Origin of the sequence: Microbulbifer taiwanensis, assembly GCF_014904815.1 — a bacterium.
Classification (GTDB): Bacteria; Pseudomonadota; Gammaproteobacteria; order Pseudomonadales; family Cellvibrionaceae; genus Microbulbifer; species Microbulbifer taiwanensis.
Genome location: NZ_JACZFR010000028.1, coordinates 115,344 through 173,014 on the forward strand (window position 1 = coordinate 115,344; position 57,671 = coordinate 173,014).

General features: G+C 62.4%; 48 protein-coding genes (2 of these 48 cut by a window edge). 12 read left to right on the top strand and 36 right to left on the bottom strand.

Going from position 1 to position 57,671, the window contains the following annotated elements; all coding sequences use genetic code 11:
* On the top strand, positions 1–1,359 hold the 3' portion of the coding sequence (locus tag IG627_RS11130) for a sigma 54-interacting transcriptional regulator (protein WP_193192438.1). The gene continues 189 nt to the left of window position 1, outside the view; only the last 1,359 of its 1,548 coding nucleotides appear in the window; its start codon lies off the left edge, out of view; it ends in the stop codon at positions 1,357–1,359.
* Positions 1,360–1,485: 126 nt separating this feature from the next.
* Here the strand turns inward: IG627_RS11130 and IG627_RS11135 are convergent, their stop codons facing one another.
* From IG627_RS11135 to IG627_RS11155, 5 genes are all read right to left on the bottom strand, one after another.
* Positions 1,486–2,457, bottom strand: a complete 972-nt coding sequence (locus IG627_RS11135; RefSeq protein WP_193192439.1) for an HPP family protein — start codon at positions 2,455–2,457, stop codon at positions 1,486–1,488.
* Positions 2,458–2,552: 95 nt separating this feature from the next.
* Positions 2,553–4,187 (bottom strand): sensor domain-containing diguanylate cyclase, encoded by a 1,635-nt coding sequence (locus tag IG627_RS11140; RefSeq protein ID WP_193192440.1) that lies wholly within the window; start codon positions 4,185–4,187, stop codon positions 2,553–2,555.
* Between the two features lie 350 nt (positions 4,188–4,537).
* Positions 4,538–6,244, bottom strand: a complete 1,707-nt coding sequence (locus IG627_RS11145; RefSeq protein ID WP_193192441.1) for a sensor domain-containing diguanylate cyclase — start codon at positions 6,242–6,244, stop codon at positions 4,538–4,540.
* Positions 6,241–7,971 (bottom strand): sensor domain-containing diguanylate cyclase, encoded by a 1,731-nt coding sequence (locus IG627_RS11150; RefSeq protein WP_193192442.1) that lies wholly within the window; start codon positions 7,969–7,971, stop codon positions 6,241–6,243. The genes IG627_RS11145 and IG627_RS11150 overlap by 4 nt, the downstream gene beginning before the upstream one ends.
* Positions 7,972–8,346: 375 nt before the next feature.
* The gene (locus IG627_RS11155; RefSeq protein WP_193192443.1) at positions 8,347–9,555 is read right to left on the bottom strand and encodes an MFS transporter; all 1,209 of its coding nucleotides are present in this window, start codon (positions 9,553–9,555) and stop codon (positions 8,347–8,349) included.
* Between the two features lie 398 nt (positions 9,556–9,953).
* Between IG627_RS11155 and IG627_RS11160 the strand changes: the two genes are divergently transcribed.
* A complete protein-coding gene (locus IG627_RS11160) occupies positions 9,954–10,877 on the top strand; it encodes a LysR substrate-binding domain-containing protein (RefSeq protein ID WP_193192444.1) in 924 nt (307 codons plus the stop codon).
* On the opposite strand, the gene IG627_RS11165 is transcribed toward IG627_RS11160, so the two are convergent.
* The 20 genes from IG627_RS11165 to leuC form a co-directional block, all read right to left on the bottom strand.
* Positions 10,869–12,101, bottom strand: a complete 1,233-nt coding sequence (locus IG627_RS11165; RefSeq protein WP_193192445.1) for an MFS transporter — start codon at positions 12,099–12,101, stop codon at positions 10,869–10,871. The genes IG627_RS11160 and IG627_RS11165 overlap by 9 nt on opposite strands.
* A 92-nt stretch (positions 12,102–12,193) precedes the next feature.
* Positions 12,194–14,179 carry a transglutaminase TgpA family protein gene (locus IG627_RS11170; protein ID WP_193192446.1) on the bottom strand — a complete coding sequence of 662 codons (1,986 nt, stop codon included), beginning with the start codon at positions 14,177–14,179 and terminating at the stop codon, positions 12,194–12,196.
* 163 nt (positions 14,180–14,342) lie between these two features.
* The gene (locus tag IG627_RS11175) at positions 14,343–15,332 is read right to left on the bottom strand and encodes a DUF58 domain-containing protein (RefSeq protein ID WP_193192447.1); all 990 of its coding nucleotides are present in this window, start codon (positions 15,330–15,332) and stop codon (positions 14,343–14,345) included.
* Positions 15,333–15,336: 4 nt separating this feature from the next.
* Positions 15,337–16,248, bottom strand: a complete 912-nt coding sequence (locus IG627_RS11180) for an AAA family ATPase (RefSeq protein ID WP_193192448.1) — start codon at positions 16,246–16,248, stop codon at positions 15,337–15,339.
* 260 nt (positions 16,249–16,508) lie between these two features.
* Entirely contained in the window at positions 16,509–17,690 is a 1,182-nt protein-coding gene (locus IG627_RS11185) for an O-succinylhomoserine sulfhydrylase (RefSeq protein WP_193192449.1), read from the bottom strand.
* 196 nt (positions 17,691–17,886) lie between these two features.
* Complete coding sequence (gene purF, locus IG627_RS11190) at positions 17,887–19,374, bottom strand: amidophosphoribosyltransferase (protein ID WP_193192450.1); 1,488 nt, start codon at positions 19,372–19,374, stop codon at positions 17,887–17,889.
* Between the two features lie 68 nt (positions 19,375–19,442).
* On the bottom strand, positions 19,443–19,937 hold the full coding sequence (locus IG627_RS11195) for a CvpA family protein (protein WP_193192451.1): 495 nt from the start codon (positions 19,935–19,937) through the stop codon (positions 19,443–19,445).
* Positions 19,938–20,073: 136 nt separating this feature from the next.
* On the bottom strand, positions 20,074–20,724 hold the full coding sequence (locus tag IG627_RS11200; protein WP_193192452.1) for an SPOR domain-containing protein: 651 nt from the start codon (positions 20,722–20,724) through the stop codon (positions 20,074–20,076).
* The gene (gene folC / locus IG627_RS11205) at positions 20,705–21,964 is read right to left on the bottom strand and encodes a bifunctional tetrahydrofolate synthase/dihydrofolate synthase (RefSeq protein WP_193192453.1); all 1,260 of its coding nucleotides are present in this window, start codon (positions 21,962–21,964) and stop codon (positions 20,705–20,707) included. Before folC ends, IG627_RS11200 begins: the two co-directional genes overlap by 20 nt.
* A 119-nt stretch (positions 21,965–22,083) precedes the next feature.
* Positions 22,084–22,938, bottom strand: coding sequence for an acetyl-CoA carboxylase, carboxyltransferase subunit beta (gene accD, locus IG627_RS11210; protein ID WP_193192454.1), 855 nt, complete (start codon positions 22,936–22,938; stop codon positions 22,084–22,086).
* Positions 22,939–23,077: 139 nt separating this feature from the next.
* Positions 23,078–23,893 (bottom strand): tryptophan synthase subunit alpha, encoded by an 816-nt coding sequence (trpA, locus tag IG627_RS11215; RefSeq protein WP_193192455.1) that lies wholly within the window; start codon positions 23,891–23,893, stop codon positions 23,078–23,080.
* A gap of 11 nt (positions 23,894–23,904) precedes the next feature.
* The gene (gene trpB / locus IG627_RS11220) at positions 23,905–25,122 is read right to left on the bottom strand and encodes a tryptophan synthase subunit beta (RefSeq protein ID WP_193192456.1); all 1,218 of its coding nucleotides are present in this window, start codon (positions 25,120–25,122) and stop codon (positions 23,905–23,907) included.
* A 47-nt stretch (positions 25,123–25,169) separates the two neighbouring features.
* Positions 25,170–25,778 carry a phosphoribosylanthranilate isomerase gene (locus IG627_RS11225; RefSeq protein ID WP_193192457.1) on the bottom strand — a complete coding sequence of 203 codons (609 nt, stop codon included), beginning with the start codon at positions 25,776–25,778 and terminating at the stop codon, positions 25,170–25,172.
* A gap of 198 nt (positions 25,779–25,976) precedes the next feature.
* Positions 25,977–26,882, bottom strand: coding sequence for a tRNA pseudouridine(38-40) synthase TruA (truA, locus tag IG627_RS11230; protein ID WP_319024553.1), 906 nt, complete (start codon positions 26,880–26,882; stop codon positions 25,977–25,979).
* 115 nt (positions 26,883–26,997) lie between these two features.
* On the bottom strand, positions 26,998–30,057 hold the full coding sequence (locus tag IG627_RS11235; RefSeq protein ID WP_193192458.1) for a FimV/HubP family polar landmark protein: 3,060 nt from the start codon (positions 30,055–30,057) through the stop codon (positions 26,998–27,000).
* A 216-nt stretch (positions 30,058–30,273) separates the two neighbouring features.
* Positions 30,274–31,269, bottom strand: a complete 996-nt coding sequence (locus IG627_RS11240; RefSeq protein WP_193192459.1) for an Asd/ArgC dimerization domain-containing protein — start codon at positions 31,267–31,269, stop codon at positions 30,274–30,276.
* 314 nt (positions 31,270–31,583) lie between these two features.
* Positions 31,584–32,699 carry an aspartate-semialdehyde dehydrogenase gene (gene asd, locus IG627_RS11245; protein WP_193192460.1) on the bottom strand — a complete coding sequence of 372 codons (1,116 nt, stop codon included), beginning with the start codon at positions 32,697–32,699 and terminating at the stop codon, positions 31,584–31,586.
* A gap of 156 nt (positions 32,700–32,855) precedes the next feature.
* Positions 32,856–33,929 carry a 3-isopropylmalate dehydrogenase gene (leuB, locus tag IG627_RS11250; protein WP_193192461.1) on the bottom strand — a complete coding sequence of 358 codons (1,074 nt, stop codon included), beginning with the start codon at positions 33,927–33,929 and terminating at the stop codon, positions 32,856–32,858.
* Between the two features lie 128 nt (positions 33,930–34,057).
* Positions 34,058–34,705, bottom strand: coding sequence for a 3-isopropylmalate dehydratase small subunit (leuD, locus tag IG627_RS11255; RefSeq protein ID WP_193192462.1), 648 nt, complete (start codon positions 34,703–34,705; stop codon positions 34,058–34,060).
* Entirely contained in the window at positions 34,706–36,145 is a 1,440-nt protein-coding gene (gene leuC / locus IG627_RS11260) for a 3-isopropylmalate dehydratase large subunit (RefSeq protein WP_193192463.1), read from the bottom strand. It abuts the gene before it with no gap.
* 291 nt (positions 36,146–36,436) lie between these two features.
* Between leuC and IG627_RS11265 the strand changes: the two genes are divergently transcribed.
* A complete protein-coding gene (locus tag IG627_RS11265; RefSeq protein WP_193192464.1) occupies positions 36,437–37,330 on the top strand; it encodes a LysR family transcriptional regulator in 894 nt (297 codons plus the stop codon).
* A gap of 104 nt (positions 37,331–37,434) precedes the next feature.
* The gene (locus tag IG627_RS11270; RefSeq protein ID WP_193192465.1) at positions 37,435–38,202 is read left to right on the top strand and encodes a TIGR04219 family outer membrane beta-barrel protein; all 768 of its coding nucleotides are present in this window, start codon (positions 37,435–37,437) and stop codon (positions 38,200–38,202) included.
* Positions 38,203–38,263: 61 nt separating this feature from the next.
* Here IG627_RS11270 and IG627_RS11275 read toward each other — a convergent pair whose 3' ends face one another.
* From IG627_RS11275 to prmB, 3 genes are all read right to left on the bottom strand, one after another.
* Complete coding sequence (locus IG627_RS11275) at positions 38,264–39,328, bottom strand: zinc-dependent alcohol dehydrogenase family protein (RefSeq protein WP_193192466.1); 1,065 nt, start codon at positions 39,326–39,328, stop codon at positions 38,264–38,266.
* A 102-nt stretch (positions 39,329–39,430) separates the two neighbouring features.
* Entirely contained in the window at positions 39,431–40,522 is a 1,092-nt protein-coding gene (aroC, locus tag IG627_RS11280; RefSeq protein WP_193192467.1) for a chorismate synthase, read from the bottom strand.
* 124 nt (positions 40,523–40,646) lie between these two features.
* Entirely contained in the window at positions 40,647–41,570 is a 924-nt protein-coding gene (gene prmB, locus IG627_RS11285) for a 50S ribosomal protein L3 N(5)-glutamine methyltransferase (protein ID WP_193192468.1), read from the bottom strand.
* A gap of 112 nt (positions 41,571–41,682) precedes the next feature.
* Here prmB and folE point away from each other — a divergent pair, with 112 nt between their 5' ends.
* Both folE and IG627_RS11295 read left to right on the top strand, forming a co-directional pair.
* On the top strand, positions 41,683–42,225 hold the full coding sequence (gene folE / locus IG627_RS11290) for a GTP cyclohydrolase I FolE (protein WP_193192469.1): 543 nt from the start codon (positions 41,683–41,685) through the stop codon (positions 42,223–42,225).
* A 72-nt stretch (positions 42,226–42,297) separates the two neighbouring features.
* A complete protein-coding gene (locus tag IG627_RS11295; protein ID WP_193192470.1) occupies positions 42,298–42,642 on the top strand; it encodes a 5-carboxymethyl-2-hydroxymuconate Delta-isomerase in 345 nt (114 codons plus the stop codon).
* A 101-nt stretch (positions 42,643–42,743) separates the two neighbouring features.
* Here the strand turns inward: IG627_RS11295 and IG627_RS11300 are convergent, their stop codons facing one another.
* The 7 genes from IG627_RS11300 to IG627_RS11330 all read right to left on the bottom strand — a co-directional run bounded on the left by IG627_RS11300 (position 42,744) and on the right by IG627_RS11330 (position 50,231).
* Positions 42,744–43,610, bottom strand: a complete 867-nt coding sequence (locus IG627_RS11300; protein WP_193192471.1) for an alpha/beta fold hydrolase — start codon at positions 43,608–43,610, stop codon at positions 42,744–42,746.
* A gap of 154 nt (positions 43,611–43,764) precedes the next feature.
* Positions 43,765–44,229, bottom strand: coding sequence for a phosphohistidine phosphatase SixA (gene sixA / locus IG627_RS11305; protein WP_193192472.1), 465 nt, complete (start codon positions 44,227–44,229; stop codon positions 43,765–43,767).
* A gap of 27 nt (positions 44,230–44,256) precedes the next feature.
* Positions 44,257–44,778 carry a DUF4389 domain-containing protein gene (locus IG627_RS11310; RefSeq protein WP_193192473.1) on the bottom strand — a complete coding sequence of 174 codons (522 nt, stop codon included), beginning with the start codon at positions 44,776–44,778 and terminating at the stop codon, positions 44,257–44,259.
* 26 nt (positions 44,779–44,804) lie between these two features.
* A complete protein-coding gene (locus tag IG627_RS11315; RefSeq protein ID WP_193192474.1) occupies positions 44,805–45,842 on the bottom strand; it encodes an NAD(P)H-dependent glycerol-3-phosphate dehydrogenase in 1,038 nt (345 codons plus the stop codon).
* A gap of 264 nt (positions 45,843–46,106) precedes the next feature.
* A complete protein-coding gene (gene htpG / locus IG627_RS11320) occupies positions 46,107–48,038 on the bottom strand; it encodes a molecular chaperone HtpG (RefSeq protein ID WP_193192475.1) in 1,932 nt (643 codons plus the stop codon).
* A gap of 107 nt (positions 48,039–48,145) precedes the next feature.
* Positions 48,146–49,342: a serine hydrolase domain-containing protein gene (locus tag IG627_RS11325; RefSeq protein ID WP_193192476.1), complete on the bottom strand. Its 1,197-nt coding sequence runs from the start codon at positions 49,340–49,342 to the stop codon at positions 48,146–48,148.
* A 286-nt stretch (positions 49,343–49,628) separates the two neighbouring features.
* Complete coding sequence (locus IG627_RS11330; protein WP_193192477.1) at positions 49,629–50,231, bottom strand: peroxiredoxin; 603 nt, start codon at positions 50,229–50,231, stop codon at positions 49,629–49,631.
* Between the two features lie 338 nt (positions 50,232–50,569).
* Between IG627_RS11330 and IG627_RS11335 the strand changes: the two genes are divergently transcribed.
* From IG627_RS11335 to bfr, 3 genes are all read left to right on the top strand, one after another.
* Positions 50,570–50,782, top strand: coding sequence for a bacterioferritin-associated ferredoxin (locus tag IG627_RS11335; protein ID WP_193192478.1), 213 nt, complete (start codon positions 50,570–50,572; stop codon positions 50,780–50,782).
* Between the two features lie 149 nt (positions 50,783–50,931).
* On the top strand, positions 50,932–52,245 hold the full coding sequence (locus IG627_RS11340; protein WP_193192479.1) for a DUF2254 domain-containing protein: 1,314 nt from the start codon (positions 50,932–50,934) through the stop codon (positions 52,243–52,245).
* Between the two features lie 254 nt (positions 52,246–52,499).
* The gene (bfr, locus tag IG627_RS11345) at positions 52,500–52,979 is read left to right on the top strand and encodes a bacterioferritin (protein ID WP_193192480.1); all 480 of its coding nucleotides are present in this window, start codon (positions 52,500–52,502) and stop codon (positions 52,977–52,979) included.
* 159 nt (positions 52,980–53,138) lie between these two features.
* On the opposite strand, the gene grxD is transcribed toward bfr, so the two are convergent.
* Complete coding sequence (gene grxD / locus IG627_RS11350) at positions 53,139–53,471, bottom strand: Grx4 family monothiol glutaredoxin (RefSeq protein ID WP_193192481.1); 333 nt, start codon at positions 53,469–53,471, stop codon at positions 53,139–53,141.
* Between the two features lie 241 nt (positions 53,472–53,712).
* Between grxD and IG627_RS11355 the strand changes: the two genes are divergently transcribed.
* The 3 genes from IG627_RS11355 to IG627_RS11365 form a co-directional block, all read left to right on the top strand.
* Positions 53,713–54,897, top strand: a complete 1,185-nt coding sequence (locus tag IG627_RS11355) for an aspartate aminotransferase family protein (protein ID WP_193192482.1) — start codon at positions 53,713–53,715, stop codon at positions 54,895–54,897.
* Positions 54,898–54,915: 18 nt separating this feature from the next.
* The gene (gene argF / locus IG627_RS11360; protein ID WP_193192483.1) at positions 54,916–55,830 is read left to right on the top strand and encodes an ornithine carbamoyltransferase; all 915 of its coding nucleotides are present in this window, start codon (positions 54,916–54,918) and stop codon (positions 55,828–55,830) included.
* An 898-nt stretch (positions 55,831–56,728) separates the two neighbouring features.
* Positions 56,729–57,671 carry the start of a ribonucleoside-diphosphate reductase subunit alpha gene (locus IG627_RS11365; protein ID WP_193192484.1) on the top strand. 1,979 nt of this gene lie beyond the right edge of the window, so only the first 943 of its 2,922 coding nucleotides appear in the window; it begins with the start codon at positions 56,729–56,731; the stop codon falls past the right edge of the window.

Consider the following 57,671-nt stretch of genomic DNA (forward strand, 5'->3'; position numbering starts at 1 on the left):
ATGTTTCGGCTTGCGGATGAATCCGAATTTTCCCTCGACGACCGGCGCATCTCTCGCAGCCCGCTGCTGCTAAAGCGGGAACCGAATAGCACCCTCTCGATCCACCCTCCCCTCAGCTCCATGACGCTCGCAGTCAACGGCGCCCCACTCGAAACTGCAATGACACTATCGAACAAATCTCTGCAGGCCGGGGTGACAATCTGCCTCGGGCGCCGCGTGGGCCTGTACCTGCGCCTGTCGCCACCGCGCCGGGCGGAAGAACGCGATCATTTGGGGTTGCTCGGCGGCAGCTATCCCATGGCGCAGGTGCGGCGACAGGTCCGCCGGATAGCGGCCACCAATGCCAGTGTCCTGGTCCGCGGGGAAACCGGTACCGGCAAGGAACTGGTTGCCCGGGCACTCCACCAGTTCAGTCCGCGCAGCGGGCGCGAGATGGTTTCAGTGAATATGGCTACCCTCGGCGGAGATCTGGCCGCAGCCGAGCTGTTCGGCGCGCGCCAGGGCGCCTATACCGGGGCCCGCGGAGATCGCCCGGGGCTGATCCGCGAGGCGAATGGCTCTACCCTGTTCCTGGACGAGATTGGCGATGCCCCAGATGCAGTTCAGGTGATGTTATTGCGGGTGCTGGAGGAGGGACGCGTGCGGCCACTGGGAGACAGTCGCGACCACCCGGTGGACGTGCGCTACGTTGCCGCCACCGATCGCCCCCTGGAAGCCGGTGCGGAGCGGGCTTTCAACCAGCCGCTGCGGCGCCGGCTGGAGGCGGCGACAGTCAACATGCCACCCCTGCGCGAGCGGCGCGAAGACTTCGGGGAACTCTTTGCAGCCTTTCTCGCGGAGGCGGAAGTCGAGCGCGGCCACAGCATCCGGATCACTGCCGACCAGGTCTGCGCACTGGCCGCCAGGCCCTGGCCAGGCAATGTGCGCGAACTGAGGAATTTTGTCACCGGCCTTGCGATCAATAGCGATACAGATGGGGAAATTCACTGGAACAGTGAGCTGGCCGCCTACCTGCGCCCCCCGACCGGGGAACCGGCTGCCGCTACTGCGCCGCCGGCCAGCCGTCGCATCCGCTACCGGGACCCGACCACGGTGAAGGATGCCGAGCTCTTGCGGGCCCTGGACGAAAGCGGCTGGCGGGTGATGCCCGCCGCCAAGGCCCTGGGCGTGTCGCGCACCTCCATGTATGCGCTGATCAAGCAGAGCAGGCAGGTGCGCGCCGCAGAAAAAATTCCCACAGAGGAAATACTGGAAGTCATGGAGCAAAAGGCGGATATGGATAGCTGGGCCGCCCGGTTAAAGACCCCGCGCGAGGCGCTTAAGCGGCGTATTAACGAATTGGAACAGGAAAGCGCTTAAATTATTCTCCCAGCTCCGGCGGTGATTTACCGGAGATATCCTTGGTCCGGCTGTCTGACGCCCGCTGACCGGACGGTTCCACTACAACGGCCCTTCCAGGCATCCCGGATCACCAACCGCTGGTGATCAATCGCTCGCCTTTACCCAGTGCCCATTCTGGTACTGCACCTCGAACCTGGCCCACTGCCTGAATTCATCGCGCAGGCATAAGCCTGTCTCGTAGGCACCTGCACCTGCCACCGCCTTGAAGATGACTTCGTCTCTGCTGCTGCCGGCTCCCCGGGATTCGTCAACGACCTGGCGCACGCTCCAGAGATTGCCGATTTTTCCGTTGCTATAGTAGCTGCCCGCGACAATGGACTCCGGATGCACGACATTTCGCTCCGCGTGCAGCTTGGCCAGCTCGAGCAGCTCCGTCAAACCCTCAACGGTAATGTCGACATAGGAATCCAGCTGCTGTACTGCCGCGGCAAAGTCCTCCTGTGTCAGTTCGTGCTCTCTCTCCGCCGGCTCCGCACCGGTGGATACTTTTTTTCGATGGGACAGATGGGCCGGGTAGCGTCGCCACGGAAAGAGATTGTTGAAAGATACAGCGACCAGAAAAATGGCCAGTACATTGACCAACACCGGAATAAGCAGAAAGTCGTATCCCAGGGACTGCACCTCGGCCCCACCGATTACCGCCGTCAATGCAGTGGCGCCGCCCGGAGGGTGGATGCAGCGCAGGTAGTACATGGCGCAAACGGAGAGCCCCACCGCCAGCCCGGCAACCCACAGGGATCCGGAAAACCAAAACTGGCAGGACACACCGATAAAGGCGGAAATCAGGTGGCCGCCCGCCAGGGACCATGGCTGGGAAAGTGCACCGTGAGGCACGGCAAACAAGAGTACGGCGCTGGCCCCCATGGATGCCACGAGGAAATAGCCCGTGGACACATCGATAAAGTCCAGCGCAACACTCATATGAGACACCCAACTCACCGCCATTATCGCGATAGCCGCCCCCAGTGCAGACAGTAGTTTTTCGCGATTACTGGTGGAGTTTCGCTCAACCCCGAGAAGCATCAGGATCTCATCGCGCAGTGATTTGATTTCCATTGGGCTACAGCAGTGGTACAGCGGGGTCGGAAATATTAAGGACTATGCACCAATCAGGCAAATACGGGGCCAAATTTGCACCGATCGGGCAGCGATCAGGCGTCAACCATCTCCGGCGCGGCGATCGCGGGAGCCACCCGATTGCGCCCCTGCCGCTTGGCTTCGTAGAGTTTCTGGTCCGCCTCGCAGAGCAGTTCATCGATGGAGCGGTGCTGGCGGCGCTCCGCGGCGCCGAGGCTGACCGAGAGCCCAATGGTTTGCGAGCCGGTCGATAGTCTGCAATGCTCCACGGCACAGCGCAGGCGCTCGGCAAAGAGGCAGGCCTGCGCCAGGGTGGTCTCAGGCAACAAAAACACAAATTCCTCGCCGCCCCAGCGGGCCACCCTGTCCCCCTCGCGGCAGCACTGCGCCACCAGCCTTCCCACCTGTACCAGGGCCAGGTCACCGACCGGATGACCGAATCGGTCATTCACCGCCTTGAAGTAGTCCAGATCCAGCATGATGACGCTGAGGGGCCGACCGTGGCGCGTCGCCGTGCGCCAGATGCCGGCGGCGTCCTCGCAGAAGGCGCGACGGTTTGACAACCCCGTTAGGGCGTCGACACGGGATAACTGCTCGGCGATTCTGCGCGCATCCTCCTGTTTCCGCACCCGACTGGCGAGCGCCAGGGAAAACAGGGTCGCCTCCAGGGCCAGTCCTACCTCCACACCGTGGAATGTCAGAACATTGACCGGTATAAATCCCCACACCGAGAACAGGGTCAGGGCAACGCCGAACATGCTACAGATCGCGGCACTGAGGAAATAGCGCCCCGCTCGCTCGCCGTGGCTGACTGTCACCAGGCCGAGATACACCATGCCAACGGTAAAAATCACCATATAGTGAAATGCCACCCACACAGCGCCCTCCTGGCTGCCGAGCGCAACAGCCAGGGTGACCAGGCAGATCGCAGCAATGGAAATCCGCACCACCCAGCACCGCACAACCGGTGCATGCTCCTCGAGTTGCAGGAAGCGGCACGCAAACAGGAATCCTGTACTGCTGAACAGTACCATCATCACACTGATACCATAGCGCTGGATAGCTTCCTGCTCCAGCCACAGCCAGGCGTTGACATGCCCCGTGTAAATCAAGCTGAGTACTATGTAGCTCAAAAGGTAAGTGGCGTAACAGATATTGCTGCGGTCCCTGAGCCCCAGGTAAAGCATGGTGTTGTAGAAAATAAATGCCAACAGGAACCCGTACAACAGGCCGTGACGGTAGTGGGCCCAGCGCTCCTGCTCGGCAATGCCATCGGCCGAAAGCAGCGCAATTTCGACAACCAGGGGTTCGGCGCTCTCGGCGCGTATCAGTATTTCACTGCGACCGGCTGGCAGCTGCAGCGGAAACAGATAGCCGACTCCCGGTGCCTGTACTCTCTCCGCGCTATCACCGCTCAACCACTGTTTTTCCAATCGACCGTCGCGCAGGAAATAGACATCCAGCCGCTCGATCCAGGGCTTGCCCAGGGCCAACTGCAGCGACTGCGCCGTTGCGGAGGGATTGTCCAGCGGCAGATGCAACCACACAGGTCGCGCACCTATACCAAAGCTGGGGATGGCACGGGATTCAGCGCGAAATTCGCCCCGCCGCAATGCGGACATTGCCTCCTCGACGGTCAGTCTCTCGCCACTTTCCGACAGGTAGCTGGTGTAGGCGCCCAGTGGGCCTGAGGACCTTCCTGCGAGCATATAGGAATCCGCCAGCAGTTGACCACTGTAGAAAAGGCAGGCGCACAGCAGCAGTCCTATTCGCGCGGAGGAACGGCGCGAAAACTGGAGCAGCCCGCAAAAAGCAGCAGGGGTGAAAAGTCTGAAGCAACGCGCGGGCGCAACTGAAATACGCAAGGCTATCTACCTTTCATATCAGGCCCGACCTTGTGAATAAAGGCCATTATTGTCAGCTGCAAATCGACAGCCGTTCAGTACTGATTGATCCGCTAGAGTCTAGTCGCTACTGAAAGTCATGGAGACGAAACAGGCGCTCAGTCGCCGAAAGGATTCCTTTGCGGGTCAGCCGCCAATAAATCGCGGGTACGGAATCAAAGTGCCACTTCCAGTGCACGGGCAGGTGCGACCCGGTTGCGCCCCTGTTGTTTGGCTTCGTAGAGTTTTCGGTCGGCCTCGCCTACCAGCTCGTTCAGCAGGAGCTGGGAGTCTCGCTCGGCCGCGCCGAGGCTGATGGAAATTGAGAGGGTATTTGCCCCGGCGACCATCTTGCGGCCGGCGACCGCCCCGCGCAGGCGCTCGGCAAACAGGCAGGCCTGGGACAGGGTGGTCTCCGGCAACAGCACCACGAACTCCTCTCCTCCCCAGCGTGCCACCCTGTCGCCCTCGCGACAACTTTTGGCGAGCAACTCCCCCATCTCTACCAGCACCCCGTCACCGACCTGGTGGCCGTAGCGGTCGTTGACCGATTTGAAGTGGTCTATATCCAGTACAATCACACTGAGCGGTCGGGCGTGGCGCACAGCGGTGCTCCAGATTCCCGCCGCATCCTCGTAAAAGGCACGCCGGTTACACAACCCAGTCAGCGCATCGATGCGGGAAAGTCGCTCCGCCTTCCTGAGGGCATCCTCCTGGGATCGCACCTGTCTGGCGAGAGCCAGGGACAGCAGCGTGGCCTCGAGGGCCATACCTACCTCGACGCCGTGATAAGTCAGGGCCGTCATGGGTATCACTCCCCTGACCGAAAGGGCTGTGGAGGCGACGCCCAACATGCTGCAGATAGCGGCACCGAGGAAATACCGGCCCTCGCGCTGGCCGTACCGGATCGAGAGCACACCGAGACAGACCATCGCAGCGGAGAAAAGTGTGACAAAATTAAAGGCGAGCAGTGCCGCATCTACATGGCTCCCCAACCAGATAAAGTGCGCCATCAGCATCAGCGCTGCGGCGCACAGGGCGATCACCCAGCGCCTTACTCCCGGCGCACGCTTGTGGAGCTGCAGGAAACGGCTCGCAATCAGGAAACCACAGCAGCCGTAAACCACCATCAAAACAAGGATCACAAAACGCTGGAATGCCAACTGGTCCGGCCACCACCAGCTGAATCCGTGACCACTGTAGGCGAGGCACATGGCGATAAAGCTGCCCAGGTAGAGCGCGTAGTAGAGGTAACTGCGGGAGCGGAAGCCCAGGAACAACATCAGGTTGTAACAAATCAGAGCCAACAGGTAGCCGAACAGCAGGCTGTAACCAAATTGGACCTTGCGCTCGCTGGCCTCGCTCTGCGCGGGTGAACGCAGGTGGGTCGCCAACACAAATGGATCCGCAGTCTGGGCGCGAATAAACAGGTGACTGCTTCCCTGCGGCAATAGCAGTGGCAGCTGATAGCCCACACCCGCCACCAGTTCCGGAGTCGCCGCATGGGCATCGCCCGTTTTCCAGCTGCGGATTACTCGGCCTTCCCGCACTATGTATACGTGCAGGTGGTCCATCCAGGTCTTGCCGAGCGTCAGAACCTGCCGCGAAGCCCGGCCCCGGTCGTTTATAATTTCCAGGTGCATCCACACCGGATCAGCGCCTATACCGTGACTGGCAATGGCATAGCGCCCGGGACTGAATTGGCCACGTTGCCAGGCGCTGTAGGCCTCACGAAATTGCAGCGGCCCGCCCTTTTCGAGCAGAAATTCCGCGCGCTTGCCCAATGGCCCATTTCGGTCGCTGGAGAGGAACAGGGGTTCCGCCAGCGCTGTACCATAGGTCGCCAGAAGGAAACAGGCCGCGAGCAGTAAGCGGATATTCATGCGACCACCTGCTCGGCCACCGGCGGCACTATCCGATTGCGGCCACAGCGCTTGGCATCGTACAGTCTCTGATCCGCGGCATCGACCAGATCGTTCAGGGTGATTTCGGATTGCAGCTGGGCCGCGCCGAGACTCACCGTCAACGGTGGGCCCTGGAAACCCGCCGCAATCCGATTGCACTCAATCTCTCTCCGGATACGCTCCCCGAATACCGTCGCCTGCGCCAGGTCGGTTTCCGGCAACAGCAGCACAAACTCCTCGCCGCCCCAGCGCGACAGGATATCCCCCTCGCGACAACTCTGCGTCAACAGCTTTGCCACTCTCTCTAAAATCCGATCACCGCACTCGTGGCCGAAGCGATCGTTGAACTGTTTGAAAAAGTCGATATCCAGCAAGAGCAAACTCATGGGCCTGCCGTGGCGCACTGCGGTACTCCACAGGGCCGCGGCGTCGGTAATGAATGCACGGCGATTTAACAGGCCTGTCAGGCCGTCGATTCGCGCCAAGCGCTCCGCCCGAAACCTGGCCCGTTTCTGCTGGCGCATGCGGCTGCCCAGTGCCAGGGATAACAGGATCGCCTCCAGCATCATCCCAATTTCAACGGCACCGATGGTCCATTCATTGGCAGTCACCAGGCCCAGTGCACAGAGAAGGCCTATCGAAAGCCCCAGCATGCTGCACAGCGCTGCGGGCAGGAAAAAATGTCCCACAGTGCGGTCGCGCCTGCAGGCAAAAACACCGAGAGAGACCATGCCCAGCGCAAAAACCGCAAAAGTGCCGAAAGCGAGATAGACGGCGGCGCGCACAAATTCCGCGGCAATGAATACCGCCATCGACACCATGACCAGCAGTGACAGGCCCCCTATCCATCGCCTGAGGCTGGGGGCATAGTCCTGTAACTGCAGAAAGCGCGAGGCGAATGCAAAACCGGCGCAGGCGTAAAAAATCATTGCCGCAAAGAGACCATTGCGCTGAAAGCCGGTCTGCTGAGGCCACCACCACATGAAACCGTGCCCGGTATACACCAGGCTGAGCACGACAAAACTCAGTACATAGAGTGCATAGTAGAGGTGAGCGCGCTCGCGCAGTCCTCTAAACAGCATCAGGTTGTAAATCGCAAAGGCGAGCAGGAAACCGTAAAGCGCACCGTAGCGATAACGGTATCCCAATTCGGCAGCTTCGAGATCCCCCGTTGTCAACAGGGATACCGGCAACATCAGCGCTTCGGGGGCATAGGCCCGCACATAGAGCTCGTTGCGCCCGGGCGCCAGCCGGACAGGAAACACATAACCCACCGCCGGCACCAGATAGCCGGCGCCCGGGCGGGCGTCGCCCCCTCTCCAGCTCTGCAGCAGACGGCCGTCGTGAACCAGGTAGACATCCAGGCTATCGAGCCAGGGCATACCGATAAGGAGGCGGTACGCCAGCGGATTGCCGGAGGGGTTAGTCAGTTCCAGGTGCATCCATGCGGGCGGCGCGGCTATCCCGAAACCTGCAGTGGTGCGCCCCTGCAAACGGAAGTTACCGCGCTGCAGGGCGCGCTGCGCACCGGCCAGATCGAGTGTCGTCCCTCTTTCCACCAGATAGCTGGCCCTGGCGCCGAGAGGGCCAGTGCTGGTACCGCTGAGGAGAAATCCCCGGCTGTCACCGGCGTCTGTGCCAGCAGAGACCGCTGCGCCAACCGAGCACGGCAACAGTATCGCCGCCAGCAGCAGCCAGGCCGACAACGCGAAACAGCGATATGACCCGCAGGGGTGAAACCGGCGGGAGAGACGGAAAACACTGCGATATCCATTCGCAACCTGGGTATACAAGTCGGGAAACCTCTCAGTCGGGCCCGTTGTAATTGGAGGAATTGCCAGACCCGATATCCGCTGCAGCAAAGTCGCTGGTGACTCAATTTCTATTATTGGTATCCATGCTCTGACGGGCACATCCATATACTGCCCGGTTCGCATTAGCTATTAGTGAGTGTAATTCTCGGTTCGAAAACCGGGTAGAAAGTTGGCACCAGATTCAACCTTCTGATTGGAAAATCGGGCGGAGCACTGCTATTTCGCCCAACCCGAAATAACGCTGGCTGCACCGCTATCCCGAAAGGCCTAGGCCGATTCGGCCACTTTCCGCTCGGCGGCAATAGCGCGCCCGAAACGCACCTCATTGCCCTTGCCGGGCAGGGCCGGAATATTCTGTGCCAGTAACAGGGACACGCCGGCCATGGCGGCGCCGCACCAGAAGACCGCCGCCGGTGACACCAGCCACAGCAGGCCGAACAGCACCGGAATCACCACCGCGGCGATATGGTTGATGGTAAAGCTGACCGCGGAAGAGGCGGCGATATCCCGCTCGTCGACGATCTTCTGGAAGTAGGACTTGATGGCGATGGCCATGGAGAAGAAGAGATGGTCGAGGATATACAGCAGCGCCGCCGCGGTGGCACTCTGCACCAGTGCGTAACCGCCGAATACCAGAATCAGGCCGATATATTCGACCGTCAGAGCACTGCGTTCGCCGAAGCGCACGATAAACCGACCCACCCGCGGGGCGACAAACAGGTTCAGCAGGTGGTTGGCGATAAACAGCAGTGCTATGTCGCCGACGCCGTAGCCGAATTTCTCCACCATCAGGAAGCCGGCAAAGACCACGAAGATCTGCCGGCGCGCGCCGCTCATAAAGGTGAGCGTGTAGTAGAGCCAGTAGCGCTTGCGCAGTATCAGCTTCTTGTGCTGGCTGTGGGGCTGGGGAAAGCTCGGGAACAGCGACCAGATCAGCGCCACCATGGCGATGGTGATGCCACCGCCGAGCAGGTAGATCCACTGGTAATCCATCTGCAGCCAGTCGGATGTCAGCCAGACCAGGCCGTAGGCCGCCAGGGAGGCCAGTGAGCCGGCGGCGAGCATGCGCCCCATCCAGATGGCGGAAGTCTCTTTCGGCAGCCACTGCAACGCCAGGGAGGTTTTCAGCGCCTCGTAGTAGTGAAATCCCACGGACATGATCAGTGTCGTGATCAGGAGGCCCGCGGTGCTCGGAAACCAGCCGGTGAGCGCGACGCCCAAGCCGGTGGCGATCAGGGCCAGGAAGGCCAGGCGCTGCTCGCGAATCAGCAGCAGTACGAAAATCACCGTAAAGGCGAGGAATCCGGGAATCTCCCGCACACTCTGCAGCAGTCCTATCTCCGCCCCGGTAAATCCCGCCCGCTCAATCACAAAGTTGTTCAGCAGCGCCTGCCAGACACCGAAGGAAAGCGGCATGGCACAGGCCAGCAGCAACAGCATGATTTCGGCGCGGCGCCAGTGGAAGGGTTGACTCATGGAGCACTTCTGTCGCGATGAATGGACCCGATGGTGTCGGCGTCACTTGATTGCAGTGGCGCCATTCTAACCCGAAACGGCCCGGCGCCGAGGCGTCGGGCCAAAGCGGCAGTCCCCATAACCTGTGGTTATTTAAACTGCGATCTGCCCTCCAGGTCCAGCACCCGCGCGGTATCCCGCAACAGCTTCGCCAGGCGGCTGCCAAGTGACTCCCTTTCGCGGCACCCGTCCCGCCTTTCCGGAACCTCAACCTTCGAATTATCGTACGGCTTACTGTTAGTATTACAATCGATCGGCATCCCTCGCCCTCCCTATCGGTTAGTAGACAGGTGCTATATTGCCGCCCGGCGGACGTGGGGGCCAACGATGCTTAGTTGAATGAAACATTAGAAAAACTTATGGCGAAAATTCTAGCTCACCTGGGTGCACTGCGCTGTGTCGAGGCCGCCGCGCGCCACCAGAGTTACACCCGGGCCGCAGATGAACTGCATGTAACCCAGGCCGCAATCAGCCAGCAGATCCGCCATATAGAGGCGGTACTGGGAGTAAAGCTGTTTATCCGCCGCGGGCGCAATATGGTGCCGACGACCAAGGGTCGGCAGCTGGCCGCGCAGCTGAGCTGGGGCTTCCAGGCAATAGTCGACGGCGTGCACCAGATACAGACGGAACCGCTGGCGGGCACCCTGAATATCACCACCACCCAGTCTTTCGCCACCATGCTGCTGATGCCCAACCTGTGGCGATTCCACCAGCAGCACCCGGAGATAAACCTGCGCGTGATGGTGTCCGCGGAGCTGGAAGACCTGAAGCACGGGGATATGGATGTGGCCCTCCGCTACGGCTTTTTCGAGGAGAGTGAGCTGCACCGGGAGGTGCTGTTCGAGGAGCCCCTGGTGGCGCTCTGCTCGCCGAAGCTGTCGGAACATATGGACCTGTCCAACCCGGAGAATCTGCGCGATTGCAGGCTGGTAGTGGACGCGGATTACCGGCAGGAGTGGCAGACCTGGCTGGCGCAGGCGGGACTGGACCTGGATCCCGATGAAATCAAGTGGCTGACCGTCAGCAATCTGGATATAGCGCTGAGTGCGGTGATGTCCGGGCACGGGCTCTGCCTCGGCTCGCCGACCCTGGCCAGGCAGATGATCGAGGCCGGAGCTCTCGCCAACCCCCTCCCCTTCCGGGTCGAGAATGGAATTCGCTACAGCTTCCTGTACGACGAATCCTCCCCGCGGCTCGAACGGATACGGGTATTCCGGGATTGGCTGTTCCGTCTGGTGCACGATTCCGATGAAATGGATCAACTTACCGGCGGCTTAGCGTGATTCCCCGCCACCCAATTCAACGCGCCGCAGGGCCCCACTCCAGGCCACCAGCGCAAATGCCAACAGGCTCAGGATTCCCGCCCACAGCAGGGTGGTGAGCGGCGCGGCGAATTCACTCAGTACACCGGCGGCCAGGGCGCCCAGTGCCGCGGAGCCGAACAGGGCCAACTGGTAGATGGATATGATGCGGCTGCGGTACTCCGCCGGCGCAAACAGCTGCACTATGGCCCGCCCCAGCGCCGCCGCGGCCGCGGCGACCGCACCCCAGCAGGCGCACAGCAGTATCAGGCCCAGCGGAGTGGGTCCGAAGCTGATTGCCACCAGCAGCGCGGCGCTGTAGAGCAGACACATCAGTATGCCCCGCCCCGGTTGCTGCCCCTGGCCGCGGTGCAGCATGGTCACGGTGGCGGCAACGGTACCGGCAATGAAGGCCAATTGCAGCGTCGCGTAATAGCTGACGCCCCGCCCGCCGCCATACTGAGCCGCCAGCAGCGGCAGCACCACCAGGAAGACGCCGATATGCACAAAGCCATTGAATGCCATCAGCGCGATCAACTCGCGCAGCGCCGGGCGACGCCAGGTCTGTACCAGCCCTTCCAGTATCAGCGCGTGGGGCCGCTTTTCTTCCTCTGCCGACACTGGCGCGGCTTTTTTCCGCAGCGACAACAGGAACAACGCAGCAATAGACAGCACGGCGACCTGGATCCCCAGCAGCAGCTGTACCCCCCACTGGTCGAAGCGACTCGCGAGCAGCATGCCCCCGGCCTGGCCGCCGTACTGGGCGAGCATCATCCAGGTCACGGTTTTCTGCACACGGCTCTCGCTGGTCTGCCCCTCCCGGTCGCGCGCACTGCGCTGCACCAGGTTGTCCCGCGCCGGTTGCAGGAAGGCCGTACAGATACCCAGGCTGGCGCCGTAGAGCAGCAGTAATGCCAGGTTGGGTATGCGATAGGAAAAGTACAGCAGCAGTCCCGCGTGGCAGAGCGCCAGACCGACGCAGGCCAGCGCCGCCACCGCGGCGGCATCGCGCCTGTCCGCCAGGGCTCCGCCAAACAGCAGGAATACGAGGTTCGGCAACAGTACCGACGCCTGTACCCAGCCCAGGTGCAGCGCCGGCAGGCCCACCACCGCCACGGCGATCCACGGCAGCAGTATCACCTGCAGGCCGGTGGCCAGCGAAGTACCGCTGTAACCGAGGAGGAACTGTCGCAATCTTGGGGGCATTTCTGTGGCAACTCGAACCTGTAGGATGGGCAAAGGAGCGTAGCGACGCCGAAAACACAAGGACGCGGTTTTCGGCCTTCGCTTTGCCCATCCTACATTTTGATCATTGGAAGTCTTAAAAGCCGGCGCAGCTGTTTTTCCGCCGCCGGGTCATCAAAGTAGGCCGCCTTCTCGAAGGCGGCGGTAATCCGCTCAACCATCGGCGCCAGCTCGGGTTTTTCCGCGCGCACGCGGCGGGCAAAATCCCGCGGCGCCTCACCGGAACGGCGCGCCATGCCGGCCCGGGCCATGCGCCGGCAGAATTTCCGGTAGAGGCGGCTGGTGGCCGGCAGTGTCTCGCCACGACCACTGAACCAGAGCCACAACAGTATGCCCAGCAGGGCGGCCGCCATGGGCACTGCGATAAAGGTCGCCAGGCGCAGCGGCGAAACCTCCCCCAGTATCCGCTGCAACAGGTTCTGCTGCTTGTCACTGTCGAAACTGATCACAGTCTGGTACCAGCGGTAGTTGATCATGTCCCACTCGAGGCGCAGCCGGTTGAGGAAAGCCATGCGGTGCAGTGGCAGCAGCGAATCCTGCATGAATTCGTCCGCGGCAGCGCTCTGCAGGCCGTCGCGGATGCGCTCCGGCGCCACAGCGGCGGTGGGGTCCACCCTCTGCCAGCCGCGCCCGGCGATCCAGATCTCCGCCCAGGCGTGGGCGTCGTACTGGCGCACCAGCAGGTATTCCTCCTTGGCCACCCACTCGCCGCCCTGGTAGCCGGCCACGACCCGCGCCGGAATGCCGGCGGCGCGCATCGCGAACACATAACTGCCGGCAAAGTGCTCGCAGAAGCCCTGCTGGCTGCCGAACAGGAATTCGTCCACAGAATCCGCGCCCAGCGCCGGCGGCTTCAGGGTGTAGGTAAAGCTGCGGTTATAGAACGCCAGCAGGCGCCGGGAGATTTCCTCCGCACCGAAACCGGCCCTGCGCAGCTCCTCTGCCCAGGCGCGGGTGCGCGGATTGCCACCGCCCGGCAGTTGCAGGTTGCGGCGGCGCTCGAAATCGCCGAGCGCGTGTATCTCGCCGAGTGTTTCCCGCGGCCAGGAGCGCACCTCGTAGGCGAAGCGGCTGTACACGGGTCCTCTCCTGACGATGCGCTCGTCCTCTGTCTCGCCGACACCGCGGGTATCGGAAATCGGCCGCGCCATGGCGAAGAGCCAGGGGTTGTTGGTGGCCTCCTGGATCACCCGGTAGCGATAGCGCGGTCCCACTTCCGGCAGAAGCTGCTCGCGGCCCTTCCAGTGCACAGCACCGCCCTCGCGCGGATCGACACCATAGCCCTGGCTCCAGCGGCGACCGTCGAAATCCGAGTAGACCAGGCCGCGCCAGTAGCGCTGCTCCGGCGGCGGCACGGGGCCGTCGAAGGAGATGCGCAGGGCCGGCTGGTCGGATTGGGACAGGCGGGTGAAATCCCCCGGCGTCATGGAATCGCTGACGCCGGTGCTGGCGGAGGCGGAATTCTGCGGTACTGCCCACAGTGGACCCAGGCGCGGCATCACGATAAACAGCAGCAGCATCAGCGGCACCGCCTGGGCCAGCAGTTTCAGGGACAGTCCCAGGGCGCGGCGCGGGCGGGCGCTGAAGTTGCCCAGCTGCGCCGCCAGTGCGGCGGTGATGATCACTACGCAGACGATGCCGTAGAGGGCGTAGGGAATCGTCTGCTCGTAGACAAACAGGGTGGCGGCGACGAAATAGGCCAGCAACAGGCTCAGGAAGGCATCGCGGCGGCTGACCAGCTCCAGGTTTTTCAGGGTAAAGGACACCGCCAGCAGCGCCACCATCGGCTCCAGCGCGAACCAGCGCCGGTAGGACAACGCCAGGCCACCCACCGCCAGCGCCACTGCCAGCAGCTTGACCGCGCGCCCGGGCAGGTCGCGGCGGCCACGGAAGACTTCGAGGCGCCAGTAGACGGCGAAGGCCCAGGCGAAGACGATCCACAGCGGCAGCTGCGCGAACTGCGGCAACAGCGCGGCAAACTGGGCGGCGAAGATCCACAGCAGGCTCTCGCGCGGCAGTCGCTCTGCGGGCTGGGTCATCTGGCCTCCTGCACGGGAAACAGCCAGCGTAGGGTGCGCCGTGGCAGATAACTGCTCCATGCAATATCTGCACGGCCGCCGTCCATGGCGGCCTCGCACCAAATAACTCTGTCGCCGACTCCCAGTCCGCTGTGGTGCGTGCGGCGCACCCTACGATCCCTGTTCATCTGGCCTCCTGAACCGGGAAGAGTGCCAGCGCGGTCAGCACGCGCTGTTGATGCTCGGGGCCGAGGGCGGGCTCCATCCTTGTGCCGGGGATGCGCAGTCCGTAGGCGGTCTGCTCCCGCTCCGCCTGCAGGGCCCAGTGACACAGGTTGCCGAGGCGGGTCTCCACATCGCGCCCGGCGAGCAGGTCCCAGTCGAGCCACAGACGCGCGTCCGCGCGGCTCTCGTATTCTCTGCTGTAGAGGTCGCGGCCGGCAGCGTACTGTTTCCACGCCAGGTGGCGCAGCGAGTCGCCGGGCCGGTACAGTTTGAGGCCGGCGAAGTCGTCGCCGCCGCGAATGGCCTGGCCCGACTCACCCTCGGTCGGCGCAGCACCCAGCGGCAGGGGCCCTGCGGACACGGGCCGCGGGTAGACCAGGAACTCGATATCCAGGTCGATCCGGCTCCAGCAGCGGAAGAGACCCAGCGGAAAGCGGCTCTCGACCCGCAGCCGCGGCGGACGCACCCGGCCGCGCCGGACCACCGGTAGCGCGACGCAGGTCTCTGCGCTGTCACGCTCGTAGAGATCCAGGTAACTGGCCTCTTCCGACGGCCAGCCGACCGCTATCCACTCCCGCGCGCGCCTGCCGCTGCGGCTGACATGGATCTGCGCCTCGGCGTAGTCGCCGGCAAAGGCCGGGCGCGCCTCCAGCAGCTGCAGTCGCAGGCCCGACAGGTTGGCAAAGGTGTGTACCGGCAGCACGGCGAAGAGGCTGACCAGCAGGAAAGTCAGGGCGAAGACCAGGTTGTTCTCGTAGTTGGTGCCGAGCAGCCACAACAGCAGCACCACCAGCAGGAAGCCCATGCCGGCGCGGGTGGGCAGGATAAACAACCTGCTGTGATCGAGGGTGACGCTGCGGGATGGCGGGGAGCGGCGATTCAGCCAGCGCTGCACCAGCCCGCGCCAGCGATCGGCGAGCGTCGGGGCACTATTTTGCGGGGCGCTCATCGAATCAGGCCGCGATAATATCGACCTGGCGCATCAGCCGCTCCACCAGTTGGGCGCCGTCGCCGCCCTCACTCTGCAGGCGATGGCCGGCCACCGACGGCAGCACCGCCTGGATATCCTCGGGCAGCAGGTGACTGCGGCCATGGATCAGGGCCCAGGCACGGGCGGCGTGCAGCAGTGCCAGTGCGCCGCGGGGAGAAAGCCCCATGGCGCACTCGGGGCTCTGGCGGGTGTGCTGTACCAGCCGCTCCAGGTAATCGAGCAGGCTCTCGGAGGCCTTCACCTGGCCGACGAGACCCTGCATTTTCTTCAGGGTGTTGCCGTCGATGCGCGGCTTCAGCTGCCGCAGCTGGGCGCGCGGGTCCACACCGAGGAACAGCGCCCGCTCCGCCTCGCGGGTCGGGTAGCCGAGGCTGATACGCATCAGGAAGCGGTCCAGCTGCGATTCCGGCAGGGCGAAGGTGCCGGACTGGTGCAGTGGGTTCTGGGTGGCGATAACGAAAAACGGCTCCGGCAGCGGGCGCGTTTCGCCATCGACACTCACCTGTCGCTCTTCCATCGCTTCCAGCAATGCGCTCTGGGTCTTGGGAGAAGAGCGGTTGATCTCGTCCGCCAGCAGCAGCTGGCTGAATACCGGGCCCTCGTGGAAGCGGAACTGGCCGGAGTCGCGTTCGAAGATGGACACACCGAGGATATCCGCCGGCAGCATATCGCTGGTGAACTGCACCCGCTTGTAAGTGAGCCCCAACACCTGGGCCAGCGCGTGGGCCAGGGTGGTCTTACCCATACCGGGCAGGTCCTCAATCAGCAGGTGACCACGGGACAACAGGCAGGCCAGCGCCAGCTTGACCTGGTGCTCCTTGCCCAACAGAACCCTGCCGATATCGGCGACGATGGCGGAAATAATCTTTTGCACGGCGAATCCATTACTGCTCGGTTTTTTGTTCGGAACCTCGTGGGATATGTGGCCCGGTTATAGCTCCGTGGTGGCCCCGTTGCCGGTAGCCTTCGCATCGTATTGTTGTTGCTGTAGGAGCGGCCGGTGGCCGCGATCGATGTTCAGTAGTGGCGGAGAGTCCGATCGCGGCCACGGGCCGCTCCTACGAGGCAGTGCCAGTAGTTAATCATAGGCGTCTGGCGCAAGGGCTCTGCCCTCCCCGTCACAAACAGCGCCAGTTACAGCTGCGACAGCCCCCGTATCAGGTCCCGCTGTAGATCCTCCACGTCCTCCAGCCCCACCGATACGCGAATCAGGTTCTCGGTAATGCCGGCGCGTGCCTTGTCCTCTTCGCTGAGGCGCCCGTGGGTGGTGGTGGCCGGGTGCACTATGGTGCTCTTGGCGTCGCCCAGGTTGGCGGTACAGGACAATATCCTGCAACTGTCGATCACCTTCCAGGCCGCCTCGCGGCCGCCGCGCACGGAAAAGCTCAACACGCCGCCGAACATCGACTGCTGTTTTGCTGCGAGCAGATGTCCCGGGTGCTTGGGCAGGCCGGCGTAATTGACCTTGTCCACCGCGGCCTGCTCGTCCAGCCACCAGGCCAGCGCCAGGGCATTGCGGCAGTGGGCCTGCATGCGCAGGTTGAGGGTCTCCAGGCCCTTCAGGAACACCCAGGCGTTGAACGGGCTCATGCTGGGGCCGGCGGTGCGCAGGAAGATCACCAGCTCATCCATGATTTCCTTCTTGCCTACGGCCACACCACCGACGCAGCGGCCCTGGCCATCCAGGTACTTGGTGGCCGAGTGCACCACTATGTCGGCACCCAGCGCCAGGGGCCGCTGCAGCGCCGGGGTGCAGAAACAGTTGTCCACCACCAGCAGCGCGGAGGCAGCGTGGGCCAGCTCCGCAAGCGCGGCGATATCGGCCACTTCGCACAGGGGGTTGGAGGGGGTTTCCATAAACAGCAGCCTGGTGTCGCCGTCCAGAGCGTCCTTCCACTGCTGCATATCGGTAAGGTCGACATAACTCACGCGCACGCCGAACTTTTCCATATAGCGGCCGAAGAGTGCGGTGGTGGTGCCGAAGACGCTGCGCGAACAGATAACACGGTCGCCGCTTTTCAGCAGCGCCATGCACAGGCTCAGTATCGCGGCCATACCACTGGAAGTAGCCACCGCCGCCTCGCCGCCTTCCAGGGCGGCCATGCGCTGCTCGAACATACGCACAGTGGGATTGGTATAGCGGGAGTAGACATTGCCCCGGGATTCGCCGGAAAAGCGCGCGGCGGCCTCGGCGGCGGAGGGAAATACGTAACTGGAGGTGAGGTACATGGCCTCTGAGTGCTCGCCTTCTTCCGAGCGACTCTGCCCGGCGCGCACCGCCAGGGTTTCCAGTGAATAGCCTTCGTCTTCGAACATATACCGTCCCAGGCGTGTTTGAAATAGGAAAGCGGAATAATGAAGGATGGAGAGGGATTAATAAAGCGCAGACGAGAAGGTTGCGAAGGTTGGTCGAAGTGATTGGATTGATGTAGAGGCTCTGCTGCCGGGAACCAGACTGCGGAGCCACTATAAAACCGGCCGGAATGCCGAGCCGGAGCTCGGCGTTCCCGGGTTAGATCGAACTCTGGCTGCCCTTGCCCTGCTTGGCAGAATCGTTGCGCTGGGCGTGCAGGTTTTCCAGGTATTCGTCGTCCACGTCGCCGGTAATGTAGTTGCCGTCGAACACGGAACAGTCGAACTGCTCGATTTTTTCGTTGCCCTCAGCGGAGCTGGCCACCAGGTCGTCCAGGTCCTGGTAGATCAGCCAGTCGGCACCTATCTCCTTGCAGATTTCCTCGGTAGTGCGGCCGTGGGCCACCAGCTCTTCCGCCGAGGGCATATCGATGCCATAGACATTCGGGTACTTCACCGCGGGCGCCGCCGAGGCGAAGTAGACCTTGGCCGCACCGGCGTCGCGGGCCATCTGGATAATCTGCTTGCAGGTGGTGCCGCGCACGATGGAATCGTCCACCAGCAGCACATTCTTGCCGCGAAATTCCAGCTCGATGGCGTTCAGCTTCTGGCGCACCGACTTCTTGCGCTGCTTCTGGCCCGGCATGATGAAGGTGCGACCGATATAGCGGTTCTTCACCATGCCCTCACGGAATTTGACCCCCAGGCGGTAGGCCACTGTCTGCCCGGAAGTGCGCGCGGAGTCGGGAATCGGGATCACTACGTCGATATCGTGATCCGGGCGCTCACGCAGTATCTTGTCCGCCAGGTGCTCGCCCTGGCGCAGGCGCGCCTTGTGCACGGAAACGCCGTCCATGATGGAGTCGGGACGCGCAAAGTAGACATGCTCGAAGATACAGGGATTCAGGGACGGGTTTTCCGCGCACTGCTCCGCGTGCACTGTGCCATCCAGCTCGATATAGATGGCCTCGCCCGGCGCCACATCGCGCACCAGGGTGTAACCGAGCACATCCAGGGCCACGGATTCGGACGCGACCATATACTCGGTGCCCTTGTCGGTCTCGCGTTTGCCGTATACCAGCGGGCGGATACCGTTGGGATCGCGGAAGGCGACGATACCGTAGCCGACGATCAGCGCCACACAGGCGTAGCCGCCGCGCACGCGTTTGTGCACCGCGCGCATCGCGGTAAAGATATCCTCCGCCTTCGGCTGCAGCTTGTGCTGCACCAGCAATTCGTGGGCGAAGACATTCAGCAGCACCTCGGAATCGGAGTCGGTGCTGATATGGCGGAGGTCCTGCTGGTAGATCTCCTCCATCACCTCGTCCTTGTTGGTGAGGTTGCCATTGTGGGCCATGGCGATGCCGTAGGGGGAATTGACGTAGAAGGGCTGGGCCAGGGCCGGGCCGGAGCCGCCGGCGGTGGGGTAGCGCACATGGCCGATACCGAAACTGCCTTTCAGGCGCTCCATATGGCGCGCGCGGAACACATCGCGCACCAGGCCATTGGCCTTCTGCTGGTTGAGGCGGTCTCTGTCGCAGGTGACGATACCCGCCGCATCCTGCCCGCGGTGTTGCAACAGGGTGAGCGCGTCGTACAACTGCAGATTGACGTCACTCTTACCGACGATACCGACAATACCACACATAGTCTTGGCCCTACTGGTCGAGAGGGAGCGCTAATGTCGCCCCGTTAAAACAGCGGCAGCGCCGCCCCTTAAAACAATGTTACAAAAAAGCCCTTGATGGTCGCGGCCAGATGCCGCGCACTGTCCTCAAAGGCGAGAAAATGGGGAATCAGCGCCGACTCCCGCCACCAGCTGTCCTCCTCCACCGGCACCAGCGCCGGGGCCAGGATCAGCAGAGCCATCACGATGATCGCGCCGCGCAGCAGCCCGAACACCATACCCAACACCCGGTCAGTTCCGGACAGCCCGGTGGCTTCGACGAAGGCGGACAGGGTCATATTCAGGCCGGCACCGGCCAGCAGCGTGAAGACAAACAGGATGGCGAAGGCTGCAATGACCTGCAGCGACGGGGTATCCACCAGGTTGGAGAGCAGCGGCGCCAGCTGGTCGCGAAACATCATCGCGACCACGAAAGCGGCGACCCAGGTGAGCAGGGACAGGGTTTCGCGCACGAAACCGCGACTGAGACCGATCAGCGTGGAAATGGCCACGATTGCCAGAATGGTCCAGTCAGCCCAGTTCATCCAGTCCTACCTGCCTGCCGCGGAGAGCGCGCATTCTAACTGAAGCACTCCGGCGCGTGAAGCTGTTCGAAAAACCCTTCGAAATTAGGAGCGGGAATGTTCGGATTGACCGGTTTCAGCTGCGGGAAATCCGGTATCAGGCCTTGAATTTCAGCACCAGCGTCTGGGCCTTCAACAGCTGGTCCAGCTCCTGCTTGGCCGCCTGGGCGTCCGCCCTGCTGACCTTGGGACCGACAAAGACACGCACAAAGCGCCCCTTGGAGGTGGTGACGGCGCGGGTATAGGCCTTGTACCCCTCGTCCAGCAAGCGACTGCGCAACTTCTCGGCCCGCGATTCCTCGCGATAAGAGGCGACCTGAACCACCCAGGCAATCGGCAGTCCTTGGGCATCGAGGACCGGCGAGGAATTTTTTTCCGGTTTTTGCGACTGCCCTGTACTTTCAGTCTCAACGACTGCAGCTTCAACGGCAGTCTCGACTTTTTCAGGCTGCGGGCTGGAAACCGGCTCCACGGCCTGCGGCTGGAAGGCGTCCTCTGGCGCCGGCGCCGGCGCCACCCCGGCCACCGGCTGCGGCTCGGCAATCTCGATCGGCTGGATATCCGGCGGCGGTGGGATCTGACTGGTCACGTCGATATAGCGCGCACCCTCGCGATCGAACAGGGTCGGCAGGAAAATAACGGCGAGCGCGGCCAGTACCAGCGCACCCACAATGCGTTGCTTGAAGCCATCGTTCAGCCGCCCCCCGCGAGGTGCGCCTTGTACGCAATCAGTGTCGCGACTCGCCATCGCCGTCATCTCGTATACGCTGTAAAACTTCCGCCACAGTAAAGAAGGATCCGAAGACAAGCAACCTGTCTTGCGGACCGCTGGTCAGCAGCAGATTCTCCAGCCCCGCTTCCACGTCCGGGCAGCGATCATCCAGCCGCACCGCCGGCACCCCCGCCTCACGCAGGCCCGCCAGCAGTGCCTCACCGCCGGCGGCGCGTTCATTGCCGGGCAGCTGCGCCGGGTGCCAGCTGTCCACCAGATCCCGCAGCGGCGCGAAGAGTCCCGGCAGATCCTTGTCCGCCATCGCCGCCACCAGTGCGTAGGTCTTGCCCGAGGCCGGGTTGGCGGCCAGCCAGCGCGCCAGGTATTCGGCAGCGGCCGGATTGTGCCCCACGTCCAGCAGCAGGTTGCGCTCGCGCCACTGCAGCTGCTGGCAGCGGCCAGCCAGCCGCACCCCGGCCAGCGCCTCCTCCAGGCCGCGCTGCGGCAGCGCCTGCAGGACCGCCAGCGCAGTAATGGCAGCCGCAATACTCGGGCGCGGCAGGCTGATCGGCGGCAGCTCCACCTCCAGTTCGCCGAAGCGGTAGTTATCGCCGCCATCAATGAAGTCGCGACCGATAAAATAGCCCGGCGCGCCCAGGCCGGATGCCGCCGACACCACCGATAGCGGCGGTTGCGGGTCGGCACACACCAGGGGGCTGCCCGCGCGCAGAATACCGGCCTTCTCGCGGCCGATCACTTCCCTGTCGCTACCCAGCCAGGCCTCATGATCGATGGCCACACTGGTAATGATGGCCAGGTCTGCATCCACCAGGTTGACGGCATCCAGACGCCCGCCGAGCCCCACCTCCAACAGCGCGTATTCAATGCCGGCCTCCCGGAACAACCACAGGGCCGCGAGGGTGGTGAACTCGAAATAGGTCAGGCTGGTCTGGCCGCGGGCCGCCTCCACTGCCTCGAAGGCGCGCACCAGATCCGCATCTTCCACTTCGACGCCATCGATGCGCACCCGCTCATTGAAACGCAACAGATGCGGTGAACTGTAGGCGCCCACGGAATGGCCGCCGGCGCACAGCAGCGCCTCCATGGTGGCGACGCAGGAGCCCTTGCCGTTGGTGCCGGCGACGGTGATGACCATCGGCGCCGGCTTTTCCACGTCCAGCGCGCGCGCAACTTCCGCCACACGCTTCAGGCCCAGTTCGATTTCGGTGGGGTGCAGCTTCTCCAGGCTGGAGAGCCAGTGTTGCAGTGAGGTCATAGTTTAAAAAGTCACATACAAATGTAGGAGCGGCCGGTGGCCGCGATCAGAGTCCATAGAGTACTGGAAGCCCGATCGCGGCCACCGGCCGCTCCTACAAAGCGAGGGATATCGTCAGATCAGGCGCCGGTCAATTTACCCAGAATCCGCGACACGGTCGCGCGCATATCGTTGCGCGGGATAATCATGTCGATGGCGCCGTGATCCAGCAGGAATTCTGCGCGCTGGAAGCCCTTGGGCAGTTTTTGGCGAATGGTCTGCTCGATGATGTTCGGACCGGCAAAACCGGCGCGGGCGCCGGGCTCGGCGGCATTGATATCGCCGAGCAGGGCCAGGGAGGCGGACACGCCGCCGTAAACCGGATCCGTCATGATGGAAATATAGGGCACACCGGCCATCTTCAGCTTTTCCAGCACCGCGGAAGTCTTGGCCATCTGCATCAGGGAGATCAATGCCTCCTGCATGCGCGCACCGCCTGTGGCGGAGAAGCACACCAGTGGAATCCCCTCCTCCAGTGCGCACTGGGCCGCACGGGTAAAGCGCTCGCCGACCACATAACCCATGGAGCCGCCGTGGAAGGCGAACTCGAAAGCCACCGCCACCAGGGGCTTGCCCTCGAGGGTGCCGCGCATGGCGATCAGCGCATCCTTCTCGCCGGTCGCCTTCTGCGCCTGGGACAGGCGATCCTTGTATTTCTTCACGTCCTTGAATTTCAGGCGATCCACCGGCTCCACGTCGGTGGCCAGCTCTTCGCGGCCGACTTCGTCGAGGAAGATATCCAGGCGGCGGCGGGCGCCGATGCGGAAGTGGTGATCGCACTTGGGACACACATCCAGGTTGCGCTCCAACTCCGGGCGGTAAAGCATGGCGTCGCACTTGACGCACTTTTTCCAGACGCCCTCGGGAACCTTACTGGCGCCGGTGCGGCGCTCGGTGCGAATGACCGCGGGAACAATCTTTTCTAACCAGCTCATCTCGTTTCCAAATCCCGATGCTTTTTATTAGCCGGCATATTTTACCGACCGATTGGTTTCAGGCTGTGAATTAAAACACTAAGCAGGGCGACAGACCCGGCCAGATCAGCCGCCGTTTTAGGCTTTCTGGCCAGGTGGATCAGCTATCCAGGGCGGTGCGGATCTCGTCCACCAAGTCCGCAATACTATCCCTGGCCGCCGCACCGTCGGCCGCCGCACCGACAGCGGATACCAGCACGCTGCCCACCACGGCACCATCGCCATGCTCGCTGACCGATCTGGCCGAGGCGCCATCCTTGATACCAAAACCGACGCACAGTGGCAGGTCGGTAAAGCGACGGATGCGCGCCAGGTTGTCGCGCACCGAATCCAGATCCAGGTGGCCGGCGCCGGTCACCCCTTTCAGGGACACATAATAGACAAATCCGCTGGCCAGGCGCGTTATCTCCTCGATGCGCTCTTCACTGGTAGTGGGCGTCAGCAGGAAGATATTGCGCAGACCGCGCTCCGCCAGCAACTGGCTCAAAGGCCCGGCCTCCTCTGCCGGCAGATCCACGGTCAGGGCGCCGTCGACACCGGCATCGCAAGCCGCATCAGCGAACGGCTCTGCCCCCATCTTCTCGATCGGGTTGGCGTAGCCCATCAGGATCACCGGCGTTTCACTGTCCTGCTGGCGGAATTCCCGCACCAGTTCCAGGCACTTGCGTAGCGAGACCCTGTTGGCCAGGGCGCGCTCGTGCCCCTTCTGGATCACCGGGCCCTCGGCCATCGGATCGGAAAAAGGCACGCCCAGTTCGATCAGGTCCGAGCCACTGGCCACCAGCTGGTGCATCAGCGGCACCGTGTTGTCCAGGCCGCCGTCGCCGGCGACGATATAGGTCACCAGCGCCTTGCGGCCCTCGCCGCGCAGTTTGGCGAAACGGCGATCGATTCTGTTTTCCTGAAACTCACTCATTGCGCCACTCCTCAGACTTCAATGCCGTCGATGGCGGCGACGGTGAAAATATCCTTGTCACCGCGGCCAGACAGGTTCACGACGATGTTCTGCGACCGCTTCATGGTCGCGGCCAGTTTGAGGCCGTAGGCCACCGCGTGACTGGATTCCAGTGCGGGAATGATGCCCTCAGTGCGAGTCAGGGTACGGAAGGCGTCCAGCGCCTCCTTGTCGTCCGCGGTGACGTATTCCACGCGGCCGATATCCTTCAGCCAGGCGTGTTCCGGGCCCACCCCCGGGTAGTCGAGACCGGCGGAGACGGAGTGAGTTTCGATAATCTGGCCGTCCTCATCTTCCATCAGGTAGGTGCGGTTGCCGTGCAGTATGCCCGGTACGCCGTCGTTCAGCGGTGCGGCGTGGTGGCCGGTCGCCAGACCCTCACCCCCCGCCTCTACGCCGTACATCTTCACGCCGCCATCATTCAGGAAGGGGTGGAAGAGACCGATGGCATTGGAGCCGCCGCCGACACAGGCCACCAGCGCATCCGGCAACTGGCCGAACTCCTCCAGGCTCTGCCGCCTGGCCTCGCGACCGATTACCGAGTTGAAGTCGCGCACCAGCTGCGGGTAGGGGTGCGGGCCGGCCACGGTGCCGATAATGTAGAAGGTGTCGTCCACATTGGTGACCCAGTCGCGCATGGCCTCGTTCATGGCGTCCTTCAAGGTCTTGGAACCTGACTCCACCGGAATCACCTCGGCGCCCAGCAGCTTCATGCGGTAGACGTTGGGGGACTGGCGCTTGACGTCCTCGGCACCCATATAGACGGCACATTTCAGCCCCAGGCGCGCGGCCACGGTGGCAGTGGCCACGCCGTGCTGACCCGCACCCGTCTCGGCAATCACGCGGCTCTTGCCGCTGTGCTTGGCCAGCAGCGCCTGGCCGACGGTGTTGTTGACCTTGTGCGCGCCGGTGTGGTTCAGGTCCTCGCGCTTCAGCCAGATACGGGCACCGCCGGCCTGCTCAGTCAGCCGCTCGGCCAGGTAGAGGGGAGACGGGCGGCCCACATAGTGCGCCAGGTCGTGATCGAAGGCGGCAATAAATTCCGGATCATCCTTCAAGCGCGTGTACATCGCCTGCAACTCGTCCAGCGCACTGATCAGCGTCTCCGACACAAAGCGGCCACCGTAGGGGCCGAAGTGTCCACCGGCATCCGGGTAGGCGGAAAAATCTATCGCGTCTGAATCACTCAATTTCAATACTCCATTTTCACTGATCACTCACCACAAACCACTCGCCACTAGCCCTTGGCTGCACGGATAAACGCAGCGACTTTTTCCGGGTCCTTGCGCCCCGGCGCCGCCTCTACGCCGCCGCTGACATCCACTGCCTGGGGTCGCGCCGACTCTATCGCCGGCGCCACATTGCCCGGCGTCAGGCCGCCGGCCAGCACTATGGACCTGCCACTGTGTTGCGGTACCCGCTGCCAGTCGAAGGTCTCGCCGGTACCGCCGGGCACGCCGGGACGGTAGGCGTCGAGCAGGAAGCCGCGCGCCCGCGGGTGTTCATTCATGGCCGCGAGCACATCGAGGCCGTCTTTCATCCGCAGCGCCTTGATATAGGGGCGCTGGAACTGCGCGCAGTATCCGGCATTTTCATCGCCATGGAACTGCAGTAGGTTCAGCGGCACCCGCGCGAGTATCTCGAGCACTTCCTCTGCAGCGGCATTGACGAAGAGCCCGGTCAGGGTGACGAAGGGCGGCACTGCCGCAGCGATAGCGGCCGCCCGCTCCGCATCGATATATCGGGGACTGGCCGAATAGAACACCAGCCCCAGCGCATCGGCACCGGCGGCGACGGCCGCGGTCGCGTCTTCGATAGTGGTGATACCGCAGATTTTTACTTGCATCGCGCTTGCTGTTAACTGCTCGACCGGCGGTTCAAAAATGAGGGAGCCCGCGATACTAGCAGATTGGCGCGGGGCGCGAAATGCGCAGAGTGCTGTAGGAGCGGCCCATGGCCGCGATCGAGGTGAGGCTTAACGGGGAGATTCGATCACAGCCATGGGCGGATGGCCGCCCCACCGCTCCCACATGGAGAGTGCCGGTTATTTTCCCAAGCCGCCCAACGGCAGCGGTACCAGCAGTGGCCCCGGCTCCACTTGCGGCAGCTGGAATTCCTCCGGGTATTGCACGTCCACCAGATAAAGACCGAAGGGCGGCGCGGTGACACCGCCGGCGCTCCTGTCGCGGGCACCCAGCACCTGCCCCACCCACTCCGGTGGGCGCTCGCCGCGCCCCACCGCCATCAGCACGCCGGTGATGTTGCGCACCATATGGTGCAGGAAGGCGTTGGCACTGACCTCCAGTACGATCAGCTGCCCCACCGGCGCCAGATCCAGCCGGGAAATCTCGCGCACCGGGCTCTTTGCCTGGCACTGGGTGGCGCGGAAGCTGGTGAAGTCATGGCGGCCCAACAGGTATTTTGCCCCGGCCCGCATGGCCACCAGATCCAGCGGGTGCTGGGTCCATGTCACCTCCCCCGCCACATGGGCCGAGCGGGTGGGCGCGCTGTGAATCAGGTAGCGGTAGCTGCGCGCACGCGCGGAGAAGCGCGCGTGGAACTGCGCCGGCATCTCGCGCGCCCAGCGCACGCGCACCGCGTCCGGCAATTGGGTATTCACGCCCTGCACCCAGGCCCGCAGCGGCCGCTCGGCGGCAGTATCGAAATGGATCACCTGGCCGGTGGCGTGTACACCGGCATCGGTACGACCGGCGCAGACCAGGGTCACCGGCTCGGCGGCGATGCTGGATAACGCCTGTTCCAGATAGGCCTGCACCGTCTGAGCGGCGGACTTCTGCTTCTGGAAACCGTGCAGGCGGGCGCCGCAGTATTCGACACCCAGGGCGATACGGCGCAGGCCTGCTGGCAACTGCTCGCCGGGGGGGACTTCGCCGTTGGGTTTGTAAGTGTAATGCGGAGTGCGGAGTGCAGAGTGCGAAATGTCTGACACGATATTTTACTGTGGTTGCTTTAGCTTAATCCGGCGCGACGAATACAGATTTTAGCGCGGAGGGGAAGATCCCACTCCGCGCCAGTATTCCGCATTCCGCATTCATCATTCCGCATTAAATACGTTCAAGCATCTCCTCAGCGCGGGCCTTGTGCTCGCCGGCACCCTCCTGGACCACCTCGTTGAGGATGTCCTTGGCACCGTCCTTGTCACCCATATCCAGGTAGGCCTGGGCCAGCTCCAGCTTGGTGCTGACTTCGTCACTGCCCTCGAGGAGGTTCAGCTCGGAATCCAGGTCGCTCTCCAGATTGAAACCCAGGTCGCCGAACTCCGCCTCGCCCTGCTGCCCGGCGGCGGGCTGGTCCGCCTCAACCGCTACCTGCCGGGTTGCCTGTTCAGCCTTCTCTGCCACCGCAACATCGGTGTCCAGCGACAGCTCCTCTTCGGAGGACAGGCCGCCGGCGATATCGTCCAGGTCGATGGAATCGAGGTCCAGGCCACCGTCCAGCTCGCCGCCGAATGAATCCAGCTCGTCGTCGGAAATATCGTCCAGGGATAACTCCAGCGTATCATCGCCAGACTCGGGCTCAGCTGTCGCGGCAACCTCTTCACTATCGAGCCGCAGTTCGCCCTCGCCCTCCACCGGCGACAGGTCCAGATCGAACTCCAGGCCGCCGCTCTCTTCCAGACTCTCAGACCCGGTATTCTCGACCTCTACGCCACTCAGCTCGGCGGACTCCAGTTCGACACTCCCGGCTTCGGCATTGTCTGCCTCGGCGTCGGCCAGCTGCGGCGCTTCGTATTCGATCGGGCCCAGATCGCCCTTCGTCTCATCGCCTTCACCCAGGCCATCGTCCGAACCCAGATCCAGATCGCCGAGATCCAGATCGCCGGACATCAGGTCGTCGAGGTTGAACTCCTCCTCGGCGCTTTCATTGGCATTCTCATGACCACTATCCTGCGTGGCGCCCTGCTCAGCCGCTGCCCCGCTGTCAAAGTCGCTATCCAGGTCCAGATCCAGCGAGAAATCATCGTCCGACGCGCTCGCGGCGCTGCCGCTGTCATCGGACAGATCCATGGTCAGGTCGTCCAGCAGCGAGGTGTCGCTATCGAATTCGTCGCCGAAACCACTGTCGCTCTCAATCTCGGAGCTGGGCATCTCGCTGGAGAAGTCGTCCTCGAAGGATGCGCTGATATCGTCCAGCTGCGTGGCCTCCAGGGACTCGCTGGTGAAATCCATCGCCGGCGCCTCAAAAGGCGGCGCGCCGGAGATACTCTCGCGCAGGCGCGCGGCGCGATCCGCCGCCGGGCCATCGCTGACACTGAGCAGCTGGCGATAGTGATCGTCAAACTTGTCCGCGCTCTGCTGGTGGGCATAGACCTCCAGCAGCATCAGGCGCGCATCGACATTCTGCCCGTCCTGCTGCAGCCCCTGCAGCAGCTTGCCTTCGGCCTCGTCGTATTGGCCCAGGGACAGGTGGATTTCCGCTTCCGAAATCGGGTCATCGGTACCCACATCGTCGAGCTGGCCGAGATCGAAGCCTTCGTCGGCCTCCATGCTTTCCAGCGCGGCCAGGTCTTCATCCGGCTCGCCCACTTCCGGCGCTTCGGCCAGGGCGCGTTCGGCAGCCATCTCCCGCTCAACCTGCAGCATGGCCTCCTCTTCTTCCTTGCGGCGACGCCAGGTGAAGAATCCAAACAGGCCCACCAGCAGTGCACCGGCACCGATAGCAATCAGCTGGATATTTTCCATCAGCTGATCGACCAGGCTCGGCTCGGCCTGGGTTTGCACCGCGACCACGCGATTGCGGCGGTCTTCTTCCGCCGCCCCGGGCTCCTGCGCCGCAGCCGGTTCTTCGGCAACTTCAGCGGCCGGCTCTTCTGCCGCAGCCTCTTCCGCGACCTCTGCAGATTCACCGACTGCAACCGGATTGGCCGACGGTTCCGACTGTGCGGCGGCATCCTGAACTGCGCGCATCTCCTCGTTGGAGACCTCCACCAGGCGCTCCATGGTGTCGATCTGCTCGTCCAGCTCGGAAATGCGCTCCTGCAACTCTTCGTTCTCGAGGCGCGACTTGTCCAGCTCTTCCTCTGTCACTGCGAGTTCGCCGGACAGCGCCTCGCTGTCCTCGGCACCGCTGCCGGAACCGGACATGACGGATTCGTTGTCGCCGGGCGCTGCGAGGCTCACACGGCCCTCGACGGTTTCACCGGCGGCGCTGTCGTCGGCAACCGCGCGCGCATCCAGCGGCGCCTCAGTGGTGACGTCGTCACCAATGCGCTGGCGCCAGGAGTCGTTCTGTACGGCCACCTCGGAAATGGCGTCGCGCAGACTCAGCGTGCGGATATCCTCTGCATTCGGCAGGCGCAGTACCGTACCTTTCTTGAGCAGATTGATATTGTTGTCGATAAAGGCCTCGGGGTTGAGGCGCTGGATGGCCAGCATGGTCTGCTGCACAGAGTACTCGCGGCCTACGCGGTTTTTCAGCGCTATTTCCCACAGGGTATCGCTGGCGGATACCGGACCGTAGACCTGGCTACCACTGGCGGTATCGGATGCTGCAGCGGCGGGCCGGGATTCACGACTGAACTGCACAGACTCCTCGACAGCCTGCGGTGCCCGCTGCTGCTCCTGAGCTTCCGCTGCCGCGGGCTGTGACTCGACCGCCGATGCCGGCTCTGCCGGTCGCTGAACCGGCCTCTGCACCGGGGCGTCGCGGCGAACCTGTTGGCGCTCGCGCTCGGCGGCACGCACAGGTTGCTGTGCCGTGCTGGTGGAGAAGGCGGGCAGGTCCATCAACAGGGTGTATTCCCGCAGCAGGCGGCCGCTGGGCCAGCGGGTTTCCACGAGGAAATTCAAAAAGGGTTCGCGAATCGGCTCGCGGCTGGAGACACGTACCACCGGCTGGCCGCCGGAATAGTCCACATCGAATCGCAACTCGGTGAGCAGGTAGGAGCGGTCGACTCCGGCCCGCTCGAAATCTTCGGGGCCGGCGAGACGCACCCTGATCTCGTTATCTTCGAGGCCGCGCGTTTGCAGCAGACCGATTTCCGCATTGAGAGGCTGGTTGAGGGTGGAGTTCAGTTTGATCTCACCCAGCCCGAGCGCCAGAGCCGCGTTGCCACCCAGTGCGCTGACCAGACCTACCGCTAGTGCCAGCTTTCGCACACGCATATCCGATTCCCTTTATTGTTAGAATCACCGGGTTTCCGCAAAGCGCGTCTTTTGTTTTCGAAGCGCACTTCCGGAATCCCCCATCACTGTACAGTAAACGTTCAAGCAAGCGACTGCCGCAATGGCAGCCTTTTCAACCCTGGCGAAAAATTCGCCACCCCCAAGCCGAACGGAAGTTAAGAATACACCTTCACTGTGGCGGCTAAGTATTAATTATCAATAGTTTTTTAGCAACAAGTGCACAATCTGTACGCAGTTCATCGCCAGATCTTTACGCAGATTGTCCGACACTGCACAAAAATTAAACTGCCGCGCATTGAGCAGGCTCTGTCGCAATCTGCCAATCAGTGTCGTGTCGCCGCCGACCGCCTCTTCCGATGATGGCCGCTCGACCAATTGCAGGCGGGCACCGTTACCAAGCAGGGCGCGCACTTTTTCCAGACCCACCTCTTCATCCAGCGTCACGCGCAGGTTGGCCAGCTGGCCATGAAAGACGGAGGCGGTGTTGATACAGGCATCCACCGCCACGCCTTCGCCGATCAGGCGGCGCAGGTCGTGTACCAGCGCCAGCTCGCTCATATTGTGACCGCTGGCCAGCAGCGCCTCGCTGGAACTCAACAGGTTGAACGCGAGTCGGTGGCCGATGGCCGGATCGATTTCCGCATCCTGGCCGCTGAACATGCGCGCCGTCTGCGCAGCCATGGCATCCACCGCCGCCTTGCCCAGAGCCGATACCGGCTGGCTCAACTGCACTTCCACCGCCTGCAGGCTCTCACCCAGGGGCGCCAGCGCCTCGACCACCATGGCGGCACCTTCGCTCGGCAGTGCCAGTACGCGGCGCTCCGCATTCGCAATTTCGCCGCTGTTCAACAACGGGTGTATAACGGAGACACTCTCGTCGCCGCGGGTATTGCCGGCGACGTCCAGCACCCAGGCACCGGCCGTCTCTGCGGCGGCCAGGGCTGCCTGCGCCGCCTCGCCGCTTTTCAGCAGCACCACTACCTGCTCCGGGGCGAAGGTGAACTTCTCCAGCTCCCCCACCGGGATATTACGCTTGGCAAACACCTGCGGATCCACCTCGCTGTCCTCGACTTCCAGCAGGCGCAGCTGGTCTGCGGCGACGGTTCCGCGCTCCTCGAGGACTTCCAACAGGGGGACAAAGGCGGCGTTATCGACACCGATAATAACCAGTTCGCGGGGAGCTTCCGACATGGTGATTCACTTCTTGGGATGGGGGTACAAAAGAGGGGCGATTATACCCGCGCTGGGAGATCAAAAAAGCCGCACCGGAGTATCGGGGCGGCTTTTTAATGAGAAAAGGATCACAGGCTCAGGTTTCGGGGATCACACTAAGTAAACCTGAGGCGGCTCTGCTGCCAGGGGCTGCTCGCCAGACACAGGCTAGGCGCCCCCTCTTAATACATCCTTGCAGGCTCTGAATCGGTATCAAGGTCTGGCGAACAGCCCCCGGCATCAGGGCCATCGCATCCCTTTATAGGGATTCTTTTCCTAGTTCCGACAAGAATTTACAACTTACCCAGCAGAATCAGCAGCACCCGGCGCAGCGGTTCCGCCGCGCCCCACAGCAACTGGTCGCCGACGGTATAGGCGTTGAGGTACTCGGGGCCCATGCTCAGCTTGCGCAGGCGGCCCACCGGGATATCCAGCTTGCCGGTCACCGCGGTCGGAGTCAGCTGCTCGAGAGTGACCTCTCGCTCGTTGGGTACCACCTTGACCCAGTCGTTGGCGGTGCCAATCAGCTGTTCGATTTCCGCCAGAGGCAGGTCTTTTTTCAGCTTCACGGTAAAGGCCTGGCTGTGGCAGCGCATGGCGCCGATGCGCACGCAGGTGCCGTCCACCGGCACGGTGCTCTCGGTACCGAGAATCTTGTTGGCCTCCACCTGCGCCTTCCACTCCTCGCGGCTCTGGCCGTTTTCCAGCTGGGTGTCGATCCAGGGCAGCAGGCTTCCGGCCAGGGGCGCACCAAATTCGGCGCTGGGGAAATCCGCGGAGCGCATGCCGTCGGCCACCTTGCGGTCGATTTCCAGTATGGCACTGGCCGGATCCGCCAGTTCGGCAGCCACGCCATCGCGAATGGCGCCCATCTGGGAAATCAGTTCGCGCATGTTTTTCGCGCCGGCACCGCTGGCGGCCTGGTAGGTCATCGCGGAAACCCACTCCACCAGGCCGGCCTTGAACAGGCCGCCCAGGGCCATCAACATCAGGCTGACGGTGCAGTTGCCGCCGATAAAGTTCTTGGTGCCGGCCTCGATACCCTTGTCGATGACATTGCGGTTGACCGGGTCCAGCACGATGATGGCATCGTCGTCCATGCGCAGGCTGGAGGCGGCATCGATCCAGTAGCCATTCCAGCCGCTCTCGCGCAGCTTGGGAAATACCTCTTTCGTGTAGTCGCCACCCTGACAGCTGACAATAGCGTCCAGCTGTGCCAGTGCGTCTATATCGAAGGCGTCACCCAAGGGCGCCACCTCGCGGCCGATATCCGGAGCTTTGCCGCCGGCGTTGGAGGTGGAGAAGAAAACCGGTTCGGGGATGTGGGCGAAATCATTTTCTTCCAGCATGCGGCCCATCAGTACCGAGCCGACCATGCCGCGCCAGCCGATAAAACCTACTTTTTGCATTGCAGTATCCTTTAAATTCAGTGGTCATCTGGATTAAGTGCAGCATCCCTGCCGCACGCCCTGCGGGCCATTCGCTACGCGAATGTTCGCTTCGGCATCCGTGCCTCCGCGGTCCGGCCTGCGCCGGAATGACGAATTCGGGTACGGATTCGATGACTAGAAAGCGGCCACCACTGCTGCGCCCATCTCCGCGGTGGATACCTTCTTGCTGCCTTCGGTGTAGATATCCGCGGTGCGCAGTCCCTGATCCAGAACCTTGCTTACGGCCGCCTCGATCGCATCGGCCGCCTCGCCCATATCCAGCGAGTAACGCAGCATCATCGCGGCGGAAAGAATCGTCGCCAGCGGGTTGGCGATACCCTGGCCGGCAATATCCGGCGCCGAGCCGTGGCAGGGCTCGTAGAGACCGAAGCCGGTTTCGTTCAGCGATGCCGACGGCAGCATGCCGATGGAACCGGTCAGCATGGCGGCGGCGTCGGAGAGAATGTCGCCGAACATATTGCCGGTGACCATCACATCGAACTGCTTGGGCGCACGCACCAGCTGCATGGCCGCGTTGTCCACGTACATATGCGACAGCTCCACGTCCGGGTACTCCGGGGCCAGCCGGTCCAGCACCTCGCGCCACAGCACGGTGACTTCCAGCACATTGGCCTTGTCCACGGAGCAGAGTTTGCCGCCCCTCTTTTGCGCGGCCTCAAAGGCGGTGCGCGCGATGCGCTCGATTTCCGACTCGCTATACACGTAGGTGTTGAAGCCCTGCTTCTCGCCGCTCTCCAGAGTGCGGATACCGCGCGGCTCACCGAAGTAGATGCCTCCGGTCAGTTCGCGCACTATCAGGATATCCAGGCCGGAAACCACTTCCGGCTTGAGCGAGGAGGCCTCGGCCAGCTGCGGATAGAGGATCGCCGGGCGCAGGTTGGCGTAGAGACCCAGCTTGCTGCGGATTTTCAGCAGGCCCTTCTCCGGGCGGATTTCGCGCTCGAGCTGATCCCACTTGGGACCACCGACGGCACCCAGCAGCACCGCATCGCACTGGCCCGCCGCTTCCAGCTGCGCGTCGGTGAGCGGCTCGCCGTGGGCGTCGATGGAGGCACCACCGATCAGGCCCTGCTCGAAGGAGAGGTCCAGATTGAACTTCCTGTCCGCGGCTTCCAATACCGCCACCGCCTGCTCGACGATTTCCGGGCCAATGCCGTCGCCCGGCAGTATCATGATTTTTTTGCTCACGCCTTTTCCTTTGAATTTGATCACTTGGTAATTACTCTGATTTCCTCACTTCGTCATACCGGCGCAGGCCGGTACCCAGTTTGGTGGCACCTGGATTCCGGCCTGCGCCGGAATGACGAGTTACAAGCTTATTTGACAGCGTCGAACAGCCACGGCGCCTGCTCGCGACGCTGCGCTTCGTAAGCGCGAATGTCGTCCGCGTCCTCCAGGGTCAGGCCGATATCATCGAGGCCGTTCAGCAGGCAGTGCTTGCGGAAGGCGTCCACCTCGAAATCGATGCTCTCACCGCCCGGCTTCACAATCTGCTGCTTTTCCAGATCGATGGTCAGCGCATAACCTTCCTGAGCGTACATCTCGTCGAACAACTGGTTCACTACCGCCTCGTCCAGCACGATCGGCAGCAGGCCGTTCTTGAAGCAGTTGTTGAAGAAGATATCGGCAAAGCTCGGCGCTATGACCGCGCGGAAGCCGAAATCGTCCAGTGCCCAAGGCGCATGCTCACGGCTGGATCCACAGCCGAAGTTCTCTCGCGCCAGCAGCACCGAGGCGCCCTGGTAGCGCGGGTAATTCAGTGCGAATTCCGGGTTCAGCGGGCGATTGGAGCAGTCCTGCCCGGGCTGCCCCTCGTCCAGATAGCGCAATTCGTCGAACAGGTTGGGGCCAAAACCGGTGCGCTTGATGGATTTCAGAAACTGCTTCGGAATAATCAGGTCGGTATCCACATTGGCGCGATCCATCGGCGCCGCGAGACCCTTGTGTTGGGTAAATGCTTTCATTTACGCAGTCTCCCGTTGAGAGTCAAATTCACGCACATCGACAAAAGTACCGGCAATCGCCGCCGCCGCCGCCATGCTCGGGCTCACCAGGTGCGTGCGGCCTCCGTAACCCTGGCGTCCCTCGAAATTGCGGTTGGAAGTGGAAGCGCAGTGCTCGCCCGCTCCCAGCTTGTCCGCGTTCATCGCCAGACACATGGAGCAGGACGGCTCGCGCCACTCGAAACCCGCCTCGATAAAGATCTCGTGCAACCCCTCTTTCTCCGCCTGGGCTTTCACAGACTGGGAACCGGGCACTACCAGTACCTGCTTGACGCTGTCGGCTTTACTGCGCCCCCTGGCCACCGCCGCCGCCGCGCGCAGGTCCTCGATGCGGGAATTGGTGCAGGAACCGATGAATACGCGATCGAGTTTGATATCGGTAATCTTCTGGTCCGCCTTCAGGCCCATATACTCCAGCGCGCGCTCGATACCCGCGCGCCTGGTCGCGTCGCTTTCATCGGCCGGGTTCGGCACCAGTGCACTGACCGGCGCCACCATCTCCGGGGAAGTGCCCCAGCTCACCTGCGGCTCGATTTCCTCGCCGCGCAGCTCCACCACTGCGTCGAACACGGCATCGTCGTCGGAGTGCAGGCGGCTCCAGTTCTCGACCGCCGCCTCCCACTGTGCGCCTTTCGGCGCATAGGGCTTATTTTTCACATAGTCGAGGGTAATCTGGTCTACCGCCACCATACCGGCGCGGGCACCCGCCTCGATGGCCATGTTGCACACGGTCATGCGGCCTTCCATCGACAGTTTGCGCATCACCTCACCGCCGAACTCGATCGCATAGCCGGTACCGCCGGCGGTGCCTATCTTGCCGATAATCGCCAGCACCACGTCCTTCGCGGTCACACCCGCGCCCAGCTCGCCGTCCACGCGCACCAGCATGTTCTTCATCTTCTTCTGGATCAGGCACTGGGTGGCCATCACATGCTCCACCTCGGAGGTGCCGATACCATGCGCCAGCGCGCCCAGGGCGCCGTGGGTGGAGGTGTGGGAATCGCCGCAGACCACGGTCATGCCCGGCAGGGTGGCGCCTGTTTCCGGACCGATGACATGCACAATGCCCTGCCCCGGCTCATTGATTCCGAACTGCACCACATCGAAATCGCGGCAGTTCTCATCCAGGGTCTGCACCTGGATACGGGCAATCTCGTCGCGGATACCGGCCACGCCGGCGGCGCGCTCGGCCGCCTCCGAGGGCACATTGTGGTCCGGCGTCGCCACCAGGGAATCCCCGCGCCACAGCTTGCGACCGGCCAGTCGCAGACCTTCAAACGCCTGCGGGGAGGTCACCTCGTGGATCAGGTGGCGGTCGATATAGATGAGTGCGGTGCCGTCTTCGCGGCTCTTTACCAGGTGGTCCTGCCAGAGTTTGTCGTAGAGCGTCTGCCCGGCCATGGCCGTTTCTCCTCGTTTTTGGATTGACGCAGTCTAGACTCGGGCATTGAATAACATCAATTTATATTTATTATAAGAAGTAGTCTAATTGGGAATACATGACGCATCGGGCCAAATGCCGATGGAGTTCGATGCGAAGGTCCTGATGCCGGGTAGCGCTTTGCGGGACCTTATGAGGCAGGGATGCCGATTAGAGCCTCCAGGGATGGATTTAGGGGGGGCGCCTAGCCCGTGTCCCGCAAAGCGCTACCCGGCAGCAGGGCCGCCACGACAACGTCTATGGAGCACCCAGTGGATATTCAATGGTTAAAGGCCTTCCTCGCCACTGCCGAACAGGGCTCAGTCTCTGGGGCAGCAGAGCATCTGCACCTGACCCAGCCGGCAGTCAGCAAGCGCCTGGCGGCGCTGGAGCAGCAGTTGGACACGCCGCTGTTCGACCGTATAGGCCGCCGCCTGCAGCTCACCGACGCCGGCCGCGCCCTGCTACCGCGGGCGCGGCATATCCTCAATGAAATCAGCGACGCCGAGCGCGAGCTGCGCGCCCTGGGTGGGGCCGTGAGCGGCAGCCTGCGCATCGCCACCAGCCACCACGTGGGCCTGCACCACCTGCCCCCGGTGCTGAAGGACTTCAGCTCGCGCTACCCCGACGTGGCCCTGGATATCGACTTCGTCGACTCGGAACAGGCCTACGAGGCCCTGATGGCCGGCGAGTACGAGCTGGCCGTGGTAACCCTGGCGCTGAAGGAATACCCGAGCCTCGACGCCCGTGTGATCTGGCCCGACCCCTGTGTGGTGGTGGCCGCACCGGATCACCCGCTGGCGCAGATGCCGGCCCTGGACCTGAACGACCTGGCCCGCTACCCGGCCATACTGCCCGACCTGAACACCTATACGGGAAGACTGATCAAACGCGAGTTCGATAGCCGCGGACTGAAACTCACCGCCAAACTCGCCACCAACTTCCTCGAGACCATCAAGATGATGGCCGGTGTCGGCCTGGGCTGGAGTGTACTGCCGCGCACCCTGGTAGACGACAGCCTCGCCGTGCTGCCGGTGGAAAAGCTGCATATTGTGCGCAATCTCGGCGTCATCAATCACCGCGCCCGCACCCTCAGCAACGCCGCCAGCGCACTGCAACAGCTACTGATTGCCGCGGCGAACAAAAATTCACCGGAAAAAACCTGATATCAATCACAATTTATGGAAATGGTGCAGCGGACATCAGTATGTCAGGAAAAAAAAGGTAAACTCCGCGGCTGCTGTTAATAGAGAGTCACCGGAGAGAACCCATGAAAAAAATAACCCTGGCCCTGTGTGCGGCCCTGGCCAGCGGCGCCGCCAGTGCCGACACCATCCTCGGTTTCGACGCCAGCGCCGGCGTCTGGATGCCCAGCTACACCGGCAATATCGGCGTGGACGACTTCAACACCGACGAGTTTTCCCTGGCCGAGGACAATGTCACCTTCCTGCAGGCGGCGCTGGAGCACCCGATTCCGCTGGTGCCCAATATCATGGTGGCCCACAGCGGCGTGGAAACCGATGGCTCTGCCATGCTGGAGAGAGACGTCACTTTCGGCGACGAGACCTTCAGTGCCAATACCGAGGTCAGCGCCAATATGGACCTGACCCATACCGACGCCACCCTCTACTACGAAATCCTGGACAACTGGGTCAACCTGGACCTGGGCCTGACGGCGCGCCAGTATGACGGCGCTCTGGATGTTCGCCAGGTCTGCCCGGAGGACGCCGCTTGCGTAGCTGTACTCCAAGAAGAAAACATCGAACTGTCCGGCGTGCTGCCGATGGTCTACGGCATGGCCCGCTTCGACCTGCCCTTCACCGGCTGGTCCATCATCGCCCAGGGTAACGGCACCGGCTACAACGGTGATACCCTTACCGATGTGACCGCAAAAGTGCGCTGGGATTTTATGCCCGTGGCGGATTTCGCCATCGAGGCCGGCTACCGGATGATGAGCCTGGATGTGAAAGAGCTGGACGACTTCCAGAGCGATATCGAAATCAAGGGCCCCTACCTGGGCCTGAACCTGCACCTGTAACCACAGATTGCAGGCAGAGAAAGGGCGGCAAATTGCCGCCCTTTCTGTAAGCAAAGCCCACTCAATCGTCGCTTACGCGAAACAGCGCCTTGCCGGCGCCGCTGCGCGCAAAAGCAAATGCCGCCTCGTAATCCCCCAGTGCAAACTGCCTCCCGGCGCGCGTCGACAACTCGCCGGTGGCAATCAGCTTCCTGACCCGGCGCAGGATTTCCAGCCGCTTCCATTTCGACCGGGTTGCCAGCCAGTTGCCCAGGTGAAAACCCTCGACACTGGCCATCGACATCATCATCTCCCGTATCGGCACTACCGCAATGTCACGACCCAGGGTGCCGTAACAGACCAGCCTGCCGCGCGGCGCCAGGCAGCGCAGTATTTCGGCCGACAGCTGGCCGGCGACACTGTCGATGGCGTAGTGCACGCCGGCACCTCCGGTGATTTCAGCCACCCGGCTGAACAGATCCTCGCTGTCGGTGGCAATTACCGTATCGCCGCCGAGGCGCTTCAGCTCCGCAATCCTATCCCGACGGCGCACCACACTGATGGTCCTGAAGCCGTAGCGCCGCCCCAACCGGATGACCATACGCCCCAGCGCCGAACTCGCCGCCGTCTGCAGCAGGTACTGGCCGCGCGGCACTTTCAATACTTCGCGGGTGAGGATATAAGCGGCCAGTGGATTGACATAGAACATGGCCCCCTGGACATCGTCGATATCCTTCGGCAACACCAGGGCGCGGGTCGCATCCACAGCCAGATACTCCGCCCAGGTGCCACTGTCCGGAGCCTGGTCGGCAATGACCGCGACCCGCCTGCCGAGCAGACGACGCGCCAGCAGGCCCCCGCCACTGTCCTCCACCACCCCCATACCCTCGGTACCCAGGGTGCAGGGGGCACGCTTCAATGGCCTGCCCGCGGGCAGTTGGTAGATGGCGGGCCTCCTGTAATTCCACACCGCGTTCTGCAGTGCCTGGCCGTAGCGACCTTGAATCACATTGAAATCGGAGGGGTGGATGGCGCTGGCATTCATGCGCACCAGAACCTGGCCGGCGCGCAGCGCCGGCATTTCCACATCGGTGTATTGCACGCGGCTGAGATCTTCCGCGTGATGATCAATGGTCAGCGCTTTCATGCCCTGTCGTTACCCCTGCCACCCTGGCAAGCGGAGATATTAACTCCATCTGGCGACATGAAAAGTGGATTGCCGCCGTATTCGACTGGGATTCAACGCACTCTATTCGCCGACGGTGATCACACCCGAAGTGACATCGCCATTCTGGCCGCGCTGGCGCAGCGCGTGATCGATCAACACCAGCGCCATCATCGCCTCCGCGATGGGGGTCGCGCGAATACCGACGCAGGGATCGTGGCGGCCCTTGGTCACCACTTCGATGGGATTGCCGTGTACATCGATGCTCCTGCCGGGGATGCGCAGGCTGGAAGTGGGCTTCAGGGCGATATGGGCAATAAGGTCCTGGCCGCTGGAAATGCCGCCGAGCACGCCGCCGGCGTTGTTGGACAGGAAACCTTGCGGCGTTATCTCGTCGCGGTGCTCTGTGCCCTTCTGCTCGACACTGGCAAAGCCCGCGCCTATCTCCACCCCCTTGACCGCGTTGATGCTCATCAGTGCGTGGGCCAGGTCCGCGTCCAGGCGATCGAAGATGGGCTCGCCGAGTCCGGCGGGCACCTTGCTGGCGTGCACCGAGATGCGCGCGCCTATGGAGTTGCCCTCCTTGATCAGCGCCTGCATATAGGCCTCCATCTCCGGCACCTTGTCCGCGTCGGGGCAGAAAAAAGGGTTTTGCCCCACCTGCTCCCAGTCCAGCTTCTCCGCTTTGATGGGGCCCAGCTGGGACAGGTAGCCGCGCACTTCGATACCGTACTTTTCCTTCAGCCACTTCTTGGCAATGGCGCCCGCGGCCACGCGCATCGCGGTCTCCCGCGCTGAGGAGCGGCCACCGCCGCGGTAATCGCGCAGGCCGTATTTCTGCCAGTAGGTATAGTCCGCGTGCGCAGGGCGCACCTGCTCGGCGATATTGGCGTAGTCCTTGGAGCGCTGGTCGGTGTTCTCGATCAGCAGGCCGATGGGAGTACCGGTGGTCACACCCTCGAAGACTCCGGACAGGATTTTCACCCGGTCCGCCTCGCGGCGCTGGGTGGTGTAACGGGAGGTGCCGGGCTTGCGCCTGTCCAGCTCCAGCTGGATTTCCTCTTCGCTGATTTCCACTCCCGGCGGGCAGCCGTCGACGATACAACCCAGCGCCTGGCCATGGCTCTCGCCGAAAGTGGTGACGCAAAACAGCTTGCCAAAGGAGTTGCCCGACATATTCCCTGCCTACCCGCGTTTTATTCAATGAAAGCGGCGCATTATAGAGGATTCCCTATCGCCGCGGCGGCGCGGGCGGCAAAAAGCACAAATGCCGCGCACCCTGCGCCCAGCGTAAGAGAATTTATTCGGCGCCGAAATAGGATTGGTAGGCGAGCAGCTCCTCGCGCCCGATCGCGAAAACGCCGTGCCCGCCGTCTTCGAACTCCGGCCACAGGAAGGGCACCTGCGGGAAGGCCTGCTCCAGCGCCTCCCAGCTGTTGCCCACCTCGCACACCAGCAGGCCGTTCGGCTGCAGGTAGTTGGCGGCCTCGCGCAGCAGGCGGCGGGTGAAGTCGAGGCCGTCCTCGCCGGAGCCCAGGGCAATTTCCGGTTCCGCCCGGTATTCCTCTGGCATTTCCGCCAGGTCGCGGGCATCCACATAGGGTGGGTTGCAGACGATCAACTCGTAGCTGCAGCCGGCGAGGCCGGCAAACAGGTCCGACTGCACCGCGCGCACCCGCTCGTTCAGCTGGTGGCGGTTGATATTGACCTGCGCCACCTCGAGTGCGCCCGGGTCGATATCGGCCAGGTCGACACGGGCCTCGGGAAAGGCCTCGGCGCAGGCGATGCCGATGCAGCCACTGCCGCAACAGAGATCCAGGATCGCCAGGGGCTCCGCCTTGAGCCAGGGCTCGAAACCTGCGCGGATGAGCTCGCCGATCGGCGAGCGCGGCACCAGCACCCGCTCGTCCACATAGAAGGTCATACCGCAGAAATGGGCTTCGTGGGTCAGGTAGGGCGCCGGCAAGCGCTCATCGACACGGCGCTCCAGCAGGGCCATCACCTCGCGCCGCTCCTCCATAGTCAGGCGCGCCTGCAGCACCTCCGGCTTACTCTCCAGGGGCAGGTGCAGACCGTGCATGACCAGCAGCAGCGCTTCGTCCCAGGCGTTGTCGGTGCCGTGGCCGAAGTACAGGTCGGCCTCGTTGAAACGGCTGGCGCCCCAGCGGATATAGTCCAGCAGGGTGCACAACTCGTGCAGGCTGGCCTCACGCCTCTCTATCATTGACTCTATCCTTCCTATTGATGCAATGGGTGTACGGGGATCTTTACTCAAAGATGACAAAAGCTTAGGGTAGCGCACCCGCCCCTCGGGCTGAGACGTTGGAACGAGCAGCATGAACGAACACTACGCGCGAATTATCGAATCAATCGGCGAGGATCCGCAACGCCCCGGGCTGGTGGACACGCCGGACCGGGCCGCCAAGGCCATGGCGTACCTGACCCGCGGCTACAAGCAGACCGTCGACGAAGTGGTCAACGGCGCCCTCTTCCCGTCCGATTGCAGCGAGATGGTGCTGGTCAGGGATATCGAGCTCTACTCGCTGTGTGAACACCACCTGCTGCCGTTTATCGGCAAGGCCCACGTGGCCTATATTCCCAATGGCAAGGTGGTGGGCCTGTCCAAGGTGGCGCGCATCGTCGATATGTTTGCACGGCGCCTGCAGATCCAGGAACAGCTGACGGTGGAAATCGCCGAGACGCTGCAGAATGTCACCGGTGCCGCCGGCGTGGGTGTCATTATCGAAGCCAAGCATATGTGTATGATGATGCGCGGCGTGGAGAAACAGAACTCGCTGATGAAGACCTCTGCCATGCTCGGCACCTTCCGCAGCAACCAGGCCACCCGCAACGAGTTCCTGTCCCTCATCCGCCAATAGCGGGTCAGCCGCACAGTCAAGCGGTATGTCGCGCGGCCCACGGTCGCGCAGAATTCACGGAGCAAATACACCATGCCCCACCTGGTTATCGAGTACGCCAAAAACCTGGAAGACAAGGTCTCCATCGCCGCACTGGTCAGCTCCGCCCAGGAGGCCATGAGCCGCTCCGGTCTCTTCGCCCCCCACACCATCAAGACCCGCGCCCTGGCCTACGAGCAGTTTATCGCCGGGGAAAAAGGCGGCAGTTTTATCCACGCGGAGATACGGTTGCTCGATGGGCGCAGCGACAGGGAGCGGGAGGCGCTCAGCTCGGCGGTGTTCAACTGCCTGTGCCAGTTTGCCGACGGGGTGCCGGCGGTAACGGTGGAGGTGCGGGAGATGGATTCCGGCTGCTATTCGAAGCGCCTGCCTTTTTAAGGCAGGCGCTCAGGGACTCGTCATACCGGCGCAGGCCGGTATCCAGCTTAGAGGCCCTGGGTTCCAGCCTGCGCCGGAACGACGAGACACCCCACCCGTTTCTATTCGTCCTCTCCGCGCAGAAAGGGCCCGAACCACTCGGCAATCCCTTCGGCGCCCTCCTCCATATGCAGGTGATGGCCGCCGGGCATCTCCTTCACTTCGATATTGGCGTGGCCATCCAGCACCGGGCGCAGCCGCTCGATCATATTCACGATACCCTTCCGCGCCAGCACCAGGCGCACCGGCATGGCGACTCTGTCGAGGAAAGCCTGCACCTGGGCGTTGTTCAGCTTGGCAGTGGAGGTGGCCATCAGGCGCGGATCATTGCTCCAGCAGACGCCGTCGCCGACCCTGACGGTACCGCGCTCGGTCAGCGCGCGGGCGGCGGCATCCGGTAGCGGGAACATGCCGTTCCGGCGCGCCTCTACCGCCTCCTCAAAGGAATTGAAATGGCGCGGCTTGCGCGCACCGTAGCGGGCGCGCTGGGCCACCGCCCTGGCAAGGATATCCGGCGCCTCAGCATCTTCCGCCGGCGGCGGCACCAGGCCGTCGATCAGCGCCAGCCGCTTGATGCGCCCGGGAAAGGTGCCGGCGGTGATCATCGCCGCCACGGCGCCTCTGGAATGCGCCACCAGCGAGAGATCGTGCCAACCCAATGCCTGCGCCACACCCAGCACATCCTCCACTTCCTCCCAGATGTTGTAGTTGGCATCGCGGGAGCGGTGGTAGCTGCGGCCGTGGCCGGCCATATCCACCGCGACCAGGTTCAATCCCCCAAGCAGCGGCGCCAGGCGATCGAAGCTGGCGCAGTTGTCCAGCCAGCCGTGCAGGGCCAGCACCGGTTCGCCGTCGGGATTGCCCCACTGGCGGGCGGCGATGGTCTTGCCGTCGAACTCAATATTTATTTCGCGAGGGGATTGGCCCATGGAGACAACATCCGGGAAAAACAGGCGAGTGATGTTGCAGCGATTGGCGGGGGCTTGCAATGACCCTATGAATCAGGGCCGGTGGTGAAGTCCGTAGCATGGGCAAAGAAGCGCAGCGACGTGCCCATCAACCTGCGGAGCGAAGAGAGCCCGGTTACGCCTTGTGCTGCAGCCACTCCAGCTCGGCACAGCCGTTGGCCCAGACTTCGGCACTGAGGCAGGCGAGGCTGGAGGTGCCCATCGGGTGCTGGCTGCCGCTGCCGCAGAGGCCGTTGACCAGGCTGCCGACCAGCGGCTGGTGACTGACCAGCAGCAGCGGCCACTCTCCGGGAACTGGCTCCATCTGTTGCAGCGCATCCAACACCGCCTGCGGGGGCGTATCGCCGATCAGTAACTGTTCAGTGGTGACCGGCAGGCCCAGCCGATCGGCGACTATCTGCGCCGTCTGCTGGGTGCGCACGAAGGGGCTGGCCCAGATGGCGCGCACCGCAGCGAGTTCGGCCGCGCGCATTTCACACACCCGGGCCACCTGCTCGCGGCCGCGATCGGTCAGCTGGCGCGCGGCATCGTCGCCCAGCATCGGTTCGGCTTCGCCGTGGCGCAGGATCAGCAGTTGCACATCGGGCCTCCCGGCATCGGCAGCGGGTTACTCTTTCTCGCTGCTCTCGTCCGCCTTGGCGTCCTCGGTGGACTTCTTCGCCGCAGGGGACTTCTTCGCAGTGGCGGACTTTTTGCTCGCCGCCTCTTTCTTAGGCGCAGCCGCTTTTTTCGGCGCCTCCTCTTCTGCCTCGGCACCAAGGATTATCGCTTCCTCGGCCTCGTCTTCGGCTTCGGAGACCACTTCTGCATCCACTTCCTCGGCGCTCTCGTAACCGGACAGATCCTCGACATCGGACTCAGGCCATTCGGCAAAGGGGAAGGGTTTTTCCTCGGTGTTGTAAATCAGGAACTGCAGCGTCTGATAAAAATAGGAGGCGATCTGGTCCCCCAGGCGGCGCAGGTTGTCATTGGCCCTGCCGGTAAAGATGGCAAACAGGAATTGCAACGCCACCACCGCCAGCATGACGAAGCCGGCGATTTCCAGCAGGAAGGCGAAAAGCACCATATACAGCAGGCGCATCCACTGGTTGCCGGAGGTCAGGTTGTGTTTCAGTTCTTCATTCTGCATAGGGAAAAGTCCGTCTGGGTTTGACCTCAAGGTTTGACCGAATAGGCCACATCAAAAGTTTGTGCGCCCGACATCAAATCGCGTATTACCTCCGGAATCGGCCGCTCCTCAAATAATATGGCGTGAATCGCGGAAACCAAGGGCATGTAGACGCCCATTTCGTCCGCTTTGTGCTTGATCAGCCGAACCGTGTTGACACCCTCGGCGACCTGACCGATTTCCGCGACAGCCTGTTCCAGCGGGCGCCCCTTGCCCACCAGGTAGCCGACGCGATAATTGCGGCTGAGGTCGGAGGAACAGGTCAATATCAGGTCGCCGACGCCGGCGAGGCCGATAAAGGTCATGGGGTCCGCGCCCATGGCCTCTGCAAAGCGCATCATCTCCGCCAGCGCGCGGGTGATCAGCAGGCTGATGGTATTCTGCCCGCGCTCCAGCGCCGCGGCCATGCCGGTGACGATGGCGTAGATATTTTTCAGTGCACCGGCCAGCTCCACGCCGAACACGTCCTTGCTGGAGTAGACGCGGAAAGTCTCCGAGTGCAGTACCTTCTGGATGTTGGAGCAGAGCGCCTCGTCCTCACTGGCGATCACCGTGGCGGTGTAATGGCCGGCGACTATCTCCTTGGCAAAGTTCGGTCCACTCAGCACGCCGACGCGCATGCCGCTGGTCTCCTCGCGCAGGATATCGCTCATCAGGTGGAAGCCGTCTTCCTCTATACCCTTGGTGGTGGAAATCAGCATGGTGTCCGGTGCCAGCAGCGGTGCCACCCGCTGCACCACCTCGCGGAAAGACTTACTCGGGATGGCGACAAAGACGATCCGGCAGCCGTCGATGGCCCGCTCCAGGTCGCTGGTGACATTGAGCTGCGGGTGCAGCGGCACGCCGGGCAGGTAGTAGTGATTCTCGCGCATCTTGCGACAGTCCGCCGCGCGCGCCTCGTCACGCATCCACTGGCGGGTGTCGTGGCCATTGCCCGCCACGATATTGGCAATCGCGGTGCCGAAACTGCCGCCACCCAGAATGGCGATGGAAAGGGGATTGGATGATTCCGTGTGTGTCGTCATATCCGGTACAGCTTTTTTTGAGTTTTGCGGATTATAGAGGGGCAGCAGTGGCGACCCAATGACGGTGGGAAAAAAATGTGAGATTCGGTCAGGGTGCGCGAAAATTGGGCAACAAGGTTGTTTTGAACTGCGCACACGCACTCGTCGTACCGGCGCAGGCCCGTATCCAGCTCGGAGGCACCTGGATTCCGGCCTGCGCCGGAATGACGAGAATGCAAGCAGGAGCGCCCCCTCCCGCATGCGGGAGAGGGCGCTGGGAGGAACTCAGCTATTGAGCTCCAGCAGCAGCGCATTCAGACGGCGCACATAGTCCGCCGGATCCGCCAGCTGGTTGCCGGCGGCCAGGTTGGCCTGGTCCATCAGGACATTGGTCAGGTCTGCGAAGCGATCCTCATCCGCCTCCTGGTCCAGGCGCTTGACCAGCGGGTGGGACGGGTTCAGCTCGAAGATCGGCTTGGCCTCTGGCAGGGACTGGCCGGCCTGCTCGAGGATCCGGCGCATCTGCGGACCCATATCCTGCTCGCTGACCACCAGACAGGCCGGGGAATCCACCAGGCGCGTGGTTGCGCGCACGTCCTCGACGCGCCCCTCCAGCACCTCCTTGATCCGCTCAACCAGCGCACCGGACTCCTTCTCCACCTTCTCGCGCTCGGCCTTGTCCTCGTCGGTCTCGGCCTCACCCAGATCCAGCGCGCCCTTGGCCACATCCTGGAACGGCTTGCCGTCGAACTCGTGCATATGGCCGACGAACCACTCGTCCACCTGGTCGGTCAACAGCAGCACCTCGATGCCCTTCTTGCGGAAGACTTCCAGATAGGGGCTGGACTTGGCGGTGGCGAAGTTGTCGGCGCAGACGTAGTAGATGTTCTTCTGGCCGTCTTTCATGCGGCCGACATAGTCCTCCAGGGACTGGTCCTGCTTCTCCGCATCGGTGTGGGTGGTGGCGAAGCGCAGCAGCTTGGCCACTTTTTCCTTGTTGGCAAAGTCCTCGGCCGGCCCCTCCTTGATAACGTTGCCGAACAGATCCCAGAACTTCTGGTACTCATCCGCGTCCTTCTTCGCCAGCTTGTCGAGCATGTCCAGCACGCGCTTGGTCAGTGCGCTCTTGATGGCGTCGGTGTTGCGGTCCTTCTGCAGGATTTCGCGGGACACGTTCAGCGGCAGGTCGTTGGAGTCCAGCACACCCTTGACGAAACGTAGGTAGAGCGGCAGGAACTGCTCGGCGTCATCCATGATAAAGGTGCGCTGCACATACAGTTTCAGGCCGCGGGCGGCGTCGCGCTGGTACAGGTCGAAAGGCGCGCGGGCGGGGATATACAGCAGGCTGGTGTAGTCCAGCTTGCCCTCGACGCGGTTGTGACTCCAGGTCAGCGGGTCGTCGAAATCGTGGGAGACCAGCTTGTAGAACTCCTTGTACTCCTCGGATTTCACCTCGGAGCGCGGGCGGGTCCACAGGGCCTGGGCGGCGTTGACGGCCTCGAACTCCGGCGCTTTCTCTACCTTCTCCTCGCCCTCGGCAGCAGGGGCCTCTTCACCGGCCGCAGGCGTTTCTTTCAGCATTTGAACCGGAATGGCGATATGGTCAGAGTATTTCTTGATGATGGATCTCAGACGCCAGCCGTCGGCGAACTCCTTCGCCTCCTCTTTCAGGTGCAGTACCACGCGGGTGCCACGACTCGGCCAGTCGACATTCTCCACCGAGTACTCGGCCTCGCCACTGCACTCCCAGTGCACACCCTGGTCGCTCTCCAGGCCGGCGCGGCGGGTGAAGACATCCACCTTGTCGGCGACGATAAAGGCGGAGTAGAAGCCGACACCAAACTGGCCGATCAGGTGCGCGTCCTTCTTCTGGTCGCCGGAGAGCTGCTGCATGAAGGCAGCGGTGCCGGAGCGGGCGATGGTACCCAGGTTCTCGATCACCTCGTCGCGGCTCATGCCGATGCCGTTATCGGTGATGGTGAGGGTGCCCTCCTCCTTGTCGAACTCGATGCGGATACGCAGCTCGGGGTCCTCAGCCAGCAGCTCCGGCTTGGACAGGGACTCGAAACGCAGCTTGTCGGCGGCGTCGGAGGCATTGGATACCAGCTCGCGCAGGAAGATCTCCTTGTTGGAGTAGAGCGAGTGGATCATCAGGTGCAGCAGTTGCTTGGCTTCTGTCTGGAAGCCGTGGCTCTCTTTGTGGGCCTCAACGGTCATGGATAGGTCTCCCCGTACATTTCATTCGGAACAGGGAGCCGATATAGGGGTGGATGGCGGGGTTTCAAGGGCTGGCCGCGAGCGACCGGCCCATAGGAGCATCGGAATTACTTGTTGGCCATGGCCGTGGAGAGGGTGCCGTTGCCGGTGATATCCATCACGAAGTTCGCAGTGAGGTCGGCGATAACGCGGGATTCGGCGTTCATCAGTATCGCTATGCCGATCTTCTGTTTCTCCGAGTAGGCCACCGCGGCGCGGAAGCCCGCCACCCAGCCGCCGTGGTAGATGATGCGGTCATCGCCGACGGTGTACAGGCGCCAGCCCAGGCCGTAGCCGGCGTGGGACAGGTAGTCGCGCCAGATGCGGTGGCGCATATGGCGCTTGGTCTCCACCCGTTCGGTGGTCATATCCTCGATCACCGCCGGTGACAGCACCTTGGGGTAGTAGCCCATCTGCGCCTTCAGCCACTGCCCCATGTCCGCAATGCTGGCGTTGACGCCGGCCGCCGGAGCGGCGAAGTAGTACTCCTTCTCCACCTTTACCGGGCGCCATCCGCGACCCGTCTGCACATGGGGCGCAGCGCGGTTGTTGGAGGCCATAAAGCTCTCCCAGCCGACGGAGGCGTTGTCCATCTTCAGCGGTACAAAGAACCGCTCTTTCAGCTGCCGCGCGTAGGAAACACCGGTGGCCTTGTAGATGACATCCTCGATCAGGCTGAAGAGCACATTCTGGTAGCCGTAGCACTTGCCCGGGGTACAGCGCGGGTCGATATTGGCGAACTTGGGCAGTATCTTGCTGAGCGGTTTGTTGTCTTCCAGGTAGTTGTCGTAGGCGTTGGGGGTCAGGCCGGAGGAGTGGCTGAGCAGGTGCTCCACTTCCAGCTGGCGGGACAGGGACGGGGTCTTGAAGCTGAGTTCCGGCACATAGCGCACCACCTTGTCCGCCCAACTGAACTTCTTCTCGTGCTCCAGCACCGTGGCCATACTGGCGGCGAAGGTCTTGGAGACAGACGCCAGGCGGAAGACGGTGTTGCGATCCACCTTGCCGCGCTTGCCCTTGATCCGCACGCCGTAGGTGTCCATCGCCACCACCTGGTCGCCGTTGACGATCACATAGGCGCCGCCGGGGATATTCTTCTGCTTCATCAACTGGCGGAAGTAGCGGTCGAATTCACTGGCACTGGCACCGATATCCGCCGCGCGCGCGTGCAGCCCCAGGCCGCAGAGCACCAGCGCCAGGTAGAGATGGAGAGCGCCTCGCAGGCGCAAACAGCTGAATTTGGTGAAAAGGGATCTTGGTCTCATGCCGTACTTCAAGCCGCCGCGGCAATGTTGTACTTGTATGTAAGACTAGCAGCCCGCGAAAAGATTCTCTTCTCGTCCGCCCGGTCAAATGCAACGCAGCATTGTAATCGCAAATCCGACCTGGCGCACAGTCGATCTGAGGGCAGGTTCAACATACGGCGGCATAATAGCGCTGTCATTGCGGGATCCCAATGAGCCGGCGGCAAACCTCAGGCATAAAAAAACCGCCCTGAGGCGGTTTTTCGACGGCGGGGAGTGCGCCGCACTCCCCTGCGCGAACGGCGACTTACAGCTTGTCGGCGTTCTCGCTCAGGTAAGCCGCTACACCTTCCGGAGAAGCGTTCATACCCTTGTCGCCTTCCTGCCAGCCGGCCGGGCAGACTTCGCCGTGCTCCTGGTGGAACGCCAGGGCGTCAACCATGCGCAGCATCTCGTCGACGTTGCGGCCCAGCGGCAGGTCGTTCACGACCTGGTGGCGTACCACGCCCTCTTCGTCGATCAGGAAAGAGCCGCGGAAAGCGACACCGGCGTCGGCTTCAACGTCGTAGGCCTGGCAGATTTCGTGCTTCACGTCCGCTACCAGGGTGTACTTGACCGGGCCGATACCGCCGTCGTTGACGGAGGTGTTGCGCCAGGCGTTGTGGGAGAACTGGGAATCGATGGAAACACCGATCACTTCCACGCCGCGCTTCTGGAATTCCGCGTAGCGGTGGTCAAAAGCGATCAGTTCGGACGGGCACACGAAGGTGAAGTCCAGCGGGTAGAAGAAAACGACCGCTTTCTTGCCCTTGATGGCCTCGGCCAGGTTGAAGGAATCGACGATCTCGCCGTTACCCAGTACCGCTGCCGCGGTGAAATCCGGAGCTGGTTTGCCTACCAGTACTGCCATGAGAACCTCCTCAATCCAATGATGGGTTAGTTATGAAGGGTGATGTGATCAATTTATATGCAAGCGCTATAAATTGAATAAGAATTGATAGTGGGCCGCTATGATACACACCCACTTATTGCAGTCCCATAAAATTTTTATATGGCATCGATAGAGACGCAGCTGCAGGCTCTTGACCCGCCCCGCAAACCTGGTCACTGGCGCCCCCGCGGTCACTGAAAACGCGACTAGAATGAGAATAGAGCGTCACAGAATCTTATTGACACTCATTCTCACTTGCAATACGATCAGCACACTTTCAGAAGTTGAGCGAATTTTGCGCCAGGGTCCCAGTAACGATGTACGTCTGTATCTGTAAAGGCATTACCGACCGCCAGATCAAGGAAGCCGTCTACGATGGCTCCACGTCGGTCAAGGCCCTGCGCCGCCACCTCGGCGTCTCCTCCCAGTGCGGCCGCTGCGCCGAGCTGACCCAGGAGATTATCGAAGAGACCATGGCCGGCGGTGTCGTCGCCGCGGCCAATAGCGGGCTTTTTTACTCCGCCGGCTGAAGGCTCTTCTCGCTAAAGGTCCCCGCTCGGGCATGCCGACCGCCAAAGGGCGATCGGCGCCATCCCCTCCCCTATTTTTTCGCCCACACTTTCCACGCATCCCTGAACTAAGCTGACGGCACCCGTGTAGCCGCTGCGTCAGTGAGTTCATGAAACAGTACCTAGTGCACCTGGGCGAAAGGCTGCGCTCCAGCTTCTGGAGCCTGCCGCTACTGATGATCCTCGCCGCCATCGCCCTGGCCAACCTGCTGCGCCTGGTCGATGCCTCCATTGATCCGGCGCGCCTGACCGGCCTCGACTGGTTGCGCCTGCGCGATCCCGACAGCGCCCGCGCCCTGCTCTCCACCATCGCCGGCTCCACCATCACCGTCGCCGGCACCGTGTTTTCCATTACCGTGGTTGCCCTGACCCTGGCCTCCAACCAGTTTGGCCCGCGCCTGGTACGCAACTTTATCCGCGATCGCGGCACCCAGGTTTCCCTGGGTATCTTCCTCTCCACCTTTGTCTACGCACTGGTGACCATGCGCAGCATCGACACCCTCGGCGAGCGCGCAAGCAACTATGACCTCGCCGTGCAGACGGCCCTGCTGCTGGCACTGATCAGTATCGGCTTTCTGATCTACTTTATTCACAACGTCGCCCAGTCCATCCAGGTGGACAATATCGCCCACCGCATCAACCGGGAATTTCACCGGGCCATAGAACGCGAGTACCCCCGCTCACCGGGGGACAACGGCGGTGACAAATTTGATAGCGAACGGCTGGAGCTGGGCTCAGGCTGGATCAATATCCCCGCCGGGCGCGGCGGCTATGTGCAGCTGGTCGACCGCGAGAAACTGGTCGCACTGGCGCGGGCGTTCGACTGCTGCCTGCAGATCCAGTGCCACGCCGGCAGCTACCTGCACCACTGGGGCACCATCGGGCGCATCTACCAGGCAAAAGACAGTGCCGATGAATTGATTCCACAGGTGCAGTCGGCGCTGCAGATCGGCTCCCTGCCCACTTCGGAGCAGGACATCGTCTACTCGGTGCGCCAGCTCTCGCAGATTGCCGTGCGCGCACTGTCGCCCGGTGTCAACGATCCCTATACCGCCTACTCCTGTATCGATCGATTGATCGAGGGCCTGGGCACGGTGCTGCAGCGTCCGCAGCCACCCAACTGTTTCAGCGATGCCGACGGGCGCTTGCGCCTGGTCAGCTGCGAACTGGAATTCACCCAGCTGCTCGATGCCGCCCTGGACGAGATCTGCGAACACGGTCGCAGCAATGGCGTCGTAATGCGCCACCTGCTCAACGCACTGTCCGATCTGGCCGATGTCTGCACGCGGAAAAACGATAAAAAGTCACTGCATGATTACCTGCAGCGCCTCGCAGAGGACAGCAGAATTTTTATTGAGAGCCGCAGCGATCTGCAAATTATCGGCGAGAAAATTTCAGCAGTTCAGAAGAAGCTGACGAGCTGATTTCGGTGAACTAAAACAGAATCATTTTCGTTTGGGTTTTCGGCCAAATTTGCGTTAAAAGCTATATTTTCCGTACTTTATGCAACGGACAAGCGCGCTTGACACACCCTTAACGGCGACGCAAACTCGCCTCCATTGCAGCTGTGACCCTACAATATTTCCAGGGCCATCGATCAGCGGCGAATACTAGCGACCAACAATTAGGAACTCTCTGCAGCCCTACCCGAGCTCGCAGGGCCACAGGAGCAAAAGCTATGAAAGGCGATCCCAAAGTCATCGAACATCTGAACAAGGTACTGGGCAACGAACTGGTGGCCATCAACCAGTATTTCCTGCACGCCCGCATGTACGACAACTGGGGCCTGAAAGAGCTGGGCAAAAAGGAATACCACGAGTCCATCGATGAAATGAAACACGCCGACTGGCTGATCGAGCGTATTCTTTTCCTCGAGGGCATTCCCAATTTGCAGCACCTGGGCAAACTGCTGATCGGTGAAGACACGGTGGAGATGCTCAAGTGCGACCTGAAAATTGAGCACAAGGCCATCCCCGACCTGCGCGACGCCATCGCCTACTGCGAATCGGTACGCGACTACGGCAGCCGCGAACTGCTGGAAAAAATCCTCGACTCCGAAGAGGAACACGTGGACTGGCTGGAGACCCAGCTGGAACTGATCGACAAGGTGGGTATCCAGAATTACCTGCAGTCGCAGATGGAAACTGCCTCGGAGTAAATACTCGTGCACTCGTCATACCGGCGCAGGCCGGTATCCAGTTTCGTGCCACCTGGATTCCGGCCTGCGCCGGAATGACGAAGATGCGCTGTAGCAGCCCCCCATAAAAAAAACCCGGGGAAATTGCCGCGTTTTTTTTATTCCGGGATCCGACGAAAATTACTCGCCGCCCTCACTCTCAGCAGCCGCCTCGTCGACCAGCGTCTTCAGCTCGCCGTTCTCGTACATCTCCATGATGATGTCGCAGCCGCCGACCAGCTCACCCTTTACCCACAGCTGCGGGAAGGTCGGCCAGTTGGCGTACTTGGGCAGTTCCGTGCGGATATCCGGATTGGACAGCACGTCCACATAGGCGAAACGCTTGCCGCAGGCCATCAACGCCTGGCTGGCGCGCATGGAAAAACCGCACTGGGGTGCGTTGGGGCTGCCTTTCATGTACAGCAGAATGGTGTTGTCGGAAATCTGCTGCTTGATGTTCTCCAGTGTATCCATAGGGATGACTAACCTCGGGTAGTGGAAGCGTTGGATGGTTAGGGCGCGGCGCCGGTGCCGAGCAGGCCGGCATTGTAACCCAGTGTGTTGCCGCTGACTAAAAGCCGGATGATCACTGGCGCGACACGACCCTTATGATAGTATTGCCGGCTTCCCGGGGAAACTGCGGAGCGGCGCCATCAACGCCGAATTTTCTGCGGTTCTCCGATCGATCGGCCCGCTATATAGAGGAGACAGCAAAGTGGCCACACCCGCACTGATGCAGAACTACGGCGACAGAACCCTGACTTTGGTCCGGGGCCAGGGCAACTATGTGTGGGACGACACCGGCCGACGATACCTGGACGCCATTTCCGGCATCGCCGTCTGCGGCCTGGGCCACTGCCACCCGGCTGTCACCGAGGCGCTCGTCGACCAGGCGAATACGCTGCTGCACGTCTCCAACCTGTACAACATTCCGGCCCAGGAACAGCTGGCGGACAGGCTGGTATTCCTCTCCGGTATGGACAATGTGTTCTTCTCCAACTCCGGCGCCGAGGCCAACGAGGCGGCGATCAAGCTGGCGCGCCGGCTCGGCAACGAGCGCGGTTGCGCGGTGCCCAAAATCGTGGTGATGGAGGGCGCCTTCCACGGCCGCACCCTCGCCACCCTGACCGCTACCGGCAATCCCAAGGTGCAGCAGGGTTTCGCGCCGCTGCCCGAGGGTTTCCTGCGCGTGCCTTTCGATGATGTGGCCGCGATCGAACAGCTGGCCGCGGCACACGACGATATCGTCGCCATACTGGTGGAGCCGGTGCAGGGCGAGGGCGGTATCAATGTACCGGCGCCCGACTACCTGAACAGGCTGCGCCAGCTGTGCGACCAGAACGACTGGCTGCTGATGCTGGACGAAATCCAGACCGCCAACGGCCGCAGCGGCAAGTTGTTTGCCTACCAGCACGCCGGCATACTGCCGGACGTGGTCACCACCGCCAAGGGGCTCGGCAACGGCGTGCCCATCGGCGCCTGCCTGGCCAGCGGCAAAGCGGCACAGCTGTTTACCGCCGGCAGCCACGGCTCCACTTTCGGCGGCAACCCGCTGGCCTGCCGCGCCGGCCTGGCGGTGCTGGAGACCCTGGAAAACCAGTGGCTGGTCGAGCGCGCGGAAAAACTGGGCGACCGATTGCTGCAGCAACTCAGGTTGCAGCTGGCCGACTGCGCGGCGGTCAGGGATATCCGCGGACTCGGCCTGCTGGTCGGCGTGGAGCTGGACCGCCCCTGCGCCGAACTGGTGGAACTGGCGCGGAGCGAGAGCCTGCTGATCAATGTCACCGCCGGCAATGTGGTGCGCCTGCTGCCGCCGCTCACCCTGACCGACGAGGAGTGCAGCCGGATAGCGGACGTCGTCAGCGCGCTGATCGAACAATTTGCCCTGAGCGCGGCCTGAATCAAGAGGAACCGAACAATGGCCATCAGACATTTTCTGACCCTGCTGGACCTGTCCAGGGACGAGCTGAACAACGTAATAGAGCGCGCCATCGAGCTGAAGGCGCTGCGCGCCCAGGGCATCGCCACCGAGCCCTTCCGCGACAAGGTGCTGGGCATGATCTTCGAGAAGTCCTCCACCCGCACCCGCGTGTCCTTCGAGGCGGGCATGGCGCAGATGGGCGGCCACGCCCTCTTCCTGTCGCCGCGCGACACCCAGCTGGGCCGCGGCGAGCCCATCGAGGACAGCGCGCGAGTCATCTCGCGCATGGTGGACATGGTGATGATCCGCACCTTCGGCCACAACGTACTGGAGCGCTTCTCCCAGTACTCGCGTGTGCCGGTGATCAACGCCCTGTCCGACAGCTACCACCCCTGCCAGCTGCTCGCCGATATCCAGACCTATGTCGAGCACCGCGGCAGCCCCGAGGGCAAGGTGGTGGCCTGGGTGGGCGACGGCAACAATATGTGTCACTCCTATATCAACGCCGCGCGCCAGTGCGACTTCGAGCTGCGCATCGCCTGCCCCGAGGGCTACGAGCCGGACGAGGCCATCGTCGCCGCCGCCGGAGACAGGGTGAAAATTGTACGCAAGCCGCTGGACGCGGTGCGCGACGCCGACTGGGTCTCCACCGATGTCTGGGCCTCCATGGGCCAGGAGACGGAACAGGTGGAACGCGAGCGCGCCTTCCAGGGCTTCCTGGTCGACCACGAGCTGATGAGCCACGCCAACAGCGACGCCATCTTTATGCACTGCCTGCCCGCCCACCGCGACGAGGAAGTGAGCGGCGAGCTGCTGGAAGACGAAAGCATCTCCGTTGTCTGGGACGAGGCTGAAAACCGCCTGCACGCACAGAAGGCGCTGATGGAGTTCCTGCAGGAAAACAGTCGATAACTGTGCGCTTTTTCGCCAGCCTGTTTGCTCCGCAGCCATTTCAACCCCACATTCGTCGTTCCGGCGCAGGCCGGAACCCAGGTGCCACCACTCTGGATACCGGCCTGCGCCGGTATGACGAATGCGCGGAATGGGGATTCGCAACAGAACACCGTCAAAATTTTGAAAGATACCTCCTGCAGGATCGGCGGGGCGGCCGTCCGCCCATGGCCGCGATCGGCCCCTGATCAAACATCGACCAAGGATTAAATTTACGCCACCAGAACTGTCCGTTCGAGTACCACTTTGCTCAAGGACTAATCAAACCGAAACAGTTATTGCCGTGGTTAATTTAAAGGCCGTTTACTATTAAAAAATATTCTTAAAAACCCCGCCGGACAAAAAGCCCTGTACAGCCTTTAACCACCCCCAGTAGCGGCGGGCTCTGGCGTGAAAGTGGCTACTGACGTCCACCGCCTACCCACAATTTATCCACAGAAAACCACAAGGTTATTCGGCTTGAATTAGCCCCTTCACCGCATTATCTTGTAGCCCAGTCGAGGTGCTACCCCTATATATAGGGGTAGCGCCCCAAAAGCACCCCTAGCCGACGGGGTGAAATCCGACGCATTGCCGCCGTTGCGGCAGCAGAGTCAGGCACAGCTTTTTCAAGCGAATTCAGAGGTAAACAGGCGGAAAGGATTATCCGCCGCAGGCACACGCCGGCAGACCTTCGGGGGGACACCGGCGATAGAGCGGCCTGTTACTCAGTGGCTTCCGGCACCGCCGCGACGCCGCTGGCAAAACGACGGACCCGTTCCGCACAACGCACACAACTCGGGGGCCACTCGGTCGTGTGACAGCTGTTCAGGCGGACAGACGCGGAAAAAACAACAGTACAAATCTTGCGGAGATCTTCATGCACACAGAGACAGGGCGCTCTCAATCCGTGCCTACCGAAAATGCGGGCACTTCCAGGGATCAGGCCAACGGCAGCACCACCCTCGCCGCCACTGCGCCGGGGCAGATTCGCGTTATCAAGCGCAACGGCACCGTAGTGCCCTACGACGACAGCAAGATCTCCGTCGCTGTCACCAAGGCCTTCCTCGCTGTCGAGGGCGGCACTGCCGCGGCCTCCAGCCGTATCCACGAACAGGTGGGCGAACTGGTGTCCCAGATCAGCGCCACCTTCAAGCGTCGCATGCCCTCCGGCGGCACCATCCATATCGAGGAGATCCAGGACCAGGTGGAGCTGGCCCTGATGCGCAACGGCGAGCACAAGATCGCCCGCGACTACGTGCTCTACCGCGAGGAGCACGCCCGCCTGCGCGCCGAGAAGGAACAGCAGCAGGCCGCCCCCCAGCCCGCCGATGCCCACCCGAGCATCCGCGTAAAAATGGAAGACGGCGCCCTGATCCCGCTGGATATGGAGCGCCTGCGCACCATCGTCAGCGAGGCCTGCGAGGGCCTGACCGATGTGAGCGGCGATGCGATTCTCAACGAAGCGCTGAAGAACCTCTACGACGGCGTGTCCGAAGACGACATCAACACCGCGCTGGTAATCACCGCGCGCACCATGGTCGAGCAGGAACCCAACTACACCTACGCCACCGCCTGCCTGTTGCTGGACAAGCTGCGCGCCGAAGCCCTGCGCTTCCTCGGCGTGGCCGACGCCGCCACCCAGCACGAGATGGAAGCACTCTACGGTGTGACCCTGGCCGCCTATGTGGAAAAAGGCATAGCGCTGGAACTGCTGGACCCGGCCCTGGCCACCTTCGACCTGGAAAAACTGGGCGCGGCCATCAAGGGCGAACAGGATCACCAGTTCACCTACCTGGGCCTGCAGACCCTGTACGACCGCT

Coding starts and splice junctions, on each gene's coding strand:
- IG627_RS11135 (WP_193192439.1), bottom strand. CDS start 2,457: ATGGAAATCAAATCACTGCGCGATGAGATCCTGATGCTTCTCGGGGTT.
- IG627_RS11140 (WP_193192440.1), bottom strand. CDS start 4,187: ATGCTCGCAGGAAGGTCCTCAGGCCCACTGGGCGCCTACACCAGCTAC.
- IG627_RS11145 (WP_193192441.1), bottom strand. CDS start 6,244: ATGAATATCCGCTTACTGCTCGCGGCCTGTTTCCTTCTGGCGACCTAT.
- IG627_RS11155 (WP_193192443.1), bottom strand. CDS start 9,555: ATGAGTCAACCCTTCCACTGGCGCCGCGCCGAAATCATGCTGTTGCTG.
- IG627_RS11160 (WP_193192444.1), top strand. CDS start 9,954: ATGGCGAAAATTCTAGCTCACCTGGGTGCACTGCGCTGTGTCGAGGCC.
- IG627_RS11165 (WP_193192445.1), bottom strand. CDS start 12,101: ATGCCCCCAAGATTGCGACAGTTCCTCCTCGGTTACAGCGGTACTTCG.
- IG627_RS11170 (WP_193192446.1), bottom strand. CDS start 14,179: ATGACCCAGCCCGCAGAGCGACTGCCGCGCGAGAGCCTGCTGTGGATC.
- IG627_RS11175 (WP_193192447.1), bottom strand. CDS start 15,332: ATGAGCGCCCCGCAAAATAGTGCCCCGACGCTCGCCGATCGCTGGCGC.
- IG627_RS11185 (WP_193192449.1), bottom strand. CDS start 17,690: ATGTTCGAAGACGAAGGCTATTCACTGGAAACCCTGGCGGTGCGCGCC.
- purF (WP_193192450.1), bottom strand. CDS start 19,374: ATGTGTGGTATTGTCGGTATCGTCGGTAAGAGTGACGTCAATCTGCAG.
- IG627_RS11195 (WP_193192451.1), bottom strand. CDS start 19,937: ATGAACTGGGCTGACTGGACCATTCTGGCAATCGTGGCCATTTCCACG.
- IG627_RS11200 (WP_193192452.1), bottom strand. CDS start 20,724: ATGGCGAGTCGCGACACTGATTGCGTACAAGGCGCACCTCGCGGGGGG.
- folC (WP_193192453.1), bottom strand. CDS start 21,964: ATGACCTCACTGCAACACTGGCTCTCCAGCCTGGAGAAGCTGCACCCC.
- accD (WP_193192454.1), bottom strand. CDS start 22,938: ATGAGCTGGTTAGAAAAGATTGTTCCCGCGGTCATTCGCACCGAGCGC.
- trpA (WP_193192455.1), bottom strand. CDS start 23,893: ATGAGTGAGTTTCAGGAAAACAGAATCGATCGCCGTTTCGCCAAACTG.
- IG627_RS11225 (WP_193192457.1), bottom strand. CDS start 25,778: ATGCAAGTAAAAATCTGCGGTATCACCACTATCGAAGACGCGACCGCG.
- IG627_RS11235 (WP_193192458.1), bottom strand. CDS start 30,057: ATGCGTGTGCGAAAGCTGGCACTAGCGGTAGGTCTGGTCAGCGCACTG.
- IG627_RS11240 (WP_193192459.1), bottom strand. CDS start 31,269: ATGTCGGAAGCTCCCCGCGAACTGGTTATTATCGGTGTCGATAACGCC.
- asd (WP_193192460.1), bottom strand. CDS start 32,699: ATGCAAAAAGTAGGTTTTATCGGCTGGCGCGGCATGGTCGGCTCGGTA.
- leuD (WP_193192462.1), bottom strand. CDS start 34,705: ATGAAAGCATTTACCCAACACAAGGGTCTCGCGGCGCCGATGGATCGC.
- leuC (WP_193192463.1), bottom strand. CDS start 36,145: ATGGCCGGGCAGACGCTCTACGACAAACTCTGGCAGGACCACCTGGTA.
- IG627_RS11270 (WP_193192465.1), top strand. CDS start 37,435: ATGAAAAAAATAACCCTGGCCCTGTGTGCGGCCCTGGCCAGCGGCGCC.
- IG627_RS11275 (WP_193192466.1), bottom strand. CDS start 39,328: ATGAAAGCGCTGACCATTGATCATCACGCGGAAGATCTCAGCCGCGTG.
- aroC (WP_193192467.1), bottom strand. CDS start 40,522: ATGTCGGGCAACTCCTTTGGCAAGCTGTTTTGCGTCACCACTTTCGGC.
- prmB (WP_193192468.1), bottom strand. CDS start 41,570: ATGATAGAGAGGCGTGAGGCCAGCCTGCACGAGTTGTGCACCCTGCTG.
- folE (WP_193192469.1), top strand. CDS start 41,683: ATGAACGAACACTACGCGCGAATTATCGAATCAATCGGCGAGGATCCG.
- IG627_RS11295 (WP_193192470.1), top strand. CDS start 42,298: ATGCCCCACCTGGTTATCGAGTACGCCAAAAACCTGGAAGACAAGGTC.
- IG627_RS11300 (WP_193192471.1), bottom strand. CDS start 43,610: ATGGGCCAATCCCCTCGCGAAATAAATATTGAGTTCGACGGCAAGACC.
- IG627_RS11310 (WP_193192473.1), bottom strand. CDS start 44,778: ATGCAGAATGAAGAACTGAAACACAACCTGACCTCCGGCAACCAGTGG.
- IG627_RS11315 (WP_193192474.1), bottom strand. CDS start 45,842: ATGACGACACACACGGAATCATCCAATCCCCTTTCCATCGCCATTCTG.
- htpG (WP_193192475.1), bottom strand. CDS start 48,038: ATGACCGTTGAGGCCCACAAAGAGAGCCACGGCTTCCAGACAGAAGCC.
- IG627_RS11325 (WP_193192476.1), bottom strand. CDS start 49,342: ATGAGACCAAGATCCCTTTTCACCAAATTCAGCTGTTTGCGCCTGCGA.
- IG627_RS11330 (WP_193192477.1), bottom strand. CDS start 50,231: ATGGCAGTACTGGTAGGCAAACCAGCTCCGGATTTCACCGCGGCAGCG.
- IG627_RS11335 (WP_193192478.1), top strand. CDS start 50,570: ATGTACGTCTGTATCTGTAAAGGCATTACCGACCGCCAGATCAAGGAA.
- IG627_RS11340 (WP_193192479.1), top strand. CDS start 50,932: ATGAAACAGTACCTAGTGCACCTGGGCGAAAGGCTGCGCTCCAGCTTC.
- bfr (WP_193192480.1), top strand. CDS start 52,500: ATGAAAGGCGATCCCAAAGTCATCGAACATCTGAACAAGGTACTGGGC.
- grxD (WP_193192481.1), bottom strand. CDS start 53,471: ATGGATACACTGGAGAACATCAAGCAGCAGATTTCCGACAACACCATT.
- argF (WP_193192483.1), top strand. CDS start 54,916: ATGGCCATCAGACATTTTCTGACCCTGCTGGACCTGTCCAGGGACGAG.